This is a genomic window from Paenibacillus sp. ATY16, from assembly GCF_003399985.2.
Classification (GTDB): Bacteria; Bacillota; Bacilli; order Paenibacillales; family Paenibacillaceae; genus Pristimantibacillus; species Pristimantibacillus glycanilyticus.
In genome coordinates, this window is record NZ_NMOK02000026.1 from 55545 (window position 1) to 113215 (window position 57671).

At 51.1% G+C, this 57671-nt stretch carries 44 protein-coding genes and 1 pseudogene (1 of these 45 only partly in view); 26 read left to right on the forward strand and 19 right to left on the reverse strand.

Going from position 1 to position 57671, the window contains the following annotated elements:
• Positions 1-673, forward strand: partial view of a response regulator transcription factor gene (locus tag CFI03_RS17020; protein WP_248758138.1) — the end only. 959 nt of this gene lie to the left of the window's left edge; 673 of the gene's 1632 nt are visible here — the last part of the coding sequence; the start codon falls outside the window, past its left edge; it ends in the stop codon at positions 671-673.
• A 71-nt stretch (positions 674-744) separates the two neighbouring features.
• On the opposite strand, the gene CFI03_RS17025 is transcribed toward CFI03_RS17020, so the two are convergent.
• Positions 745-3477 (reverse strand): alpha-mannosidase, encoded by a 2733-nt coding sequence (locus CFI03_RS17025; protein WP_248758139.1) that lies wholly within the window; start codon positions 3475-3477, stop codon positions 745-747.
• A 116-nt stretch (positions 3478-3593) separates the two neighbouring features.
• On the opposite strand from CFI03_RS17025, the gene CFI03_RS17030 reads away from it, so the two are divergent.
• From CFI03_RS17030 to CFI03_RS17065, 8 genes are all read left to right on the forward strand, one after another.
• The gene (locus CFI03_RS17030) at positions 3594-5399 is read left to right on the forward strand and encodes a cache domain-containing sensor histidine kinase (RefSeq protein WP_248758140.1); all 1806 of its coding nucleotides are present in this window, start codon (positions 3594-3596) and stop codon (positions 5397-5399) included.
• A gap of 52 nt (positions 5400-5451) precedes the next feature.
• Positions 5452-6777 carry an ABC transporter substrate-binding protein gene (locus CFI03_RS17035; RefSeq protein ID WP_248758141.1) on the forward strand — a complete coding sequence of 442 codons (1326 nt, stop codon included), beginning with the start codon at positions 5452-5454 and terminating at the stop codon, positions 6775-6777.
• 190 nt (positions 6778-6967) lie between these two features.
• The gene (locus tag CFI03_RS17040) at positions 6968-8332 is read left to right on the forward strand and encodes an MATE family efflux transporter (protein WP_248758142.1); all 1365 of its coding nucleotides are present in this window, start codon (positions 6968-6970) and stop codon (positions 8330-8332) included.
• Between the two features lie 352 nt (positions 8333-8684).
• Positions 8685-9608 carry an ABC transporter permease gene (locus CFI03_RS17045; protein WP_248758143.1) on the forward strand — a complete coding sequence of 308 codons (924 nt, stop codon included), beginning with the start codon at positions 8685-8687 and terminating at the stop codon, positions 9606-9608.
• Between the two features lie 18 nt (positions 9609-9626).
• Positions 9627-10511 carry a carbohydrate ABC transporter permease gene (locus tag CFI03_RS17050; RefSeq protein ID WP_248758144.1) on the forward strand — a complete coding sequence of 295 codons (885 nt, stop codon included), beginning with the start codon at positions 9627-9629 and terminating at the stop codon, positions 10509-10511.
• 56 nt (positions 10512-10567) lie between these two features.
• The gene (locus tag CFI03_RS17055; protein WP_248758145.1) at positions 10568-12136 is read left to right on the forward strand and encodes an extracellular solute-binding protein; all 1569 of its coding nucleotides are present in this window, start codon (positions 10568-10570) and stop codon (positions 12134-12136) included.
• A gap of 139 nt (positions 12137-12275) precedes the next feature.
• Positions 12276-18215, forward strand: a complete 5940-nt coding sequence (locus CFI03_RS17060; RefSeq protein ID WP_248758146.1) for an S-layer homology domain-containing protein — start codon at positions 12276-12278, stop codon at positions 18213-18215.
• Between the two features lie 158 nt (positions 18216-18373).
• The gene (locus tag CFI03_RS17065; RefSeq protein ID WP_248758147.1) at positions 18374-19342 is read left to right on the forward strand and encodes a Gfo/Idh/MocA family protein; all 969 of its coding nucleotides are present in this window, start codon (positions 18374-18376) and stop codon (positions 19340-19342) included.
• Between the two features lie 144 nt (positions 19343-19486).
• Here the strand turns inward: CFI03_RS17065 and CFI03_RS17070 are convergent, their stop codons facing one another.
• A complete protein-coding gene (locus CFI03_RS17070; RefSeq protein WP_248758148.1) occupies positions 19487-22123 on the reverse strand; it encodes a glycoside hydrolase family 3 protein in 2637 nt (878 codons plus the stop codon).
• A gap of 182 nt (positions 22124-22305) precedes the next feature.
• On the opposite strand from CFI03_RS17070, the gene CFI03_RS17075 reads away from it, so the two are divergent.
• Entirely contained in the window at positions 22306-23529 is a 1224-nt protein-coding gene (locus CFI03_RS17075) for an enolase C-terminal domain-like protein (RefSeq protein WP_248758149.1), read from the forward strand.
• 28 nt (positions 23530-23557) lie between these two features.
• Entirely contained in the window at positions 23558-24403 is an 846-nt protein-coding gene (locus CFI03_RS17080) for an NAD-dependent epimerase/dehydratase family protein (protein WP_248758150.1), read from the forward strand.
• A 275-nt stretch (positions 24404-24678) separates the two neighbouring features.
• Here CFI03_RS17080 and CFI03_RS17085 read toward each other — a convergent pair whose 3' ends face one another.
• Positions 24679-25827, reverse strand: coding sequence for a family 8 glycosyl hydrolase (locus CFI03_RS17085; protein ID WP_248758151.1), 1149 nt, complete (start codon positions 25825-25827; stop codon positions 24679-24681).
• 234 nt (positions 25828-26061) lie between these two features.
• Between CFI03_RS17085 and CFI03_RS17090 the strand changes: the two are divergent.
• Positions 26062-26748 (forward strand): annotated as a pseudogene (locus tag CFI03_RS17090) (toxic anion resistance protein); the annotation flags it as partial.
• Positions 26749-26940: 192 nt separating this feature from the next.
• Here the strand turns inward: CFI03_RS17090 and CFI03_RS17095 are convergent.
• From CFI03_RS17095 to CFI03_RS17110, 4 genes are read right to left on the reverse strand one after another with little or no spacing between them, the layout of a single operon-like run.
• Positions 26941-27324 (reverse strand): hypothetical protein, encoded by a 384-nt coding sequence (locus CFI03_RS17095; RefSeq protein WP_248758152.1) that lies wholly within the window; start codon positions 27322-27324, stop codon positions 26941-26943.
• Positions 27325-27327: 3 nt separating this feature from the next.
• Entirely contained in the window at positions 27328-28749 is a 1422-nt protein-coding gene (locus CFI03_RS17100; protein ID WP_248758153.1) for a hypothetical protein, read from the reverse strand.
• A gap of 3 nt (positions 28750-28752) precedes the next feature.
• Positions 28753-29145: a hypothetical protein gene (locus CFI03_RS17105; RefSeq protein ID WP_248758154.1), complete on the reverse strand. Its 393-nt coding sequence runs from the start codon at positions 29143-29145 to the stop codon at positions 28753-28755.
• Between the two features lie 30 nt (positions 29146-29175).
• On the reverse strand, positions 29176-29739 hold the full coding sequence (locus tag CFI03_RS17110; RefSeq protein ID WP_248758155.1) for a hypothetical protein: 564 nt from the start codon (positions 29737-29739) through the stop codon (positions 29176-29178).
• Positions 29740-30124: 385 nt separating this feature from the next.
• On the opposite strand from CFI03_RS17110, the gene CFI03_RS17115 reads away from it, so the two are divergent.
• The 4 genes from CFI03_RS17115 (at position 30125) to CFI03_RS17130 (ending at position 36370) form a co-directional block, all read left to right on the forward strand.
• Entirely contained in the window at positions 30125-33142 is a 3018-nt protein-coding gene (locus CFI03_RS17115) for an S-layer homology domain-containing protein (RefSeq protein WP_248758156.1), read from the forward strand.
• Positions 33143-33362: 220 nt separating this feature from the next.
• Positions 33363-34514 carry a HupE/UreJ family protein gene (locus tag CFI03_RS17120; protein ID WP_248758157.1) on the forward strand — a complete coding sequence of 384 codons (1152 nt, stop codon included), beginning with the start codon at positions 33363-33365 and terminating at the stop codon, positions 34512-34514.
• Positions 34515-34535: 21 nt separating this feature from the next.
• Positions 34536-35825, forward strand: a complete 1290-nt coding sequence (locus tag CFI03_RS17125) for a tetratricopeptide repeat protein (RefSeq protein ID WP_248758158.1) — start codon at positions 34536-34538, stop codon at positions 35823-35825.
• A complete protein-coding gene (locus tag CFI03_RS17130; protein WP_248758159.1) occupies positions 35822-36370 on the forward strand; it encodes a HupE/UreJ family protein in 549 nt (182 codons plus the stop codon). Before CFI03_RS17125 ends, CFI03_RS17130 begins: the two co-directional genes overlap by 4 nt.
• Here CFI03_RS17130 and hxlB read toward each other — a convergent pair whose 3' ends face one another.
• The 3 genes from hxlB to CFI03_RS17145 form a co-directional block, all read right to left on the reverse strand.
• Positions 36371-36925 carry a 6-phospho-3-hexuloisomerase gene (gene hxlB, locus CFI03_RS17135; protein WP_248758160.1) on the reverse strand — a complete coding sequence of 185 codons (555 nt, stop codon included), beginning with the start codon at positions 36923-36925 and terminating at the stop codon, positions 36371-36373.
• Between the two features lie 6 nt (positions 36926-36931).
• Positions 36932-37561 (reverse strand): 3-hexulose-6-phosphate synthase, encoded by a 630-nt coding sequence (gene hxlA, locus CFI03_RS17140; protein ID WP_248758161.1) that lies wholly within the window; start codon positions 37559-37561, stop codon positions 36932-36934.
• Positions 37562-37737: 176 nt separating this feature from the next.
• Positions 37738-38133, reverse strand: a complete 396-nt coding sequence (locus CFI03_RS17145) for a winged helix-turn-helix transcriptional regulator (RefSeq protein ID WP_248758162.1) — start codon at positions 38131-38133, stop codon at positions 37738-37740.
• Between the two features lie 146 nt (positions 38134-38279).
• Here CFI03_RS17145 and CFI03_RS17150 point away from each other — a divergent pair, with 146 nt between their 5' ends.
• Positions 38280-39758: a methyl-accepting chemotaxis protein gene (locus CFI03_RS17150; protein WP_248758163.1), complete on the forward strand. Its 1479-nt coding sequence runs from the start codon at positions 38280-38282 to the stop codon at positions 39756-39758.
• Positions 39759-39810: 52 nt separating this feature from the next.
• Here the strand turns inward: CFI03_RS17150 and CFI03_RS17155 are convergent, their stop codons facing one another.
• From CFI03_RS17155 to CFI03_RS17170, 4 genes are read right to left on the reverse strand one after another with little or no spacing between them, the layout of a single operon-like run.
• Positions 39811-40032: a hypothetical protein gene (locus CFI03_RS17155; RefSeq protein ID WP_248758164.1), complete on the reverse strand. Its 222-nt coding sequence runs from the start codon at positions 40030-40032 to the stop codon at positions 39811-39813.
• 2 nt (positions 40033-40034) lie between these two features.
• Positions 40035-41207 (reverse strand): Ger(x)C family spore germination protein, encoded by a 1173-nt coding sequence (locus CFI03_RS17160; RefSeq protein WP_248758165.1) that lies wholly within the window; start codon positions 41205-41207, stop codon positions 40035-40037.
• Positions 41204-42295 carry a GerAB/ArcD/ProY family transporter gene (locus tag CFI03_RS17165; RefSeq protein ID WP_248758166.1) on the reverse strand — a complete coding sequence of 364 codons (1092 nt, stop codon included), beginning with the start codon at positions 42293-42295 and terminating at the stop codon, positions 41204-41206. Before CFI03_RS17165 ends, CFI03_RS17160 begins: the two co-directional genes overlap by 4 nt.
• 17 nt (positions 42296-42312) lie before the next feature.
• Positions 42313-43854, reverse strand: coding sequence for a spore germination protein (locus CFI03_RS17170; RefSeq protein WP_248758167.1), 1542 nt, complete (start codon positions 43852-43854; stop codon positions 42313-42315).
• A gap of 259 nt (positions 43855-44113) precedes the next feature.
• Between CFI03_RS17170 and CFI03_RS17175 the strand changes: the two genes are divergently transcribed.
• Genes CFI03_RS17175 through CFI03_RS17185 form a run of 3 tightly spaced genes read left to right on the forward strand, consistent with a single transcriptional unit; the run spans position 44114 to position 45703 of the window.
• Positions 44114-44329 (forward strand): DUF6199 family natural product biosynthesis protein, encoded by a 216-nt coding sequence (locus tag CFI03_RS17175; RefSeq protein ID WP_127490921.1) that lies wholly within the window; start codon positions 44114-44116, stop codon positions 44327-44329.
• 18 nt (positions 44330-44347) lie between these two features.
• On the forward strand, positions 44348-44950 hold the full coding sequence (locus tag CFI03_RS17180; protein WP_248758168.1) for a hypothetical protein: 603 nt from the start codon (positions 44348-44350) through the stop codon (positions 44948-44950).
• 45 nt (positions 44951-44995) lie between these two features.
• Positions 44996-45703, forward strand: a complete 708-nt coding sequence (locus tag CFI03_RS17185) for a hypothetical protein (protein WP_248758169.1) — start codon at positions 44996-44998, stop codon at positions 45701-45703.
• Positions 45704-45746: 43 nt separating this feature from the next.
• On the opposite strand, the gene CFI03_RS17190 is transcribed toward CFI03_RS17185, so the two are convergent.
• A complete protein-coding gene (locus CFI03_RS17190) occupies positions 45747-46628 on the reverse strand; it encodes an ROK family protein (protein WP_248758170.1) in 882 nt (293 codons plus the stop codon).
• 87 nt (positions 46629-46715) lie between these two features.
• Positions 46716-47663, reverse strand: a complete 948-nt coding sequence (manA, locus tag CFI03_RS17195; protein WP_248758171.1) for a mannose-6-phosphate isomerase, class I — start codon at positions 47661-47663, stop codon at positions 46716-46718.
• A gap of 102 nt (positions 47664-47765) precedes the next feature.
• On the opposite strand from manA, the gene CFI03_RS17200 reads away from it, so the two are divergent.
• Complete coding sequence (locus CFI03_RS17200; protein WP_248758172.1) at positions 47766-48803, forward strand: substrate-binding domain-containing protein; 1038 nt, start codon at positions 47766-47768, stop codon at positions 48801-48803.
• A 14-nt stretch (positions 48804-48817) separates the two neighbouring features.
• Here the strand turns inward: CFI03_RS17200 and CFI03_RS17205 are convergent, their stop codons facing one another.
• Entirely contained in the window at positions 48818-49213 is a 396-nt protein-coding gene (locus tag CFI03_RS17205; RefSeq protein WP_248758173.1) for a DUF2500 domain-containing protein, read from the reverse strand.
• A gap of 190 nt (positions 49214-49403) precedes the next feature.
• Here CFI03_RS17205 and CFI03_RS17210 point away from each other — a divergent pair, with 190 nt between their 5' ends.
• The 3 genes from CFI03_RS17210 to CFI03_RS17220 all read left to right on the forward strand — a co-directional run bounded on the left by CFI03_RS17210 (position 49404) and on the right by CFI03_RS17220 (position 54226).
• Complete coding sequence (locus CFI03_RS17210; RefSeq protein WP_127490908.1) at positions 49404-50000, forward strand: TetR/AcrR family transcriptional regulator; 597 nt, start codon at positions 49404-49406, stop codon at positions 49998-50000.
• 93 nt (positions 50001-50093) lie between these two features.
• Positions 50094-52196 carry a YhgE/Pip domain-containing protein gene (locus tag CFI03_RS17215; RefSeq protein ID WP_248758174.1) on the forward strand — a complete coding sequence of 701 codons (2103 nt, stop codon included), beginning with the start codon at positions 50094-50096 and terminating at the stop codon, positions 52194-52196.
• Positions 52197-52381: 185 nt separating this feature from the next.
• Positions 52382-54226, forward strand: a complete 1845-nt coding sequence (locus tag CFI03_RS17220) for an LTA synthase family protein (protein WP_248758250.1) — start codon at positions 52382-52384, stop codon at positions 54224-54226.
• Between the two features lie 219 nt (positions 54227-54445).
• On the opposite strand, the gene CFI03_RS17225 is transcribed toward CFI03_RS17220, so the two are convergent.
• Together CFI03_RS17225 and CFI03_RS17230 are read right to left on the reverse strand one after the other, a co-directional pair.
• Positions 54446-54649 carry a DUF6199 family natural product biosynthesis protein gene (locus tag CFI03_RS17225; RefSeq protein WP_248758175.1) on the reverse strand — a complete coding sequence of 68 codons (204 nt, stop codon included), beginning with the start codon at positions 54647-54649 and terminating at the stop codon, positions 54446-54448.
• Positions 54650-55138: 489 nt separating this feature from the next.
• A complete protein-coding gene (locus CFI03_RS17230) occupies positions 55139-55624 on the reverse strand; it encodes a hypothetical protein (RefSeq protein WP_248758176.1) in 486 nt (161 codons plus the stop codon).
• 201 nt (positions 55625-55825) lie between these two features.
• On the opposite strand from CFI03_RS17230, the gene CFI03_RS17235 reads away from it, so the two are divergent.
• Together CFI03_RS17235 and yunB are read left to right on the forward strand one after the other, a co-directional pair.
• Positions 55826-56305, forward strand: coding sequence for a nucleoside deaminase (locus CFI03_RS17235; RefSeq protein ID WP_201006131.1), 480 nt, complete (start codon positions 55826-55828; stop codon positions 56303-56305).
• A gap of 229 nt (positions 56306-56534) precedes the next feature.
• Positions 56535-57668, forward strand: coding sequence for a sporulation protein YunB (gene yunB, locus CFI03_RS17240; protein WP_248758177.1), 1134 nt, complete (start codon positions 56535-56537; stop codon positions 57666-57668).
• Positions 57669-57671: the final 3 nt, after the last annotated feature.

Consider the following 57671-nt stretch of genomic DNA (forward strand, 5'->3'; position numbering starts at 1 on the left):
CGAGCAGGCCGATCTCAAGCTGGCAGAGCCGGAAGAAGTACTGGATCTGGTCAAGTTCGGATCGGATGAGGATATAACGGCAGCAATGGAACGGTTCGAATTAATGGTACAGGCGTGGCAGCTAACGCAGCTGCGGGATATTCAGCAGAGCATTTTCGAATGGCTGTTCGAGATTTTCAGGAAAGCGGCCGCCGCCGGAATTCCGAATAAAAAATGGGGCAGCAATCCCATTGCGCTTTGGGAGCAGCTGGAGCAATACGATACGCTGCAGTCGCTCAAGGAGCAGGCCGAACGGTGCCTGAAGGAAATCGCGGCCGATTTCCGGAGTCTCTCCGCTACGCCAAGCCAGATTATATGCGAAGCGGAAAAAATATTGCAGCGGGATTACGCGGAAAGCTTAACGCTTCAAAGCGTGGCAAGCGCCGTACACGTTACTCCCGTATGGCTCAGCAAGCTGTTCAAGAAAGAGAAGCGGCAGACATTCCTTGAATATTTAACCGATATCCGGATCGAGAAGGCGAAGGAGATGCTTGGCGACATCCAGTACAAGGTGTACCAAATCTCTTACCAGGTCGGTTATAAAGACCCGGTTCATTTCTCGAAGCTGTTCAAAAAGCAGGTTGGCTGCACGCCCAAAGAATACCGCAGGCAGCGCGGCATTATTGACGAGTAACGCATAAAGGCAGTATCCAAGGTGAATAACGCTTTCCCTTTGGAACTGCCTTTTGCTGTATCCGAATGATCTTAAGACTTGATGCCAACGGTTACGATTTTATAGCCTTCCACCGGAATGCTGCCGCCCTCCGTCTTGCTCGAGGCATCTTCCATAATGTTGCTTAAGTAGGTTTCCGTTACCGAGTTCGGCAGGACGGCAAGCGTTGTTGACTCGCCCGATAGATTGTACCAGCGGGCCATAAGGTCGCCGCGCTCTTCGTTGATCTTCAGACTGGAGAAAGCAAGGCCGTCCCCGTTCCAAGCGAGGAATTGATCCGAGAGAGGAAGCTCTCCTTCCTGTAATCGTGCGCCTACCGTCGTTAGCGGTACCGGGAACCGGTAAGCTTCGCGGTAGGCGTCAAAACGCTCGTTCACGCCGCCGTAAGGGATGATCATCCATTCGGCGACATTGGCGCCAAGGCATTGCGCATCCGGCGTATGGAACACGCCCCAGTCGCCTAGTTCTCCGACGCAGCGGAGCAGCGTCAGCGCAATCGTATTCCGGCCATCCTGCAGGATTTCGTATTCGTTCAAGCCTTTGCCGGCAGCGGTCAGCCCTCTCTCTTTATCGTGAACGTCGATGAACGTCTGCAAATGCTGGCAGTTGCTCGGGTTCTCCCATACCGCGGACGGCACTGTCTGGCGCTCGGCAACTTCGAAGATCGAATCGGCAAAATGAGTAGAGCCTTCGGCATCGGAAGGCAAAAGTACCCGCAGCCGGTGATCCTTGGATCCGTTATTGATTGTTGCCTGGACGCGTACGCCCTTGCCGTGGCGGTCCAGACTAAGCTTGGTGACGATAACGAGCGGGGCCAGCTCGGCGGAGCGTCCGGCTTTCCGGTTGCGGAATTCAACCATCGTGCCGATCTCTTGGGCTAACCGTTCGTCAGCGCTTGCCGGGATGGCGAGCGAATGGATGATTTCGATCGACGCTCGGTACGGAGTGTCCTCCACGACGCGAATAGCGGCTTTGAGCCCTTTGGTTGTAATAGCTTTGTCGAGAGCAGGCTGTTTGAAAATATATTCGTTGCCGATATCGCCAACATTCTCGTAAACGCCTAGTCCGCTGAAGGTCTGGCCGCTGGTTTTGTGATAGACGGCATAGCTTCCGTCATCTTCTACGGTCAGCTTCAGGTGGCGGTTCTCGATAACGCGGCTGCCGCTGAGGAGAGTCTTCTCTTCAGCCGTACCCGCTTTGCCGGCAACGGCGTTGCCTTGGCTTGGAATCCAGGCGAACGTCTGATACCCGAGCTGAGGGAGATTCTCCGCTTCAAAGGTTAAACGAACGGCGCGAGCCATATAGGGCTGGCGGAATTTATCGCTTGGCAGCTCGTAGCCGAAGCGTACGCCCAGATCTTCCGCGGAATGCGAAATCGCTTGGCCTTTTGCGTTGATTAGATAACCTTCGCCCTGCGTACGCGCTTTTACCTCGGCGGCAATCGCTACCGGATCCTCGCTTTGATCGAAGAACCGGTGGGAGAACTCCAGCTCCAGCGTGACAACGGATGAGCCTTCGTAGCCGCTTGTGTTAAAGACGGCAAAAGGCACGGCTTCCGCGCTGTACGCTGCAAAGGAGGAGGTATCGATCCTGGAGCCGATGAACCGGACGCTTTCTTCCGTCAGCCGCTTGCCAACCTCCATGCTTTTGGCGAAGCGCGTCTTCATCTCGTCGTAGACCTCATCGACGCTGCAGCCGCAGATGCTGTCATGCGGATGGTTCTGCATCAAGGTTTTCCAAGCATACTGCATCAGGCCATGCGGGTAAGGTTTGCCAAGCTGATGCGCGGCTGCGGCAAGCGGTTCGGCTACTTTTTCGAGCAGCGTCTGATTTTGCTGATTCAGCTGTTTAATATATACGCGGGCGGAAGCGGTATTCACGAGGGAATACCAGCCGTCGGTCTGCTGGCCGCGAAGCTCGCCGCGCGTGACGCTAAGCGTGTCCGGCCGCTCATTCTCAACCGCCCGCACGTAATCGTCGAAGCTGGAATGAACAAATTCATAATCCGGGTATAGCTCCCTTGCCACGCGCAGAGCCTCGGACAGATTGGTCTGTACCGGCTGATGGTCGCAGCCGTTCATCAATAGCAAATGCCGGGTGGACGCGAACAACTCGGCGCGGGCCAGGCGATGTTCCCAATAAGGCTTGGCCTGATCCGGATTAACCGGAATTTCCATGCCGTTGTTATACCAGTTGGCAAACAGGATACCCAGCACGCTGGAACCGTCGGGCGACTGCCAGACAAGCTCGGAGAAAGGCGATTCCAGTCCCGAGTCATCCACCCGGTTATTAAATCCGGTCGCTTTGACGCCACGGCCAAAGACAGCCGTATCAATGCCTGCCTGATTCAGAAGCTGCGCCGCCTGACCCATATTGCCGAAGGAATCGGGGAAATAGCCAAGCTTCGAGATCGGCCCGAATTTTGCCGCGTCACGGTGACCGATCTGAAGATTGCGTACATTCGCTTCGCTGCTCGTCAGAAATTCGTCCTGCAGAATATACCAAGGGCCAAGGGAGAGCTTGCCCTCATCGCATAGCTTCTGGATTTGCTCCCGTTTCTCCGGGTACACCTGCAAATAATCGTCGAGAATAATCGTCTGCCCGTCGAGATAGAAGCTTCGGAATTCCGGATCTGATTCGAAGGTCCGGAGCAGCGTATCCATCGTCTCGATCAGCTTGACGTGATGGGCTTCGTACGGCATATACCATTCCCGGTCCCAGTGGGTATGAGAGATGACATGAACAATGCGTTTGGTAGACGGCATGATGGTTCCTCTTTTCTCTTTTTCGTAGAAGGTTAGTCATTACGCAACTAGTGTAAAGAATCGGGTATGCCCCTACAATGAGGGAAACGCAAACTTTAAGGGGGAATGTTATCGTTATGAGAAAAGTTTCGTTTCGGCTGGCGTCGTCCTTCCGCAATCGTATGATTTTTATCTTTTTGCTTATTATCATTGTCCCGTTCCTGCTCTTCGCCTACTATTCCCACATCAAGTCGATTGAGGGGATATCCGAGACGAATACAAAGATGACGATGAGCTATCTTCTTCAGGCGAAGAAGAACTTCGAAATCTATTTAAATAATTTGAATGAACAGGTCAACGAGGTTATCGGCAATAAAAGCATTCAGGATTTACTATACAAGGAGCCCGTTGACGAACAGGACGAGGAATCGTTTGCGGTCAATATGTTGACGGCTCTCTATCATGCCACGCCGGTTATCGATGCTTTCCGGGTGAAGGTATATCCGATTAATCCAACGAAGTACCCTTCCTATATGCGATCTATCGATGAGTCTGTGAGGATTGGCGACCAGTACTGGTTCCAACGTTCGAAAGCAACGGTAGAGCCGACCTGGTACCTGACCATGCCGAAGCAGGGGAAATACGCAAAGCCGCTGCTCACTTACGTGAAACGGTTTACCGGATTGTATGATTCCAAGCTGCGGGGGCTTATTGCAACGGATCTGTCGGACGATTTCCTGGAGCGGTATTTCTCCCCTTCGGATCAGCTCAAGGATCAAAAGCTGCTGCTCGTAAACGATAAAGGCATTGTGCATTACGATTCGGCCGTCAATGAATGGACCGGTCAGCCGTTCCCTTCGGAGTCTTTCGTGGGCTATATGAAAAAAAGCGACGCCGGTTCGCAGTCCATCGCTATCGGCGGACAAACCTACCTGGCGACCTACGTGACGATGGCCAATCATCCTTGGACGATCGTCAGCTTAACGCCGCTCAAAGAGCTGACCGGTGCCATGGACGAGATTAACCGTGTCCTTATTATTTTTCTGATCGTGTACTTGGTGTGCTGCTTCAGTGTCGTGATCTATCTGACCGTAACGTATACGCAGCCGATTGCCCATCTTGTCCGCCTGATGCGCAAGCTGGAATCGGATAATCTCCATTTTTTATCGCCATGGTCCTCCCGCAAGGATGAAGTAGGCTGGCTGTACCGGAGCGTTGGCAGCATGGTGCACCGGATAGACGGGCTTGTGAAGGATGCTGCGCGCTCGGAGCGCAACAAGAAGGCGCTGGAATTCCAGGTGCTCAGCCATCAGATTAATCCGCATTTCCTGTACAACACGCTGGAGTCGATCCGGTGGAAGGCCGAAAACCACGGCCGGAGCGATATTAGCGAGATGGTATCGGCGCTTGGCAATTTGCTTCGCTTGAGCCTCAACCAAGGGAAAGAGATCACCACGCTGAAGCGGGAATTCGATCAGGTGAAAGCTTATGTGGCGATTGAGCAGGCACGGATGGGCAAGACCGTCCGGATCCTGTACGCTTGCGATGAGGAAACGCTGGAGCTGCCGTTCCTCCGGCTGCTCTTGCAGCCCCTTGTGGAGAATGCGATCCAGCATAGCGTGAGGGATAACTTCGACAAAGGGAAAATCATGATTGCCGCAAGGCAAGAAGAGGATGATATTGTGATTGATATCGCCGATAATGGGAAAGGCATACCGCAGCATGTGCTCGACCAGCTTGAGCAGGCGGAGGAACCGTCAGGCGGCAAGTTCTCGCCATCGCGCAGAGGCGTGGGACTGCGCAACGTGAATGACCGGCTGCAGCTGTATTTTGGAGAGGCGTATAAGCTGAAGATTGTGACGGGATCGGACATCGGAACCAAAATTACGTTAAGGCATCCGGTGCTGAAGGAAGGCCAGGAGCTGGATTCGACCTTTGAGTGAAAAAAGGGGAGCACGGTTCCATGTCATGCTGCTATAAAAGGAGGAGTATCAATTGAATAACAGACGTTACGTTATTGGAAGCTTACTCCTGACGCTTATACTTGTTCTTGCCGCATGCTCCGGCTATTCGGCAGAGTCTCCCGCCAAGTCTCCGGAGCCCGCGCCGGTTACGCTCAGGCTGCTCACTTGGGCGGATGACCGTTACCTGCAGTTGTACGAGATGTTCCATAAGAAATATCCCTGGATTACGATTGAGCCGGTTAAGGTGGAAGCGAACGAGAAGGACATTATGGCGAAAATCAAAGAGCTGCAGAAGGCCGGAACACCTGCCGATCTGGCCTGGATTGACGGAGATCTGCTCGCCTATGAGGAAAAAGGGCTGTTGGAAAATTTGAAGCCTTATATGGACAAGGACTCCTCCTTCCAGGATAAAGTGCTCCCTGACGGTTACTTCGATACGATGAATTTCCGCGGGCGCAGACTAGCCGTGCCGTTTGTGGATGTACCGATGTGGATTGTCGTTAACAAGGATTTACTGGCCAAGCACGGGGTGGAAATGCCGCCAAACAGCTGGACGTTTGATGACTTCCGATCCATTGCGAAGCAGGTAACCGACCCCGCGCAGGGCGAATACGGACTTACGACAAGCAATGAATTCGTCATGCGCCTGCTCCCGCTTAAGGCGGCGGCTGACGGTCATGCGGCCAATCTTGCTTATTTGGACGAGAGCATGACCCAAAGCCTGCTTAACACGCCGGCCGTCCTGGATGATGTGCGCTGGCTGAGCGGCTTTGTGACGGAAGACGGCTCCATGCTCTCGTGGTCCAAGGCCAAGGAGCAGCATGATGTCGCGCGCAATTTCATGAATGGCAAGACGGCCTTCGAGGTCGGAGGCGACTGGCTTCTGCCGCGGTTGAAGAAGGATGCAAAGTTTAACTGGGACATCCTTCCTTTTCCACGCGGGAAGCTGAATCAATATTCTTTCCACATATACGGACCGCTGGCTCTGCTCAGCGGATCGGAGCATAAGGAGGAAGCTTACAAATGGATCAGCTTCCAGTTTGAGCTGGAAGCGCAAAAATGGAAGATCGACGAAGGCGCCAACGCTTCCGTTATTGATCCGGAGCTGACCGATTATATCGACGAAGCTCCGATCTGGCAGGGTCGCAATATCGAAGCGGTCAAGATGACCAAAGACAACGGCCTTGTCCTTCCGGGAGCAACGATCCCCGGTTTCTCCGAATACAACTGGGTCAACATGATCAACGAGATCGTGTTCAACGGTTACGATATCGAGCATTTGATCCCGGAGACGACAAGCTGGAATAAGAAAACGCTACAGCTTCGCGAGCAGTGGAAGCAGCAGACGGCTAAATAAAGTAATGAAGCCATCCATTTTAAATGGATGGCTTTTTGTTTGTTCTCCGCACAACTATACCCAAGGATAGTAACTGATCTTCATATCACTTCTTTTCAGCGGGAGGACTCCCTCCTATAATGAAAACAGGTTTTGCTTTGCCTATAGAAAAGACCGGGCAGAATCGAATTCCATATGAAGAGGTGCAGTCTTGCAGTTGGTCAAACGAATCCTAACATTAGCGATTCCGTCTATCGCCACATTTTCCTCCATGACTTTTACCGGATTGCTGGTGCTTATGATCGTCGGAAATCTGGGAGCGGCATCCATTGCGGTTGTCGGTATTACGAACATTATCATTTATAATTTATGGGCCTTATTCTCCGGCGTGCAAGGAGCGATTAACTTTCTCGTTGCCCAGAACTATGGCTCCGGCAATATCCGGCAGGGAAACCAACGGATGCAGATTGCGCTTTTAATTACGGCCGTGCAGGGAGTGACCCTGCTCATAGGCAGCTTCCTGCTTCCTTACGGTATTCTCTATCTTATGGGCTCGAATGAGACTATCCTTACCCTTGGCTCTCCTTATTTGCTGGTGAGAATGATTGCGCTGATCTTTACGATGTTTAATACCGTATTTTTTGCTTATATGAGGGCCGTCGGGGATACGCGTACGCCAATGACCCTATCGCTCATTAATAGCGCATTGGTCGTCACCTTAACTTATGTCCTTGCCTATGGAAAGTTCGGTTTTCCGGAGCTTGGGCTTCAAGGAGCGGCTTGGAGCATGGTGGCTGCCGAAGCGGCGACCTTCCTGCTTGGATTGTTGGTCTATTACGGTTTCATGAGCGGCATGTACGCAACGCGTAGCTGGGTACGCATCGAGATTCAACAGGTGCGCCTGTTGTTGTTCGAGAGCATTAAGCTGGGCATTACGGAACTGTCCAACAGCGTTGGAATGCTTGTGTTTACCGCATGTATTACAAGGCTTGGCACAACCGCTATTGCCGCCAATGAGATTGCGCTTAACATCTTGTCCTTCGGGTTTATGCCTTCGAATGGCTTCGGCGCTGCGGCTACGATCGGGATTGGCCAGGAAGTGGGGAAGGGCAATGGCGCTACTGCCCGAAGATTCGGGATTGTGACGGTTTATCTAGGCCTTATCTTTATGGCGTTGATCTCGGTCGTCTTCTTCCTGTTCGCCTTGCCGATCGCCAAGCTGTATACCTCGGAGAGGGAAGTGTACGAAACGGCGATTTCGCTTATCCATCTAACCGCTTGCGTCCAGCTGTTCACAGGGGCAAACATTATTTTCGGCGGCGGACTTCGAGGCATAGGGGACACCACGTTTTTGTCCCGGACGGCACTTATCTTGAACTGGCTGTTATTCATCCCGCTAACGATTCTGTTAACCAGAGTGCTAGATTGGGGGCAAACCGGCGCTTGGTCCGCGCTATGCCTGCTCATCGTGCTTTCGGCGGTTGCCAACGGATGGCGCTACTTGACGATCAACTGGTCGCAAGTGAAAGTGAAGACAGGCAAAGTACCGGTAACCTCAGCGGCTGGACATATGTAAAAAAGAACAAAAAAAGCCGTCCTTTCGGACGGCTTTTTTCTGTCTGAACGGGCTGTAATAAGCCAGATAAGGACGTAGGGTATGCCCCTGAGGAGCGTGAGCGTCCGCCTTTGTCTGCGGGGAATATCCGATATCAATCGGCTTAGTTCAAGATTTCCTGCAGACAACAGCGGCCGAAGGGGCGTACTCCTCTCCCCCGCATAAGGCGTATCTAATCTCTAATCAATTCTTTCAAAAACCGTCCCAAGTGACGTTTGTTTAATCCCAAACTAGAAAGGATAAGATCCACTCATGGTTTTCGATTTCCCTCAAATCTACAATAAAACTATCACAAGAGAGAAGGGAAAACGCTATGAAAAATGGAGTCATTCGGGAATTGTTTAAAAATCGCACCTTACTGCTTATGTTCCTCCCTGTAGCGGTACTCCTATTTTTGTTCAACTACCTGCCGCTGGCTGGACTTGTAATCGCCTTCAAGGATTTCGACTTTACCAAAGGCATCTTCGGCAGCGATTGGATGGATCCGCTATTCGATAACTTTGATTATCTGTTCTCCTCGGACACCGCGTTCCGGGCCGTGAGAAACACGATTCTGCTGAATGCTCTGTTTATCACCGTTGGCCTCATTTTCGAGGTTGGGTTCGCGCTACTGCTCAACGAGGTCAGGAACAAATATTTCAAACGGGTATCGCAGTCCCTGACGTTCCTGCCGTTCTTTATCTCCTGGATCGTCGTTGGCGTATTCGCCTACAACCTGCTCGACTTCGAGAGCGGTGCGATTAACCACTTCCTTACAACCATTGGCCTCCAGCCAATCGACTTCTACAGTGAAGCAGGCTTATGGCCGCTGATTCTAACCATTGCAATCAGGTGGAAAGCGACCGGATACGGAACAATCATTTATCTGGCGGCGCTGACCTCCGTCGATAACTCTTATTATGAAGCGGCTTCGATCGACGGAGCGACAAGATGGCAGCAAATCCGTTACATCAGCCTTCCGATGCTGCGTCCAACGATCATTATACTAACGCTGCTCGCCGTGGGAAGAATTATGAATGCGGACTTCGGGATGTTTTACGCGATGGTTGGCGATGCTTCCCTGCTGTTCCCGACAACAGACGTTATCGATACGTTCGTGTATCGCAGCTTGCGCAAATCCGGCGATATCGGCATGGCTTCCGCGGCAGGCTTCCTGCAGTCGATGATTGCCTTTGTCCTGGTTATCGCGAGCAACTACGCAGCACGCAAAATCGATAAAGATTCAGCTATCTTCTAGGAACGGAGGAAACTCGATATGCCCGCAAAAAGGTTTTCAATCTCGCAGACTCTCATTATTCTCGTCATTTCCCTATTCAGCTTGTCCTGCTTATTTCCGTTCATCATGGTTATTTCAGGCTCGCTAAGCACAGAGAAGGACATTATGGATTTCGGCTATACGGTGTGGCCGCATCACATTACGCTTGACTCTTACAAAATCTTGCTCCTCGGTTCCAACCGAATTATCGATGCTTACGGCATCAGCATTCTCGTAACCGTTGCCGGTACCATTCTATCGGTGTTCGTCACCAGTATGGGAGCCTATGTAATGGCGAGGCGGTCGTTCAAGTACCGGAATATTTTATCCGTCTACGTCATCATTACGATGCTGTTCAACGGCGGTCTGGTACCTTGGTATATCATCTGCGTTCATTATCTGAATTTGAAAGACACGCTATGGGCACTGATTCTACCGATGCTCGCCAACGCGTTTAATATGTTCCTGATCCGCAACTTCATGAATTCGATTCCGGAAGAGATTAACGAGTCGGCGAAAATGGACGGAGCGGGGGAATTCAAGATTTTCTACCGCCTGATCATGCCGCTTTCGCTGCCCGTACTCGCCACTGTAGGATTGTTCGTCGCCTTGAGCTACTGGAACGACTGGTTCCTCGGCCTCATGTTCGTCGACAAGCAGGAACTCCAGCCCCTGCAGCTGCTGCTAAGAACATTGGTATCCAACGTTGAGTTTCTTAAGAGCTCGAGCAACGCTTCGGCGATGCAGCGCATATCGGCGCAAATTCCGTCGGAATCGATCAAGATGGCGCTTACCGTTGTTACGATCGGCCCAATTGTTTTCCTGTATCCGTTCCTGCAGCGTTATTTCGTCAAAGGCCTCATGGTAGGCGCAGTAAAAGGATGACTATATCGGCTAACGCCGTGTAGTATATAAATCACAAGCATAAGGGAGAGGTCAGGATGAAGAAGAAGGTCCGCATTATGTCGTTAGCTCTCGCTACTACGATGTCGCTTAGCTTAATGCTGTCGGCATGCAGCAGCTCTAATAACGGCAACGGCAATACGCCTAGCAACAGCAGCGGCGGGAACACTCCTAAGGAAAGCACGGCAGCCGAAAGCACGGAGCCGGAAAAAGAAGTGACGCTGAAGTTCTACTTCGGCGGCGACAAAAAAGCGGCTACGGACGAAGTATGGTCCAAGGTCAGCGAATATGTGAAAGAAAAAGGCCTTAATGTTAAATTCGATATCAACTTTATTCCGTTTGGCGACTTTAAAGATAAAATGCTCGTGATGGCCGCTTCCGGCGATAAATGGGATATGAACTTTGACGGCGATTGGCTGTCCTACAAGCAAATGGCGGCAAAAGGCTCTTACATGACGCTGAACGATCTGCTGCCCGAGTATGCGCCTAACCTTTATAAGAAGTACCAGGAGCAAGGAACGCTTGGCGCCGCTACCGTTAACGGCAATATCGTAGGCCTGCCATGGACGATGAAGATGAATGAACGTAAGTTCATCGCCTGGCGTTCCGATTTGACTGAAAAAGCGGGAATCGATGTTCCGGAAGGTTCGATCAAGACGATTGAGGATCTTGACAAATTGCTTCGCCAGATGAAAGAAGCTTATCCGAACGAAAGGATTAACCGCACAACTCCGCTGTCCATGTATATGGTCCGTGATGAGTGGGTGGACCTGAACTTCCATGGCCTTGGTTTCTATTTGAACGATCCAGCCGTAAAGGTTCAGCCGGTCGAGCAACAGCCATTTTATATGGAAGCATCCAAGCTGGTCAAAACATGGTATGACGACAACCTGATTAACCGTGATGCCATGATCGACAAAACGGATGGAGCAGCCGAGTGGAGAAACGGTAAAATGCTCGTGACGCTTACCTCCCATGAATGGGTTAACGCGAACCCAGGCTTCTCCGATCCGACGTACAAACTGGCATCTTCCGTGCTTTATCCGGACAAAAAGTTCGTGAACCGAACAGCGCTCGCTAACGTTGTTGCCATTAACCGCAACTCCAAAAACGCGGATCGCGTGCTCCGCTTCCTGGACATGATGGAAACGGACAAAACGCTTTACGATCTTGTTCAATACGGTATCGAAGGCAAAACTTACGTTCTGAACGGCGATACGGCCGAATATCCGGAAGGCATGGATACAACAACAAGCAACTACATGGAGTGGGGCGGTCAATGGGCGTTCTGGAAGCCGCAATTCATGCGTCCAACCATGACTTACGGACCGGACTTCTGGGTGAACGAAGCGAAATTCGCAAGCGAGCCTAACAACGTTAACTCGCCAATCGACGGTCTGTTCCTCGCGGAAGACACGATGAAAAACGAGCTGGCGAAACGCGATGCGGCAAGCGACGAGCTGAGCAGACCAATCGAATTCGGCGTAGTAAAGGATGTTGACAAAGCAGTTAACGACTACATCGAAGCGCAAAAGAAAAACGGTCTGGATACCATCATCGCTGAGACCCAAAAACAGATTGACGCATTTCTTGCGAACAAGAAGTAATAACACGAAAGCAAGCTAACCTATCGCACAGACAAACAAGAGAAGCCGGCCTGATGACACCTATGGGGGGCTTCTCTTTTTCTCGGTCATGTAAGCGGATACAACACTCAAATAACATCTGCAAACTGGAGGTTTGATTGTGATTACGAACCGAAATTGGACAAAAGCATGTGCCGGAATGGCGAAAATGCTTGTCATGCTGATGATTTTTTCTTCCGTTGGTTTTATGGGACTGCCGAGTGCTTATGCCGCGGACGATGCTTCCGATACAGCGTCGGTTACGCTAGGGGAAACCCCGGTGGAAAGCGGGATCTCCGGCAGGGCCGGCGATAACGGCGACGGACTTCTAACGGGAACGGAAGCAGATACCCCTTACTGGCAGACGAATAAAGCAGAAGGCACCACTTATCTGTACATGAACGTAAGTGACGATTACCTGTTCGACAGCGCGGATTACGATGTGGACGTAACCCTCCGCTACTTCGATGAAGGAAACGGAAGCTTCCTGCTGCAATACGATGCGCAGTCGGCTGCGTTCAAGGACAGCGCGAAGTTTACGTACGCGGATACAAAGACATGGAAGGACTACACCTTTAATTTAAGCGATGCCAAATTCGCCAACCGCACGAACGGCTCCGACTTCCGGATCGCCATTGAAGGCGGCGGGATTAACGGCGAGCAGAATCCTGACTTGAAGCTGGCAAGCGTAACGGTCAAGAAGACGCTTAAGGAAACGGCTGCTCCGGAAGCCAGCATTACGCTTGGCGCAACACCGGTATCGCATGGCATTACAGCCCATCCTGGCGACGGCGCTGCGGAGAACCTTTTGACAGGCGAGATTGGCGGCAAGACGTACTGGAAGACGAACCAGACAATCAGCCCAACGGACCATGGCGCCAATATTCTATATTTCTACTTTGACGTTTCGGACAGCTTTTTGTTCGATAACGCAGACCAGGATGTTTTCGTAACGGTCGAGTATTACGACAGCGGCAGCGGCAGCATGAAGCTTCAATACGACGCGCAGTCGGCAGCCTTTAAGGATGCGCCTGAATTTACTTATACGAACACGAATACGTGGAAAAAACATACGTTTAAGCTTGGCGATGCCAAGTTCGCAAACGGTACGAACGGCGGCGATTTCCGCCTTCACGTATCCGGGCCGGGGGCGATTGGCGCCAATCCCGATCTGTATATCGCTTCGGTCTCGGTAAAAACCCAGCCGCAGCAAAACGTCTCGACGGAGACGAAAGTCTACGACACGGTTTATCCGACGGATGACGTAGTCATCGCCGATATGAGCGTGAAGGACTTTGGAGCTGCCGGCGACGGTGTGAAGGATGACACCAAAGCGTTCCAGGACGCGCTTGCCGCGGCAGGCAACCGCGGGGGCGGCGTTGTTTTTGCGCCAGCGGGCACGTATAAGCTGACTAGTCATCTGATCGTTCCGACAGGAGTAACGCTGCGAGGCGATTGGATTAGTCCCGATTCAGCCGGCGGCGAAGTAAAAGGAACGATCCTGGCTGTCTATGCCGATAAAGGCATCGAGAACGGTCCAAGCTTCCTGCAGCTGGCGCCGGTGAGCGGCGTGACGAACTTGTCCGTCTGGTATCCGGAGCAGTCGCTGAATGCCCCGGTTGCTTATCCTTGGACGTTCGAGCAGTTGTCGGGCGACAGCATGACGGTCAAGAATGTGACGCTTGTCAATTCTTATAACGGCATCAAGATTGGTCCTAGCTGGAACGAACTGCATTACGTACGGAATTTGTACGGTACAGTGCTGAAAACGGGCATTTTCCTCGACTTCACGACCGATATCGGAAGACTGGAGCATATCCGTCTGGCATCCTCCTATTGGGCGGGCTCCGGCTTGGCAGGCTCGCCGCAGCAGGTGGAGCTGAAAGCCTATACGACCGGTAACACCGAAGGGATTGTCATGGGCCGCTCGGACTGGGAGTATATGTCCGATATTGATCTGGCCGATTTCAAGAACGGCATGCGGATTACGACAAGAACGGGCAGTCTGGAGACGGCTAACGCCCAGCTCTACAAAATCAATGTTCATGACAGCAACGTGGCGCTGAAGGTTGAAGGCGTGAACGATTTTGGACTTTTAATCTCGGACAGCAGCTTTAAAGCCGACGTAGGCGTTGACCCGAAAGCGGTCTATGCAACCGAAGGCTTCCACTCCATCGTTCAGTTCAACCAAGTAACGTTTGGCGGTACGCCGCATCATGCGGTTGTGAATGAAGGCAGCGGCGTATTGTCGTTCGAGAACAGCACGTTCGAGAACTGGGATGATCAGAACGGCGGTTACGCGATTGCCGCGAAGGGCGGCTCGCTTATTTTAGGTCAATCCGCTTTCGCTAAAGCTGCCAAGCATATACTCTTGGAAGGCAGCGTGGCAACGGTTAATTCGGTCAACTCCGGACATAACGGCAGTCTGGCGGTAACCGATAACAGCGATGCGGCAGAGGTTAACGTTCATCAGGATGCGAAATATGTGCTGGAGCAGCAGCCAACCGTTGCGGCGCTTGATCTGGCGAACCGTCCGAAACCGGCCAACAACAGCTTGTTTGATATTACGGCCGCCCCTTACGAGGCGGACAGCACCGGCGAGACGGATGTATCCGCGAAAATCCAACAGGCGCTAGACGATGCCGATGCGGCAGGCGGCGGTACGGTTTATTTGCCGGCGGGTATTTACCGCGTCAATAATCCGCTTACCGTGCCTAGCGGCGTAGAGCTGCGCGGTTCATGGGATGTTCCGCATCATACGATTGGCGGCGGTACGGTGATTTTCACCAATTACGGGGAAAACAACGCGGACGGCGCTGCGTTTATCTCGCTTGAACAGGATGCGGGCCTCAGAGGTTTAGCCGTTTATTACGACCAGCAGAGCTGGACGAACGTGAAGCCTTACGCTTGGACCGTTCAAGGCAAAGGCAGCGGCGTTTACCTGATTGATACAACCCTTATCAACCCTTACAAGGGAGTCGATTTTGGCACTTACGATACGAGCGGTCATTACATTGATTACGTTGCCGGCTCTCCTCTGATGGAAGGCATTTTCCTCGGCGGCGGCGCTGACGGCGGTTTGATGCGCAACGTTCAGTTTAACCCGCATTATTACGGGCGCAACAATTTCCCTAACCATCCTTCCACGGATCAGGACTTTGATGCGGTATGGAGCTACCAGAAGGAAAATCTGGATGCGTTCCGGATTGGCGACGTGACGAACGAGACGATCTTTAATACGTTCGTATACGGTTCGAAATACGGGATTCATTTTGAAGAGCAGGACGGGGTTGGACCTGAAGCGGTTGTCATCGGCCACGGTACGGACGGCAGCAAGAAGGGCGCCGTGCTTGATGCGGCGGGAGAAGCGGGTCTGAAGCTGATTAATACCGAGCTGGTGTCGATGAGCTCCTCGGACAAAGTATACGTGGTTGTTGGCGAGGGTTTTGATTCCAAGGCCGTATTCTTCAACTCTTCAATGTGGGGAGATACGACGCGTTCCTTTGATATTTTCGGAGGAGATGTCCGCATTCAGCAAAGCAACTTTACGAGAGTCGGACAGCGCGGCATTAACGCGCTTGGCGGCGACATTACGCTTTACGATTCCTACTTCCAGCAGCCAAACACGAATCATGTATATGCCGGTCCTGACATCGAGAAGCTGATTATCGCAAACAACCTGTTTAAAGGCGGTTTGCAGCTGATTAATGAAGCGGGAACAAAGGTGACGGGTTCGAACCTGGTTCCGGTTGCGCTTGATCTAGTGAAGGGAGAGTTCGACGAGAGCAACCCGGCTAACGCGAATTTTGCCCTAAAGCTGACCAATATGACCGAATCCGATCCGCTTGCCGGCAAAATTGAAGTTATTGCGCCGGATAGCTACAAGGACAAATTTGTGCCTGTTCGTTTTAACGGTATCGCGCTTGGAGAGAGCGTACTCGTTAAGCTTCCTTATTTGCCCGCGGACACGCTGAAGTACAAAGTAACGCTGGATAACGGCTATTCCTATGTGACGCAGGTGAAGACCGCTCAGTCGTTTGCGACGCGCAAGGACGACAACAGCCAGGTTCAGCCTACTATCGATATTTCAAGCTCCACCAATTACTCAAGTCTAGGCGGCATTTGGGGCGGCAAGGACGACCTGAGCGCGCAGGCGAATGTACATTGGGATAACGATAATCTCTATGTGACGGTCCGCGCAACGGACAATACGCATTACCAGACCTGGACGAACGGCGATATTTGGCAGGGCGACAGCTTGCAGCTTGGCATAGATTTATCGAGAAAAGACGGCTCTGCCAGCCAAAACGTAAACGAGCTTGGTTTTGCCCTTACGAACAGCGGCACGGTCTCCAAGTGGAGATGGCGTGCGCCGGCAGGTGTAGCTGGCGGAGCATTTAACGATGCGGATGCGGTTATTACGCGGGACGAGGCGACTCATCAGACGGTCTATGACATTACCATTCCGCTCTCCGCCTTGCATGGTGCAGGTTATACGTTCTCGCAGGAGGATCCGCTTGGTCTGACGATTTTGCTCAATGAACATGACGGCGCCGGCCGTTCGGGCTTTATCGAATATAACCAGGGGATTGGAACAAGCAAGGACGCTACGCAGTTTGGCGATCTGTACTTGCTCAGCTCGGATTATGAAAGTCTGCTCGAGCAATCGGCGGAAGCAGCGGTAGCAGCGGCTGAGCAGCATAAGGATGTAACAAGCATTGATGCGGCAACCAACTTTGTCAGCCTGCTTCCGCAAGGAACGGTAAAATCCGGATTGTCGGCAAGATTGTCGGCGCTTGGCGGAACAACAAATCCGGGTAACGGGCCGGGTTCCGGCTCGGGATCCGGTGCCGGGCAGACAGATCAGCCGAAGGTGACGGTTGGCGCGAATGGCGCGGTTCAGGTGGAAGGCAAGGGAACGCTTGATGCCGGTTCGAAACATGCAAAACTTTCGCTGACCGCTGCGTTGCTGGATCAAGCGTTCTCGAAAGCAACGGCTGGCCAGGACGGCAAGAAGAAGGTTACCGTGGTGCTTCCTAGCGCAGCTGGAGCTAATGGCTACTCCTTGGAGCTTCCTTCAAGCTTCGTGAACCAGCAATCGCCGGATAAGCAAATCGAACTGGTAACCCCGACAGGGACTATACTGCTCTCGAGCGATATGCTGAAGCCGGATGCGGGTAAGCTTGGTCAGACGGTAACCATCAGCATTGGCAACGCGAATACCAGCGGTTGGAGCGAAGCGCTGAAGAAGAAGCTTGGCGACCGTCCGGTTGTGGATTTGTCGATCCAGTCTGCCGGTCAAACGGTTGACTGGCATAACAGCCAGTCGCCGGTGACGGTATCCCTTCCGTATACCCCTTCGGCTGCCGAGAAAGCGGATGCCAAAAAGCTGACCGTCTGGTACATCGACGGAAGCGGCAAGCCGTTCCCGGTACCTAGCGGACAGTATAAGGAAGCGGCCGGAAGCATCGTATTTACGACGAAGCATTTCAGCCAGTATGCGGTTGCTTTCGTGCAAAAATCGTTCAGCGATCTGAACGGCTACGCATGGGCGAAAGAAGCGATCGAGGTGCTTGCGGCGAAGGGAATCATTAACGGCGTATCCGATACGTCTTACGCTCCTGGCGCATCGATTAAGCGGGCCGATTTCGTGAAGCTTCTCGTCGATACGTTTGGTTTTACGACGGACACTCCGGGCGGCTTTGCCGACGTGAGCTCGAACCGTTATTATGCCAATGCGGTAGGCACGGCCAAGGCTCTTGGCATTACGAACGGTGCCGGCGGCAACCGGTTTAATCCGGAAGCTCCGATTACGAGAGAAGAAGCGGCAACGTTTATCGAGCGTGCTCTTACTGTTGCGAAAGCCGGTCTTCCAGCCGGCTCCGAGGATGTGCTTGCAGGGTTTGCGGATGCCGGTGATATTTCGGCTTACGCGAAGAACAGCATAAGCGCGCTTGTAAAGGCGGGACTCTTGCAGGGTCATGACGGACTGCTGGAGCCAAAAGGCCAGTTGACGCGGGCGGAAGCAGCCGTATTGTTCTACCGGATTTACAATAAATAATTTAGGATGAGGGGAGCCGGATTCCGAGCAGGAATCCGGCTCCTTTTTGGCGTATTATTAGCGTACTAAACATGCCTTTGCACCAATAAGCTAGACAAGTAATGCCTTATCGAAATGCAGATACTGGAATGGCTATTCATGTTGGGAGGCTAGATGGAATGAGCAACATTCGGATCGGGTTTATTGGAACGGGAGGTATTGCCGGCTGGCATGCCAAGCAGTTGCTGGAGCTCCCGGAGATTCAGATTACCGCGCTATCGGATACAAGCGAAGGCAATCGCATTGCTTTTGCTGAAAAATTTGGTTTACAGGATGCCCGGCAGTTTTCCGCTTATGAGGATATGCTTGAGCAGGGGGAGCTGGATGCGGTTGTGATTTGCTCGCCGCATACGCTTCATTTCAGACAAGCCTACGATGCGCTGGACAGAGGGCTGCATGTGCTTATCGAGAAGCCGATGACTTGCTCGTCGAAGGAAGCGAAGCAGCTTATTCAGAAGGCGGAAGAGTCGGGGAAAGTGATGCAGGTGTCGTACCAGCGGCATTTTCAGCCGGAATTTCTGTACATTCGGGATGCCATTGCAAGCGGTGAGATCGGGAGGTTGACTTCTGTAACCGCTTCACTTAGCCAAGAGTGGTATCAGCTTACGGAAGGCACGTGGAGGCAGGTTCCTTCGCTCTCCGGCGGCGGATTCCTGATGGACTCCGGCAGCCATATTATCGACGTGCTGCTCTGGACGACCGGAATGACTCCGGTTGAAGTAAAATCCCAGCTTCAGAACCATGGAGCGCCGGTTGAGATCGACAGCTTCACTTCCATCCGCTTTGCGGAAGGGGCTCTTGCGGGCCTCAACTTCGCCGGTTATGCGCCAGGCTGGAACGAGACGTTTGCGTTCTGCGGGGACAATGGCGGCATTTACTACGACAACGGGAAAATTACGCTTCGCCGTTTGAACGAGGAGCCATTCGTACCGGAGCTTCCGGAGCAAACCACCAACCAGGACAAAAGCTTCATCGATGCCATCCTTGGCCGCCACGAAGTACTTGTTCCGGGCGAGTTCGCCCTCAAGGTCGTATCCTTAAGCGAAATGATCTATCAGGCAGCGGGTTACGATCCCCTGAAGAGATAACAAGAAAGGGTTGCCCGGGGGCAACCCTTTTGTTTTTGTGTTTTAAAGGACTGCCAATCTCCTTTACCAACGCCCGCCAACCGGTGCACTTGAGCTAACTTGCCTATTGTAACGTGCAAAAGAGGCTTACAGCAAGCGAATGGCTTAGTTCACCTCAAACTCGCCCACCAGGGCGATGTTACTGGAGCTTGGGCCGATTAAGGCGCGGAAGGTGCCGGGCTCGACGGTCCACTGCAGGTCTCGGCCGAGGACGCGGAGGTCGCGCGGGGTCAGCGTGAACGTGACGGTTGCGGTTTCTCCCGCTTGTAGGCGGATCCGCTTGAAATGCCGCAGCTCTTTCTCCGGACGCGCGACGGAGCTGAACACGTCGCTCACATAGAGCTGAACGACCTCGTCGCCGGCACGGTCTCCTGTATTGGTCACGTTGAACGTTACGGCCATACTATCCTCTACACCAATCTTCTCCGACTCCAAGCGGAGATTATCATAGCGGAAGGTGGTGTAGCTCAGGCCGTGGCCAAAAGTATAAAGCGGCTCGTTATTGCCGCCGACATAATGCTTTTGCCCGCCGCGGCGCCGGTTATAATAGACCGGAATTTGGCCGATTGTCCGCGGGAAGGAGATTGGCAGACGGCCAGCCGGGTTGTAATCGCCAAACAGCACTTCAGCAATGGCGTTGCCGCCTTGCTCGCCCGGATACCAGGCTTCGATAATAGCCGGAATATGCTCCGATTCCCATTCCAATGTCAGTGGACGTCCATTCTGGAGAACCAGAATAACGGGAGTGCCCGTCTCATATACGGCCTTCAAAAGCTTAAGCTGGTCGCCCGGCAGCTCCAGGCTGTTCCGGTCAATGCCTTCCCCGCAGGTGCGCTCGGAATCGCCAAGCGCGATAACCGCAACATCGGCTTGAGCTGCGACAGCTACCGCATCTTGAATCCCAATCGTGTTGTGATTCCACCCGAGCACGATTTCGACGCCGTTGGTATCCTTGCAATATTCTACGCGAATATCGTATTCGTGACCGGCTTCCAGCTCGATCGCCACGCTGCGTTTGGCGCTCTTGTCCTTGCCCCAGCCGTCTGCAACAAGCTCGCCGTCCAGCCAGAAGCGCATGCTGTCCTGACTGATCGTGCCGATATAACCGCTGAAGCTATGCTTCGGAACAAGCTTGCCTGTCCACCGGACGGAAAAGCCCATCGTGTTAATGCTTTGATCCGGCTTCGTAATCACCCAGTTGAAGTTGATGTTCCGATCCAGCTTGCTCAGCACAGGTTCGCCTTCCAGCTCCGGATTGTTGAAGTATTCGCCAACGAGTCCAGGATTGCCGCTGCCGTCATGGAGGCAGTCCGCCGGAATGGCTTCCAGCTCATCGGCCAGAATACCCGTACCCTTGGCGTACAGCACTTTCGTCCCGGAAGAAACGGCTCGTTTAATGCCCTCGAGCAGAGTAACCGGTTCAAAGCCTTCGATATAAGGCGTGTAGTCGCCAAGCCGGACTTCAGCCGCGCTAGGTCCGATAATCGCAATGCTGCTCAAAGTTTTGCTGAGCGGAAGAGCTTCAGCCTCATTTTTCAGCAATACAATGCCTTCCCGCGCAGTCTGAAGCGCCGTCCGTCCATGCTCGGAACGGCGGATTACCCGCTTGGAAAGCTCCGGATCGGCATAAGGGTTCTCGAACAAGCCAAGCATAAATTTTACCTTGAGCACGCGGGAGACGGCTTGATCCACAACTGCCGAATCCAGCTCTCCGCGCTCTACCATTTCCATTATAGACTGCTGGTAAAGCTCATGCGGATAGTCATAATATTGCATATCCGTACCGGCAACAAGCGCCTGGCGGATCGCTTCCTTCTCGGAATCAGCCGTGAAATGGGCATGCTGCAGGCGGGCGATAGCTCCAAGGTCGGAACGGACAAAACCAGGCATATTCCACTGTCCTCGAAGCACTTCCGTCAGCAGGCTGTAGTCCGCGGAGCAAGGAACGCCGTCGATCGAATTATAAGAGCACATCGCATTAACCGCGCCAGCCTCCACAAAAGCCGCTTCAAAGACAGGAAGGTGGTAGGCATGCATATCGTTAAGGCCGATTGAGGCGGGAGAATGGTTCAGTCCGGATTCCGGAATACCGTGTACGGCAAAATGCTTCGGCTCCGCAATGATGCTGGTATTCGCAGACAGGTCATCGCCTTGAAGCCCTTTGATCATCGCAACCGCCATGCGGCTCGCCAGATGGGTATCCTCGCCAAACGTTTCTTCCACGCGTCCCCAGCGCGGCTCGCGGGCCAGATCCAGCACCGGTCCAAACGTCTCGTGAATGCCGACGCTGCGAGATTCGGCAGCGATCTGCCGGCCAATCTCTTTTATAATCTCCGGGTTCCAGGTGGAAGCCATAGTGATCGCGTGCGGATATACCGTAAAGCCCGGCCGCAGCAGGCCGTGAAGCGCTTCTTCGCTGAACAGGATCGGAATGCCAAGCCGTGTTTCTTCCACCGCATAACGCTGCAGCTGATTATTCGCCTCGGCCGTGCCGTATAAGTCATGCAGACAGCCAATGCCGTCCTTGCCAACCACTTGTTTTACTTTGTCCCAGTTCACGACCGCATCGTCGGCCATAACGGTAATCATATGCGGATGAGTAGCGCTCATAAACGAAGCGCCAAAATATTGATCCAGCTGTCGGACCTTCTCTTTCAACGTCATCCTCCCCAATAAATCCTCCACGCGCTGCTCAATAGGAGCATCCGCCCTTTTGTACAAAGCCGCATTGGCGTTAACCATTTTCCATTCCTCCTGTGACTTCATCTAGCATGGCTATATCTAATCTAGCGCAAGAACCGGCGCCTAGACATAGCTCAAGCGAAAGAGGCTAAGAATGCGACAGAAAGTTTAAAGATGTCTCATTTAGAGCACGCCCAAAGCGGACTAGAATGGGGGAAGCACGACAAGAGGAGGGTAATCGAATGGCAAAAATAACGGGAATCAAATGTATTCGCACCCGCAAAAACGGGACCTGGACCATCGTCAAAGTAATGACCGACCAGGATGGGCTGTACGGGCTTGGCTCCGCATCCGATGTCTATAATCCGGAAGCGGTCGTGCAAATTATCGAGCAATTGCTTGCCCCTCTATTAATCGGCAAGGATGCCGCGAATATAGAAGATTTGTGGCAGACGATGTATATGAGCGGGTATTGGAGAAACGGCGCATTGCTGCATACCGCAATCGGCGGCATCGACATGGCGCTGTGGGATATAAAAGGCAAGGAAGCGGGGCTTCCCGTCTACCAGCTGCTTGGCGGTGCTTGCCGCGCAGCGGTTCCCTGTTACGGTCATGCCGGCGGCAAGGATATCGCCGAGCTGAAAGAGGATGTGCACCGGTTTATGGAAGAAGGCTACTCCGTCATCCGCGTACAGATGGGCGGTTATGGAGGAGGCGGCTTTATTGACCGGGATAAGGCCAATATCCCACAGCAGTCATGGGGCAGCGGCCCGGTGTTTGACGAGCAGTCATACTTAAATGCGATCCCGCATATGTTCGAACAGCTGCGGAATGAATTCGGCATGGGCGTTCAGTTCACCCATGACGTGCATGAGCATCTGACGCCGGTGAATGCGATTCAGCTTGCGAAGCGGGTTGAGCCTTACAGCCTATTCTTCCTCGAGGATGCCATCGCGCCGGAGCAGATCGGCTGGTATCGTCACTTGCGTCAGCAATCCGCTACTCCTCAGGCGGTTGGCGAGCTGTTCGTGAATCCGCAGGAGTGGACGCAGCTGATCAAGGAGCAGCTGATCGACTTTATCCGCGTACGCGTATCCAAGGCGGGAGGCATAAGCGCCTGCCGCAAAATCGCCGCTTTAGCCGAAGCGTTTGGAATACGTACGGCTTGGCAGGAGGGCGGGGAAAACGATCCCGTCAATCAGGCGGCAGCCGTTCACCTCGATATGGCGATATGGAATTTCGGCATTCAGGAAGTGAACCATTTCAAGCCGGAAGAGAAGGATGCTTTCGAGGGGCATATCAAGCGGAAAGGCGGCTATCTGTATCCGTCGCAAAAGCCGGGTCTCGGCATTGAGCTGGATGAGCTGAAGGCGCAGCAGTTGCTCGGAGAAGGCTGGAATAAATCGGTGTATTTCAATCCTTATCAGCTGGACCGCAAGGCGGACGGCACGCTGGTACGCCCATAATTTCTTCATTAATAGGAGTGTTATCCGTATGAAAACAATTGCAGTAACAGGCGGCAGCGGCAAGCTCGGTTCGGCTCTGATCAAGGAGCTTCAGCAGGAGGGTTATAGCGTGGTTTCCTTGGATACGCAGCGTTCCAACGAGCTGAGGTGCCGGCAAATTAAAGTAGATTTGAATGATTTCGGACAAGTCGTCTCCGCGCTCCATGGGGCCGATGCGGTTATTCATCTGGCTGCCATTCCGGCTCCGCTTGGTTACCCGTATCCGCATATTTTTTCTAATAACGTGGTATCCGGCTACAATATTCTCGAGGCGGCTTCATTGCTTAATATCCGTAAGGTTGTTGTTGGATCCAGCGAGTCCTCTTACGGATTTGCATGGGCGCCCACCCCGTTCTCGCCGGATTATCTTCCGGTGGACGAAGAGCATCCGCAGCAGCCGCAGGAATGCTATGGCTTATCGAAGATCGTAAACGAGCTGACGGCCGCGATGTTCGACCGTCGCAGCGGCATGCAGGTGATCTCGCTCCGCTTCTCCATGATTACGAAGCCGGAGGATTACAAGCATCTTGCGATAAGCAAGCCGGAGGCATTCAAAAATATTTTCTGGAGCTACATCGACATTCGGGATGCCGTCAGCGCCTGCATCGCTTCGCTGAAAGTCGAAGACAGAGGGGCAATCTGCCTCAACATTACAAGCTGCGATACGCTGAGCGACCGGCCTACCGCGGAGTTAATCGAGCGGTTTTATCCCGATGTAAAGGATCTGCGCGATCCGTTCCCGGAGCGGACGGCAATCGTCAGCAATAAGGAAGCCGAGAGAGTGCTCGGCTGGAAGCCGCGGCATTCCTGGGCGGATGAAGGTGCTGACGGATAAATGAGCATTTCATGAACGGGTCAAGGATAGGCAGACGGAGCATTTTATTTGTGAAGGGATTCCAGCCTTACCTTGTTGATTCAAGGAATCCCTGAACAATGGCGGTCGGAAGAGCATTTAAATGCGTAGTTTGCTGTTTAGCCCAGATAAAAAGGGGTATCCCACTGTCATTTTCATGACTTATGGGGTACCCCTTTCGCGCTAAAAATATGCTGTTAGAGAACAGAAGGGCGTAACGGCGAGCGAATCTCGTTGCAGCCGGGTGCCCCTTATTTTTATTTATAAATCCGGTAATTGCCGCTAAGCGCCAGCAAGCTGAAGAAATAAAGGCAGTTATCGTAATAACGGCGCACGCCGGTGCGAAGCGGGGTGTTCCAGAACTGCTCAACAAAATGCGCGGCATCCGGGCCATCCGCCGCCAGTGAAGCCATGGAATTGGTCGCAAGCAATCCGATAGGATGAAGCGCCGGTTCATCGAAAGGTTGTCCGTCAATGGTATAACGTCTGTAATCGGCAACCTCGATTGGACGGAAAAACGCCTGTATCCGGTTCGACTGCTCTACCTGCCAAGGATCCTGCCGGAACCATGCCCAATCGAGTCCGATATTGGCTGCTACGCGGTAAGCATCGCTGTAGAAATGACGGAAGTCTCCATGACGCTGTACCTCGGCCGGCGTCCCGTCATAGTTCGCGTATTCGGGCGACAAACCCGTTTCGGGATGACAGGCCGTATGCAGGTAAGTCCGGCTTGCGGCCGCGGCTTCTCTCCAAAAGGGTCTGTCCTCTTCATCGGCCCATAAGGCGAACAATTCGTAGAAATGAGGGAGATGGTAGGAAGGATCACTAAACGGCGACTCCGGCACAAACTTGATCAGCTTGTTTGAAGGCTCCCACATCGGACTGCCGCCATTGCCGTCTTCACCCTGATGGACGCAAGCCCGCAAAATCCGTTTAGCCTGCTCCGAGTAATTGTAAGGCTCCGGTCCATCACCCCAGCGGTTGGCGGCAAAGAACAGCGCCAAGGCAAAAAACTCCTCGCCGTCGGGGGCAGGCCCTTGCGACAATCGTGTCCCGTCCGTTTTGCAGTGCCAGGCGAAATAGTCTTTGTAGCGCCCCTCTGTATGCTGCATATAAGTGACCGAGAAGTTCCAAAGCCGGTCGAACGTTTCCTTATCATTCATTTGGACGGCCATCATCATGCCGTAGGACATGCCCTCGGAACGGGCATCCTCATTGCCGGTATCGAGAAAATAGCCCTTGTCTTCCCCCATCGGATAATAGATTCGGACATCGGGGTCTCCGTTTAGCAGATCCGACCACGCGGTTTCCAGCTTCTCTTGTATAGCTGCCTCGGTATATCCCAGTTCTTTGAACACATTCCGGTATTCCCCGTTATAATAAGCTCCTTTTTCCAAAGCCGTCATTGTAGCAAAACCTCCGTTTCGTGGTGTATAAACCCATCTTAGCACAGCTGGAACTATACAAATTAAAGCGTTTTCAATAAAAAATATAGATTACTGCTGATGGGAGAAGAAAAATTTCTGTAAGCATATGGATGGACGTCTGTTGAGTTGCGTGAAACGAGGGTGCAGCTTGCTTAGGTCTAACGATGGTGAAACAAGGTTTTATTAAACCGGTTTAATGATGCTTTCTTCCTCACGACGCTGGAGCTCGAACAGCATGAAATCCGAAAGCTAACCAAAACGCTCAAAAAGGAAATTCAGCTTGGGATGCTTATGGACGAATCCATCGAAGCCCAAATCGAAGCAGCCAAAAGCCGCGGCGAAGACTCGGAGAGGATTCGGTTCATAACGGAGGAAATCCTGTTCCCGATGCGCCAGCGCGTCATGGATTTGCAGCAAATGCTGGTCGTTAACCAGCAGGGAATCTTGGCGTACGAGGTCGTCATCCGCAATAACAAGGAGCTCATTCGCGGCGTAGACCGGGCGAAGACGGTCACGATCTCTGCCTTGAAATTAGCCGTTACGGTGGCGAGCGCCTTGTATAATCAAGGCATCGTTCTCAAGAAAATCGAGCTGTTGAATCAAACCACGACGAACCTTATCGCCGGCACTTCCCGGATGCTTAAGGACCAAGGAGTCGCCATTCAACAGCAAGCCATTGAAGCCACGGTCTCGGTCGATACGTTGAAGCAAGCGTTTGCGGACGTGCTGTCCGCGTTTGATTCGATCAGCTCGTACAAACAGCAGGCGCTTCCGAAAATGAGGGAAACCATCAACCAGTTCAGGGCATTGGCCGACGATGGCGAGAAGCATATTTTGCGGCTTGAGAAGGGGAATGCATTGGGGCTGTATGCAAAAGAATTGGATTTCATGAAAAAGTGAAAGGAGCGGCTAAAAATCCGTAAAGAGGATACACCCGATTACGGTCTCCTGGCCAGCCTTCTGGAACAAGCCTCCAGAACATTGTAGCCCAATTTCAGATTTTACGTGAGGGTTGAACGAAAATAAAAGCTGTTGAGGGTTCTCAACAGCTTTTTTGCGCTATTCCATTATTAGGTTGCAATTTTTCCGAATTTACCAACTAAGATGCCTTTTAGCGCCTAACGTGTCGGTCACATCAATCGTCAGATTGCGGATGCTCCACCGTCCACGCTTGTAACTATGACCCTGATCGTCAAGAAAGTTTGCTAGCGGGACGCTTGATTTGCCGGCAGTCATCATCGGCGCGACATAAGTGAATTTGTGATCAATCGTTATTTTTGCATTAAACCATACGAATCCGGTTTCGTTTTGCACAATCAGATGGTTGTTCGTAAAGGTAATGTCGGCAATCGGAATCGAGCTTTTTGGAGCTTGGACACATCCTGTCAGCATCAAGACAAGTAAAACGATTACCATGCATGACGTAATGCCGCTCCTTGCTCGTTTTCTAATGCTGGTCTGCAGGTTTGTCCGCATGATCTAACGTTCCTCCCCCTTGGTTTCGACAGACAGGTCGAGGTCAAACAACAAATTGGGCGCTCCGGGATGGCCGCGGTGTACCTCTACGGCAATGACATTAGTCCCCTTTACAAGCTTGTTCAAATGGGCTTTTAGATCAATTCTGCGATAGAAAGTAAATTCATTCGCAATTGCGAGAGAGGAATTGGTTAGAACCCCGGTCAGAATGGCGTCCCGAGAGACTTCCTGGCCGTTGAGATAAACAACGTATCCGTCCTCATAGGCGATATGCAAAAATAACCCCGACAATGTCTTCGGATCATTATTCAAATCAAACGACTTGCGGAAATAATAGGTCGGAGTCAAGCCGGCCACCAGACCGGTTTGAATATAAGACTGCCGCTCTTTGTTATTCGTGTAGCCCAAAGGAGCCCTGCCGGTCTTCCATCCGGAATCGTCGTATTCCGGACTGCGCCAATCGTATGCCGGCAAGGGAACCGGGTCCGTGTGGGAGGTCTCAATAATAGGACCTTCTCCCACCAAGTCCACCCCTTCCGGTAAAGCGGATTTGATTGAATCGTCACCCGCATGATAGTGCCACAAGGATTGAATGCCTACGAGGGAGATGTCCTGTTTCTCCTGTAAGGTCGAAAGATCCCACGAAGCCAGATTGTCGGCATTCAATTCAAGCTGATCCAGGACCTGTCCCTGTTCTTTCTCCGCTTTCACGGTCAGCGCGTTACCGTGCGCCTCCAGAACGGTAACGACAGGCGTATCCTTCAGCTTGGTCAAGTCCCATACTTTCCAGTTCTCATATTCGGAAGATTGATATTGGGAAGGCGCTTGAGTGACGGCTAAATCAAGCACGTAGACGGAATTGCGGATGAATACCGCGCTTATTCCTGCTTCCCTGAACGTTTTCCAGACCTCGGGAAGCTTCGGATCTTCGCTCAGCCAGGCAAAAGCGAACGTTTGCTTGTTGCCATTGATCGTCTTGCGGATCCATTCCAATTGTCCGTCTCCCGCATCTTGTAAACGATCGGCATTGAGGAAGAAGAGTCTTGCGGTTCCTTGCGTAATCGAGTAGACCGATTTCCCATAACCCGAGAGCGTCTCTTTAGGCACATGCGGATAAGCCTGGCTAAAGCTCTGTTCCGTTGCGGAACCGTCATAGATCGGGTAAAGCTGAAACGACTGTGCTTCCGGATGCTTCTGCAGCAATTGATTCGACGCGGCAAAAAACGTAATGTCCCGGAATTGCTTGATCCACTCCCCGAAATCCCCTTCCTGCTGGCTGAAATACCCAAACCGGAACGAGGTTGGGGAAGCTGCGTTTGACTTGAAACCTTCCATTGGCACTTTTGTCCAAGAGAATGAGCCAAACAGAATACCAATCAGCACAAGCAGCGATAATGACAGCTTAAATTTGTATAAGAAAGCCATAGTTTAACCCTCTCCCCCCGGCAATGTATTCGGCAGGGTGGGCCACCACAGGATCGTATGGTAAACGGTTGGCCAGAGAATAATCAGATTGGCAATAAAAGCAATCAGAAATCCGATTGTCCAAGGCTTTAGATTGACCTCTTTCCGTCCGAGCGTCCAATGCAGTATTGTCCATGTGCAGAGCCAGACGACGAGTCCCGCCGTTTCCTTGCCGGTGTAAGGGCCAATGGCCCACCAAGAAGGGATCCAGGAACCCAACTTGAGCAAAATGGGATTAGCCTGCAGCGGATTGTAATAGCTCCATAAGTGGCTGAGAGTTGTCGCTGCGATGCCAAGCCATACCGAAAGCAGAATGGCGGCGACCTCGCCCGTTTTTCGATGTTTTGATTCTTTCACTTTTTCTCTCTCCTATCGACTGCGTTGAAATCACACCATTTTCAGTTTCGTCATGCCGATTCCGCACGCAAATCCGATTAATAAACAAATCCAGAATAAAGTGACCAGTAAAGCGATGATTCCGCTAAGCGCCGAGCCCGCCGTGAGCGTATGCCGGAACCGGCGCAGTAAAAAGGCAGCCGCGATTCCTAAAGGGAGCGGGTATAGCGAGACGAATTCTTTATATTCCATCACGATTAGATGTACCTCGGGGCTATGGTACATTAACCACTGCTGGGGACCGTCCGGTCCCCGGTAAGGAATGTAGAGCCAGTTGCCTAGCGCGATTGTTACCAGAACCAATAGGCTCGTGAGCCAAAGCACCCATTCCAGATTGACCGCGGCTCCCTTCTTGCCCCGCAGCATGGGGTAGGTCAGGTGAAGGGCTTGACAGCTCATGATCACGGTGATGGTCGCTCCTAATCCGTGCAGGACGGCCTCCAGCTTATGGTTGCTGAGTCCGATGATATTAAACAAAGGTATCGATAAAAAAAGCAGTGCGGCTACGCTTGCTTGCGTAACCGCCAAATCTTTTGCGCTGAACATGGATTTCATCGTCCGTTCATCTCTTTCATATTAGGGATGTCGATAATTGTAGAAAAGTAGTGTCAGAGGAATGTTATTGCTAGTTTACGAAATTGTAAATGCGTGTGATTGAGCGGAAAATTCGATGGTTAAAAATGGTTTACTTTAAAATTAATATTATCTTAAATTTTATATCAATACTTTACTAGTATAATAATTTTGGCAGTTGGCTAACGGGAATATCTGTGATTTCCGCAATCCTTTTCGTGGTACGCAGGGAACGTCAGCATAATAGCAGTGGTGTGTCCGATATCAGCAAGGTAAGGAGGAAGATGATAGGTTTTGACTGGAATATGGAAAAGACCGAACAGGATTCTATCGTTCCGGCTGCTAATGACAAAAAGGGGATGACAAAGTGAAGGTGAAGTTAAAGGCCAAGTGGAAAGGTTTGACCTTGGCTCTATTTGTATGTACGGTTCTGTTTACGATCGGTGCTTACAACGTTTCGGCTGACAGCACGATTATCAAGGGGCCTTATTTGTTGTTCGAGGGACAAAACAGCTCGATGAGCGTTATGTGGCAGACGAGCGATAACCAGCCGAATACGATCAAGTGGGGGACGGATACCTCTTATTCATTAGGAGAACAGTCCGTGGAAACGTACGGTAACGACAACCAGCACAAGTTCACGATCACCGGGCTGCAGCCTGGTACGAAGTATTACTATGAGGTAGATGGTCAAGCAGGTTCTTTCGTGGCCGCTCCCGCGGCTGACGCTACTTCCGTGAAGTTTCTCTCTTACGGCGACAGCCGCACTCAACCCGCTTTTCAGGATCAGGTAGCCGACCTGGCTCGGAAGGCGTATGCCGAAGATCCAGCCTATCAATCGATTCTCTTGAATAGCGGGGATATTGCTTCAAGCGACTCCGAGAGCAACTGGACCGCTCAATATTTCGTGCCGGAATCAACCTATCCACAGATGCATGCTCTCCAAACCGAAGTGCCAATGATGGGGGCAAGGGGCAACCATGAGGGTGTTGGCTCCGTTTATGAAAAGTATTACCCGTATCCGTATGTGAATGACTTCTACTGGTCCTTCGATTATGGTCCGGTCCATGTTTCGGTAATCGACGAATATGCGGACTTTAAGGAAGGCTCGGCGCAGTATAACTGGCTGGAACACGATCTTGCCTCTACGGACAAGCCGTGGAAAATCGTAATGGGCCATCAGCCGGCATGGGGTGCCGGTACTCACGAGAACAATACCGATGTCCAAAAATACATCCACCCACTCCTGATAAAATTCGGGGTGCCATTGTATCTGAACGGTCACAATCATAACTATGCCCGCGCTGAGGTTGACGGGATCGAATACCTAACTTCCGGCGGCGGCGGCGCTCCATCGTACGATGTAGACCCAAGCTGGCCGAATATCGTCAAGGCCGATAAGTCGTACTTCTTGACCTTGTTCGATGTAGAAGGCGATACGATGAAAGTCACTTCCAAACGGATTGACGGCACGGAAATCGAAACCATCACGGTTCACAACACCCCGCAGGAAGCTCTGGATATTGCCAAGGCAACTCTTACTGCGGATAAAGATACGCTGCAAACGGACGTTTCGGACAGCAGCGTTAAGCTTGGTCTGACGGCTGTTGACAGCCATGATGCCAATGTGGATCTGTCGAATGCCAATCTGAGCTACAAAACGGATAAACCGGATTTGGTTTCCATTACTTCGGACGGAACAGTGACCGTTAAGAAGAAACCCGTGTTTAACGAAGCGGTTCAGGTTTGGGCTGAGATCTATAACGCAGGCGAGATTGTGAAATCCAATACGGTAACGATCAATGTCAAAAATCCGGACGGGCTGGCAGAAGTAACGCTAGCATCGGATCATGATACGTTGACCGGCGATGCGAGCTCTTCCGCTAAGCTGAGCTTAACGGCGAAGGACAATTTGGGAGCGGCCATGGATCTTTCTTCGGCCGAGGTCAAATACACTTCCAGCGCCGATGATATCGTAGCGATCTCTGCTGACGGCGTCGTTACAGTGAAAAATAAACCGCTTCGCGCTACGTCCGTATCGATTGAGGCGGAAGTGACTTTTGACGGAAAAACGGTTAAGAGTAACAAAGTATCCATTATGATTGGCGCATTGCCAAGTGGAAATGCCCACCTGCTCATCTCGCCAATCAAGACGCCATATGACGATATGGAAGAACGTGCAGACGGTTCGCTTGATATGGATAGCTCCGACCTGGAAATTGTACAGGAAGATAGCGTGCAGCAGATCGGACTTCGGTTTGCCGGCCTGAATCTTCCTAAAGGGGCTAAGATTGTTGACGCCTATGTTCAGTTCTCCGTTGATGAGACGACGCCGGAGAAAAACAAAGATCCGTTTGACGTGAGCATTTATGTGGAGGACGTTGCCAATTCGCGTCAGGATCAACCGGGCAATATTTCGTTACGTGAGAAGTCGGAAAACTTTGTAAGCTGGAAGGATATTCCACAGTGGACAGTAGAGCATGAATCCGGTCCGGATCAGCAAACGCCTAACCTGTCGTCCTTGGTTCAGCAAATCGTAAATAAGGACGACTGGAAGGAAGGGAACGCTCTTACATTCCTTCTCACCGGTAAAGGTACAAGAACGGCTGAGTCCTTTGAAGGCGCAGGAAGCAATGAAGATCAAGTTGCTCATCTCTATGTTGTTTATACAACAGATGATACGACAAATCCAGGCGGCGGCACACCAGGCGGCGGTACACCAGGCGGTGGTACACCAGGCGGCGGTACACCAGGCGGCGGTACACCAGGCGGCGGTACACCAGGTGGTGGTACACCAAGCAATGGCGGCGGAACTCCGGTTATTCCGGCTAATCCGTTCAAAGACGTAGACTCGCATTATGAGTGGGCAAAAGACGCAATTGCCGTGCTTGCCGATAAAGGCATTATTAACGGCACGTCATCCACAACCTTCGAACCAGGCAAGCAAATTACGCGTGCCGATTTCATGGTAATGCTCGTTCGCATGCTGGACCTGAAGGCTGACGTAACGTCCAACTTCAGCGACGTGAAATCGAGCGACTATTATTATAATGCTCTTGGTGTCGTTAAGGCGCTTGGCATTGCCAACGGAATGGGCGACAACGAGTTCAATCCGCGCGCGTTCATAACGCGTCAGGACATGATGGTTCTGATGAGCCGTGCGATGGAAGTGACCGGCAAGCTTGCCTTGAGCGGCGATCCGGCAGAGCTGAATAGCTTTAAGGATAAATCGAAGATTTCGTCTTACGCGGTTGATGCGGCTGCCGACATGGTTAAAGCAGGCATCGTGCAAGGCAGCGCTTCGGCGCTGAATCCAACCGGTCAAGCTACACGTGCGGAAACGGCACAAATGATCTATCGTCTCTATCTGCTGCTGCAGCAGTAAGGCAGCCTCTAATCCGGATGTATAAAGTTATACCAGCAACATAAGTATTGAAATGGCGGCGTCAGGGTTCCTATCCTTTCGCCGCCATTGCCTATTAGGAATTCGTTATCTCTTTTACAAGACTTTAATATGAAATTAACGTTCGGTACACATCTATATCATAGGATTAATAGGTACAAGTGGACGTACCCTAACATAAAGAAGAAATGAGTGCATCGTGATGTTTACAAAAGGATTCAGAAAACTAGCGGCAATGATCCTCGGAATCGCCTTATTGCTTGCCGGAGTTACACCCGTTTTTGCACACGATATGTACCTCGGAGCATCGAAATGGGCTTTTGGCAAGGATCGAATATTGTCCACGATAGAGCTCGACCCCGCAGTTTTCCAACAATTGAAGGGGATTAAGGAGCTTGGATATGACCTTGAGAATCTGAACGATGACCAGCTTCGCGTTATAACAAACGACATTATTCAACCGTATATCGACGAGAAGCTAGCTGTTTCCATCAATGACCGGGAATATCCGATAAAGGTAGACCATTTAAAGAGAGAAGGGACATTCTGGGTCATTTGGCTGAGAATCAATGACGTTGATTTTGATTGGACAGAAAACAAAGTAAAAATTAACTATCATCTATTAAATGAAGAGACTAAAGGCCAGCACGTGAATATCGGCTATATCTATTTTACCGATGCGGATGACGATTCGGTTCAAGGAGTCTTCGATAAGACTCAGCCGGACTTGCAGTATATATTCGATTCCAACCATACCACATGGGAATTTTCCGACAAATCCGCCGCCTTTTTATCTGAAATCTCTACCTATTTCGTACTTGGAATCAAGCATATTTTAACCGGGTATGATCATATCGCCTTCTTGCTGGCTCTTATTGTGATTGGTCTAACGGCTAAAGAGGCTCTGAAAATTATTACGGCGTTTACGGTGGCGCACAGTATTACGTTGCTGCTGGCGGCCTTAGATATTATCAATCTCAACTCCAGGTTTGTCGAAAGTGTTATTGCCTTATCCATCTGTTATATCGCGATGGAAAACCTGTTCATCAAGCAGATCAATTATCGGTGGCTGGTTACCTTTATGTTCGGGCTGGTGCACGGCTTTGGCTTTGCCAGCGTTCTTCAGGAATATGTCGCGGACAAATCGAATCTTGTTCAATCCGTCGTTTCGTTTAACGTCGGCGTAGAGTTTGGACAGCTGATGATTCTGCTAATTACGCTTCCTCTTCTCTATGTGTTAAAGAAAAAGTTCTCTCTTCGAACCATTACCGTTGCAGCTTCCTCCGTCATTTTTATTGTTGGATTCCTTTGGTTCGTCGATCGGATATTCAACTTGCAACTTGTACCATTCTAAGAATAGGAAGAAGAGAACCTCATGAAGAAGCTACTTGCATCACTTCTGATGATTATTATGGCCTTCGTTACATTTTCCGGTGTCGGTATGGCTCAAGGCAGCTCCGAAGATGTCGTACGGGACTACAGTAATAAATCGAACCAATATTTTGCGGCGAAGGATTATTTGCAGGCGGCCATAAAGCTGGAAGAGCTGCTGGCAAAGGAACCTGACCTCAACAATGAAATGGTGTACAAGCAGTTAACTCATATTTACGACGATTACTTGTTTGATTTTGAGAAGGCGCTGCATGTTTACGAGCAGTATCTGAGCCACTTCCCGAGCGGGATTTTCTCTAGTGAATTTCAGGACAGAATAACGTATCTCAAGGAAAGACGATCCGAATGGCCGATCATGCAGCGCTTTAGAAGCATTCAGTTGGAAGACGATCATCGGTCTACGCAGGATAAATTGGAGGAAGTGGAGGCGATTCTATCGCAGCATGAGGATGCGGAGCTTGCACCCGACATGCATATCTTCCTCGCGAACAAGTATTTCGAAGCCGCCAACTACCAGGAAGCAAGAGAGCATGTGGAACAATACATGGACTACTTCGGCAAGGCCAGCTCCAGCCTATCAAGTGAGGATCAGGCTTCAGCCCTGCAGTTGTATGCCGACATTCTCGTAAAGCAGCATCGTTACAGCAAGGCGATCTGGGCGGTTGATCAGGCAATTACGCTTAATGACTCAGGTGAAGATTTTAATTATACGTTGAAAAAAAGCGGCATTATTAAACAGCGGAACATGCTGTATGCGTTTGTGGCTGCTCTTCTGTATGCTTTCGTTGTAGTAATATCGTTAATTTCGCTTCGATTTTGGCGGCATGTTCATTTTCACAGCCATGCAAGGCAGCTAGTCAGGCCGCTGCAGCTGCTTGCCGTCGTTACGCTTGGTCCTATGTTCACCTTGATTATTAAGCGGGAACCGCAAACGAACATTCAGTTTTTCTGCTGGCTGTTCGGCTTATCTGTTGTTTTCCTGATCGTAACAAAGCTGTTTGCCCCATACTTCGTAAAATCAGGCCGAGTAGCTTATATTGCCATGAGTGGGTTAAATTTGGCGGCCGCGTCGTTTATGGCTTATTATTTCACGATTTACAGTGGAAGGCGGACCCGTATTAACGCGTTAATCGAAGTATATGCAGATCCGCTGACAAGGCTGTTCCTATGGTTGATGTGGGGCTCGGTTATTGCGGTTCTAATCATTAATGCCAGCTCTAGTTATGTTTTCTCCAAAAAAACTAATGGCTCATCAGGAGGGTCCATCAGATGATTTCGGCGTTCTTTTCGTTTTTGAGACTAGGCATGGAGCATATATTGACCGGCTATGATCATTTGTTATTTATCTTTTCGTTGTTAATTGCAAGGCAAACGATTAAACAATATGCGGCGGTTATTACGGCGTTTACCGTCGCACACTGCTTAACCTTGACTTTAACGGTGCTTGACATCATTAACGTACCGGCCATGATTGTCGAACCGGCGATTGCCCTTAGTATTTGCTATGTCGCGATTGAGAATATTTTCAAAAAGAATGTGAGAAATCGCTGGATGATTACTTTTGTTTTCGGGTTAATTCACGGAATGGGGTTTGCCGATTTATTAAAAGGGATGCATCTGGCGAAAAATGATTTAGCTTTTAATATATTTAGTTTCAATTTAGGAATAGAAATCGCTCAGCTGGGAATTCTGGCAGTCTTGTTGCCGCTTCTCCTCTTGATTCAGAAATGGAAATATTCTGTGGGAGTAGTCCATTTTTGTTCAGCGGTAGCTTTTTTATTAGGCGGCTTGTGGTTAACCGAAAGAATACTTTTCTAATTATTCCAGATTCGCGTGATTGCCGTACATGGCTGCGCCCTGCAGCTCCTGCAGCTCCATCAGGTTCAGCACGATGGTATCGAGCAGAAGCAACAGGCTTTGCTCGAACAGGGTTCCCATCGGCTGGCTGGAGCCTTCTCCCGCCGTGCTGTCTTTTGTTACCGCGGGGATTATGGCCTTGGTTGTGGCCAAGCTGCCTAAGGTTGATTCCGGAACAATGGTGACCACGCCTACGGCCGCGCCAATGCTTAGGGCTTTGGCGGCCATGGTTGCCAGCGTTTTGGTCTCGCCGGAGCCCGAGCCGATGAGCAGCAGATCCCCTTCCGCAATGCCCGGCGTAACGGTCTCGCCTACGACGAAAACGCGAAATCCCATATGCATCAAGCGCATGGCAAATGCCCGCATCATCAGCCCGGAGCGTCCGGCTCCGGCTACAAATATGTTATTCGCTTCCGTTATCCGCTTCGTTAACGCCTCGATCTCGCTTGGCTTAACGGCCTCAAGCGTACGCTCCAGCTCTTGAAGAATGGAGAATGCTGCACTTAGCGTACTCATCGGCCATTATCCCTTGATCAGCTGCTGCATTTGAGCGGCAACGGCTTGCTTGTCTTCTGCGCCGGTAATACCGCCGCCAACGATAACCAGATCCGGCTGGGCGCTGATGACTGCAGGCAGGGTTTGAAGCTTGATCCCGCCCGCGATCGCGGTTTTAGCCTGCTTCACGACGCGTTTAATCGTAGCCAGATCCTCGAACGAATTTTTTCCGTCTGCCTGATGGTCGTAACCGGAATGAACGCAAATATAATCCACGCCAAGGTTATCGATTTCCGCTGCGCGCGCGGCAATGTCTTTTACGTTGATCATGTCGACCATGATCTTTTTGTTCTGCTTCCGAGCTTCGTCAACCGCGCCTTTTATCGTGGAATCGTCGGATACGCCAAGTACGGTGATAATGTCGGCGCCTGCTTCGGAAGCCTTCATGACTTCGTAACCGCCGGCATCCATAATTTTCAGATCGGCCAGTACTTTAAGCGAAGGGAATTCGTCTTTGATTTCTTTGACGGCGCGAAGGCCTTCGTTAATGACAACGGGGGTGCCAATCTCAACGATATCGATATAAGGGGCAACCTCTTTTACGACTTCCTTTGCCTCCGGGATGTTAACCAGGTCAAGTGCCAATTGCAATTCCATAGGTTGAATCTCTCCTTTAAGTTGGGTGTTGAAAGCGATGAGTTCATATTAGGGGGATACCGAATGTAATGGAAGTACGCACTTTCAAGTAAGTCCGTATCCTGCAGGAAACTATGAAGCGCAAAAAAGCAGACTCCGTGCGGAGTCTGCCGATTTTTAATGGGGGAATATGCGGTTTAAATTTCTGCTGCTTGCAGGGAGATCGGCTCAGAGTCCGGTGTTCTGCCCAGTACCTCTTCGCCATAATGCTTGCCCCAGTTGTACATCAGCTTCAGGATCGGCACCAGGCTTTCTCCATGCGGAGTCAGCTTGTATTCGACCTTCGGCGGAACAACCGGATAGACGGTCCGTTGGACGAGCTGGTCCTCCTCCAGCTCGCGCAGCTGGTTCGTCAGAATCTTTTGCGTAATATGGGGAATGAGCTTTTGCAGCTCGCTAAACCGTTTTGTGCCGTCAATGCCCAGATGCCAGAGGATGATAAGCTTCCATTTGCCTCCGATTAACGCAAGGGTGAGTTCTTTTTCACAGTTGATTTGGTCAATCTCAATTCGGGAACGAATATCTTTCGCCAACGTTAAGCACCTCCACATAGCTAACCGTATCACAATAGATTACAAGATTATCGGGTTCATGTCTATTAAAGATGATGTCGAAAAATATCGGTTTATGGTATGATCGGAATTATTGCCTATATTATGGTAAAAAAGGTGGAGAACAAATGGATTATATGGAGACCCTGCACCGGAGAAACAAGCTGCTTGTGAATATCATATGGGTCATGCTGCTACTCGGCATAGCCGTTGATTTTCTGACCGGAGCCGGGATGGATTCGATTGTCGTCCTTGCTATCGTAGGTACGCTTACCTGCGGCGCTACAACGATTCTGGTCTATAAACGCTGGTTAACGAACTATATTATGTATTTCATTTCAACGATTGTTACCGTGCTAACCTTGCTGTTATTGTTAACCGGACCGATTATTACGACTTATTTTCTTGTCTACGTCAATCTTGCGATCATGACGCTTTACGGCAATTCCAGAGCAATCGGCTACTCCGGGTTAATGGGCATCCTGCTGACGGTTTATTGTTACGTTAGTCCCGACAAAACCGAGATTTTCGGCGATAACGCTCCTACCACGATGTTTATGTATTTCTTTATGGTGGCGCTTCCGCTCTATGTGTCGACTAAATTCAGCGAGCGGCTGCAGCGCAATATTATCGAGCAAGGCGAGCAGGCGATGTTGGAAAATAAACGGTCGCTCGAGCTTGTCGGACAAGTCTCTTCCTCGGCGGGACAGCTGAATTCGTTCAGCACGAACCTGAAAGCCAATATGACGACGGCCGGTTCGATTTCCAAGGAAGTAACCTCGGCCTTCTCGGAAATTACGTCGAGCATGGAAGCTCAAACGTCCAGCATGAATGATATCAGCGAAGCGATCCGCCATATCGAAGCTTCCGTGACCTCGCTTGCGGATCGTTCTACGGAGATGAAGGGGCTGTCGGCAAGCTCCGCTCTCTTGACCAAGGCCGGAAGCGAAGGAACCTCCGATCTTGAGCACGAGATGAAGCGGGTGAACGAGGCGATCGATTCCTCCGTGCAGCTTATGAATGAGCTTGGCGAACAGAATACGAGCATAAGCGAGATTGTGGCTACTATTAAGCATATTTCCACGCAGACGAACCTGCTTGCTTTGAATGCGGCAATTGAAGCCGCGCGCGCAGGCGAGCATGGCAAAGGCTTTGCCGTTGTCTCCCATGAAATCCGCAAGCTTGCGGAGACATCGCAGCAATCAACGGAGCAGATCGAGCAGATTTTGGAGAGCATCCGTACGAAGACGATTCTGGCGGCAGAGCAGGTGCTCGAAGGACAGCAGTCCGTTGCAGGAAGTACGGCGGCAGCCCGCAAGGTAGCCGATGTGATGCGGGCTTTGGCGTCAGACGCCAATAAACTCGAGAGCCATTCGGGCGAGGTCGACTATTCGGCGGAGCAGCTTCAGGAGCAATACGCGAGAATTACCGGCCAGATCGTATCGATTGCCGGCTCCACGGAGCAGAATATGGCAGCGATCCAGGAAATGTCAGCCAGCATGACGACGCAGGACAGCCGGATTGTTGAAATTGTCGAGAGTTTCCTGCAGTTGGACAAGTTAACCTCCGATCTGAACGAGATGACCGAGCGCAGATCAGAGAAATAGAAATGAAAGGCCAATGAAGCCTACTTTCATTGGCCTTTTTGCATGGCGCGCCTTACGGCTGAACAAACCTCTTGAGCGGTTTGAATAGAAATTCGTCCAGTGTAGGAGTACCCGGCGTATCGGGAACATCGACAAACATAAAGATGCAGATAACCGCCAGGAGGGAGAAGAACACGGCTTTTTCCTTGACGCCCCATTTTTTTAACTTCGGCCATTCCAGCCATAGGATCAGGGAAATGCTCAAGGTGATAAATACAATAAACTGCAGCCTCATTCTTATTGCACCTCTTCGTATGGCATTCCGCCGGGCGCATTAATTAATCCCGGTTTCTTAATATCGGTTTTTACCTCGATTGTCACCTTTATTTTAGCGAACTGCTCATCCCACTGCTCCTTTACCCGCTCCCACTCTTTCGGATATTTCTTGTGGTAAACCGTGGCGAAGTGGATGGTATCCGCTTTTAGTTGCTGCAGATAATCGACGACAGCCTCGATCCGACGATGGATATCGTTACGGAACGCCAGATTCATCTCCTTCAAATCTTCCGGCTTCATGGGATCCATCCTTGAATTGTTCTGAACAATGCTTCCTTCTGATTGAACTTTAATGGTCATCGACCAGTTATTCCCTTCGATATGAGGAGCCAATCGTACCTTCGTTTTTACAGGATGCAGGGAAACCTGTTTCCCTCCGACATTAAACGTAATGCTGTAATCCGCGGCAACGTTATTAATCAGAAGAGCCCCCCGCAGAAGTTTTTCTGTAAGCTCGCCCGACAGCTTGCCCTTCTTGAGAACGGCCGCGCCCTTCATATAAGGGATGGTCTGAACGGGTTTGTCGGCGAGCTTGGATGGAGGCAGTATATAGACCATCGGAAGGGCATTGGTCTCGGAATCCCCTTTTAGATCCTTGCTCATTTGCTCCATCGTAACAAGCAGGCCGGTGTGCAAATTGGAGATTTCCCTCAATGCCTCTGACGAGGTGCGTTCAATCGGCGGAATGAGGTTGAGAGCTTCACTTGCCTTCCCTTTGCTGACCATCAAATAAGCCCGTTCCCGGGGCTGAGGATGACGGACGAGATAATCAAATTCCTCGCGGATACCGATTCTTGCGATTTCCTCGCCGAATATAAATATTTTGCATTGTCCCCAGAACAGCCTTCTTGGCATTTTGCGTTGAAGCTTTGACAAGGCGTCCTCTATATTGATTCCTTCAGCGGAACGTGTAATAGCCCGGGGGCCGCCACCGCCGATTGCAGCTGCTTGCTGGCCGCTCCCCTGGTTCTGAGGAATAATGACCTGAACGGTAGCCAATATTTTATTATTATTTCCTTTGTCAAAGGCGGTTGCCGAGATCAGCGCAAGATCGTTCAGCTCGGTTCGGTCCCAACATCCGGTAAGCGATAGCACGGAAGCGCTGAACATCATAAAGAGCAGTAACCTTCTCATGAGACAAGCTTGCTCCATTGTTTTCTGCACAATGCAATAATAAACAGCAGGAAAGGGACCGCAAGCATAAAGGTGGACAAGTGAAACGAGCCTACCGTGGCGAGAAATCCGGCCATTTTGAAGTAGCTTGGGATATCCCAGAAGCAGTGAATAACAATCAGAATGCCGATTGGGAATACAAAGGGCTTATAATCCTTCAGGTTAAAGCAGGAGGTGAAGGACAAGACGGCAGCGTAATACACAGCCGCGATTTTTATGAAATTCCCAACCACCCACATGGCTAGAAGCAAAGCCTCCAGATTCTCGAAAAAATCAGCGCGGGAAATATAACGGAAAGCCGTTAATACCGGATATACCTTATTGGCTGTATCGGGACCAAGCACGAACAACGCTACAAGGCAAACATACGTTAAACTGGCGGTGACAGCCAAGAGTGAAAGAAAGCTGTATTTAACCGTTTTGTCCTGATCGATAACGCTGGGCAAGAAGTAAGCGATAATCAAAAATTCGGAATACCACGAAACCGGGGCTAGCGAGCCTTTAATCACCGGAATAAATCCATGGCTCATAAACGGCAGAATATTGCTGACCTCGAAATCCGGCAGTAGCAGCAGCAAGAAAAATAACGGCAATATAAAAAGCGGAGTTAACAATAACGTGCTTCTGACGATTAGTTCAACTCCGCCTCGTACGGCAAACGCAGCAAGCAGAACCATTAAGATCACCAGGCAGATCATAGGCGTTTTGAATAAGAAATTGCCTGTAACAAATTCGGCATATTCCCTGGAGACAATGCCGCAGGTAAATACGAAAAATTGGAAATAGATAATCCCCAGAACTTTTCCGGGCACTTTGCCAATAATGCGCTCACTGTATTGAATCAGATTTTTATTCGGGTACAGTTGATGCAATTTGATCGAGATGGCAAGCACGCTTCCGCCTGCTAATATGGCAAGGACAGGTGCAAGCCAGAAGTCGTTCATGGCGTAATGGGCAGAAATAGCGGGGATGGTTATAAAACCCGTTGCCAATATAACCGAGTACATTAGAAGAGAGACTTGAAAAGAAGTGATTTTTCCGTTATCCATTTCGAATCCCATTCCCTTCATTCGTCATTTGAGCCCTGTGAGGGCTTCGGCATTTGGCCCTGCGCTTGCCGGTATTTATTCGTCTCAGTGACCAGATCTGGCCTTGCGTCCATCATCCAAATTGGCGAACGGATGAGAATATCCTTCAGATCGCTCTTCACCACGGAGGATAAATAAGGAACGTGAAATGATTTCAGACTGCATAAATGCAAGACAAGCGCGATAAGACCCGACATGATGCCGAGAAGGCCCAGCGAGCCCGCTAACAGAATAAAAGGAAACCGCAGCAGCCGTATGGGCAGTCCGGTGATGTAACGCGGAATCATAAAGGATGAAATGCCCGTAATCGCAACAATGATAACCATTGGCGCAGATACGAGACCGGCTTGAACGGCCGCCTGCCCGATAACAAGCGCCCCGACGATACTGACAGCCGCACCTATTTGCTTAGGCAATCTTACCCCGGCTTCGCGTAATGCTTCGAACGTGATCTCCATCAGCAACGCTTCAACGAGCGCGGGAAAGGGCACGGCTTCGCGCGAGGTTGCCATACTGATTAACAACGAACCAGGCACCATTTCCTGATGGAAAGTAAGCAGGGCGACGTAAAAAGAAGGCAGCAGCAGGGAGATCGCAGCGAAAAAATAACGCAGCCACCTGATGGCCGTGCTGAACAGAAACCGCTGGTAATAATCCTCGGCGGACTGCATGAGCGAAAAGAAAGTGATCGGCACGATTAAGGCGAAAGGCGTTCCTTCCGTCAGTATCGCAACCCGGCCTTCAAGCAGGTTGGCGCTGACAACGTCCGGTCTCTCTGTGCTTAAGATTTGGGGGAATGGCGAGAGCGGGCTGTCTTCAATTAATTCTTCGATATAACCGCTTTCGAGAATCCCGTCGATCCGTATGCGTCCGAGGCGCTCCTTGACTTCGCTTATCAGCTCGGCTGCTGCCAAACCTTCAATGTAGGCAACGATAATGTTGGTTTGCGTATATTCGCCGATGCAAAGGGAGTCCATTTTGAGCAAGGGACTTTTGATGATCCGGCGAATAAGGGATGTATTGACGCGTAATGTCTCCGTAAAGCCTTCCCGGGGTCCTCTTATGACGGATTCCGCTGTGGGCTCTTCAATGGACCGGGTTTGCCAGTTGCTGAGTCCAAAGGTAATAGCTTGAGCTTCATCATTGAGCAGCATCAGAGGCTCCCCGATGGACAAATGTTTTATAGCCTCATCGAAAGTAACGACAAGCTTGGATGAAGCGGAGGTGATCAGATGCTGAGCCAAGTAGCCGATTGAAATCGTCTCTCCGTTAAATCCCATAAGCGGCTCAACGATCGTCTGCTCGATTCGGGAGGCATTGGCCAATCCGTCGATGTAATAAATAACAACCTGGTTGCTGTCCCCGACCGGGAAGGATCGAATAATGAAATCGGAGCACTTCGAATAAACCTCTTCAAGCTGTTGTTTGTTCTGCTCCAAGCTTGAGAAGAGCGGATGTTGAGGCGCCTCCTCCCGCTGATTGCTATTCTTATTGGTTGGTGCTGGTTTTGAATGAATCATTCGTAAAAGTCTAGATTTTCTCATAAATTTACTTTTTACAGAATGAGTATGTCCTATTCGCTACATTTCGGCATTCCGCGTCTCGGAACTTTATCGTCTATTGGAAAATGCTTAAAATATTAATATAAATAATAAAAATAGGGTATTTTAAATTTGCGTATAGTCGTCTATATTGAGAATAATTCAGGCCTTCCCCGTCATGTCAACGATCGGAGAAGGTCTTATTGCGCTCGGCAAATGGACAAATGGAGATGATAACGTGGTAGTTTTCATTTCGCTTATTTTCATTATTGCAGGAGTTATGGGATGGCTGTTCCCTTCTTTGAGTTGGCATATGAAGCATGGCTGGGCCGTGGACGGCAATTCGGGTCCAAGCGATAACTATATCTTTTTCAGCAGGTTCGGAGCCGTAATCGTACTAGGCTGGGGAATTTATATGCTTATTACCGGAGATTTGGGCAAGCTCAGTTCATAGAAGAGGCGAGGGATTAAGATGAGAAGAATACCGATGGAACGGCCGACGGACCACTACGATGCCCGTTTATTCAAGATTGACGAACAACTCTGCGCTTTGCTGGAAGAACGAAGAGAGATTTCGAATCACAATCCGGGGTTTCCGCCCTTCAAGAGCATTGAGTGCTGGGCTGACCGGTATCGCCTGTACCCGGATTTGTTAAAGTCCTTATTCAGCATGTTATTGAATGAAGAAGTTTATCTGCCGCTGGTTGAGCCAGCGGGCTTCCGCAAGCATCTGCACGTTCTCCGGTGCGTAGAGAGCGAAGGCAAAGTCTATACCTTGTCCGGTATAAGACAATATGAGAACGCAAGCGTCGTAAACTTGAGCATACATGGAGACTACAGAGAACGCGAAACGGAGTCAGCGCGCACGCATACTTATATCGAGCTGGAGCTGGGCGAGGGTTATCATTGTTATATAGATCAGGGGACAAGCTCCGGGGGTAACTCCGCCTACGGCTTTGTTGTTTCTCCGGCGCTGCCGGACGATCTTGCCGGCATCACCTTTGCTTTCCGTGAATACGAAAGGCCTTTAAAAAGGAAGCCGACGGGCGTAGAGATTGTTTTTCGGATGGAATAATAGACAACAGCCTTACTGGGGAAGTTAACCAGGGAGGCTAGGAATATGAAATGGATAATGTCCTTCATTGTGGCTATGCTGCTCCTTTTTCCTGGGAATGGGGCGGATGCTAGGCCGAAGCAAGAAGCCGTTCTTCAGATGATGAATGCGCTATTGAGACATAAGTACGATCTGGCACAAAGCTATCTTGCCACAGGCGTGAAAATACCGGAAATTAGAGAAGATAGTCCGGTCATTCAGGTGGAAGGACTTCCTTCGACGAAAAAGGACCATCGTATTCTTATCGGTTATTTCTGGGACGAGGCGTTTAGGAGCAAACGCATTGCATTTATTTGGGAGCTAACGATAAAACAGGATCGAATTATCCGGCTTGATGCCCTATACGATGGAGCCAATCCGCTTGTTAATGAAAACAGAGCCGTAAGGGAATACAGGAATCAGTTCGACAGTCATGTCATGGTTCCTGGGCAGTTTCCTTTCGAGGTACATAAGGTGCAGGGAGAGATCATAGGCCGGAGGATTGCATTGCAATACGAAGATGATGCGAATGATCGGTTTCTTCTTATTCAGGCGGAACCGGTTCGGCCAGGAATGCCAATCCTGGACTGGCCTAAGCCAATGAAAGCGAAGGGAAGTTATGAATCTCGGTTTCAAAAAGACGGAATGCAGTACATGGTGACTCTTGGGCACAGGAGATGGCTGAGTCATGTTAAACCAGAGGACTTAGGCGATGTTATATCGTCCATGAAATGAAGAAAAGGCCTTACCGGTCTAAATCCGGCAAGGCCTTCTTCCATTATTGCTGGCGCTCGAGCGCGTCGATTCCAAGCGCGATCGATCCGCATAGACCGGCGTTGTCGCCAAGTCCAGGCGGCACGATATACGAATCAATGCCTTCACGCAGCGCTTCGTGCGAAGCGTAGCCGTTCAGGTTCTTCTGTACTTCCGCGCGGATCAGGGGGAACAGCTGCTCCTGATGCATAACGCCGCCGCCAAGAATAACCTTCTTCGGAGACAGCAGCAGAATCGCGCTGGAGATGGCTTGGCCGAGATAGAAAGCTTCCATCTGCCATGCCGGATGGTCCTTCGTCAGCTCGTCAGCCTTCACGCCCCAGCGTTGTCCGATAGCGGGACCTGCCGCCATGCCCTCCAGGCAGTCGCCATGGTAAGGGCAGAAGCCGGCGAACGTATCCTCCGGGTGTCTGCGGGTAAGCACATGACCGCCTTCCGGATGCAGCAGCCCATGTACAAGCTTGCCTTCCGTATAGACGCCAACGCCAATACCGGTACCTACCGTGTAATAAAGCGCGCTGTTAAGCCCTTTTGCCGCGCCCCATTTGGCTTCGCCAAATGCCGCCGCGTTTACGTCCGTGTCCCAGCCGTAAGGAACGGAAAGCTCGCGCTTCATCGTGCCAAGGAAATCATAGCCGGACCAGCCTGGTTTAGGGGTTGTCGTAACAAACCCATAGGTAGGGCTGGCAGGATCAATATCGATCGGTCCAAAAGTGCCGATACCGATAGCTTCAACCTGCTTGTCGCGGAAGTAGTTCAGGACCTCGCGCAGCGTGGAATCCGGATGCTCGGTCGGCAAGCTGATCCGTTCTTCGATTTCACCGTGTTCGTTGCCAATCCCGCATACAAACTTTGTTCCGCCTGCTTCAATTGCTCCAATACGCAAGTTCGTTGCCTCCTTAAAAGAATTGCCACACGAACGGCCCCGTTTTTGGCCGTACGTGGTAAATCTTGCTTCGCAAGCTGCACTCTGTTATTCGTGCGAAATAATAAGCTCGAGCTGGCCGCGAAGCGTAAAGCTTCCGAAACCAAGCGGAATAATGAAATGATCGCCTTTTTTCAGCGGGTAGCTGCCTGTGTAATTCTCCAGCTCGCCAGTTCCGTCGAGGACGCTGCAGATCGTAAATTTAGCCGGCTCCGGGAATGCCGTTTCGCCGCTCACGTTCCATTTTTGAACCGTAAAGAAGCTGTTGGATACAAAGGTAGTTACCTCGGTACCGCCAACGGTTTCCGTGGAGAAGGATGTCTCCGCATCCACATGAGGCACGGTAGTGACTTCAATGCCTTTGTCCAGATGAAGCTCGCGTGTCGCGCCTTTATCGTCTTTCCGGTCATAATCGTAGATCCGGTAAGTAGTGTCCGAGCTTTGCTGCGTTTCCAGTACTTGAATGCCTTTGCCAAGCGCGTGGAGAGTGCCGCTAGGAACATAGAAGAAATCGCCCGGCTTCACGGTTACCTTCGTCAGAAGCTGATTCCACTCGCCTGCGTCAACCATTTGCCTGAATTGCTCTTTGGTAGCCGCGGAATGGCCGTAAATAATTTCAGCCCCGGGCTCGCAGCCCAGAATGTACCAGCACTCGGTCTTGCCAAGCTCGCCGTTCTCGTTCACCTGCGCATAGGCATCATCCGGATGCACCTGTACGGACAGGTCATCCGATGCATCGAGGATTTTGGTCAGCAGCGGGAATTTAGCCGCCTTGGAGCCGAACAGCTGCGGCTCTTGCTCCCACAGCTCGCCAAGCTTAAGCCCTTTGTAAGGACCGTTATGAACAACGCTTTGACCGTTAGGGTGAGCGGAGACCGCCCAGCATTCCCCGGTACGGTCAGACGGAATATCGTAATGGAATTGCTCTCTTAATTGCTTGCCACCCCAAATTCGTTCTTGAAATACAGGTTCCAGGAAAATCGGTTGATTCGCCAATCTTGATCCCTCCAAGTCATCGATTACAACTTTACTAAACTTGACAATATAAACATCTGTAAAGTAAATTGATTATAACATAGGAACAGAGGAAGTTGAAGAATGCCGCGACCAAAAAAAATATCCATGCAAACGATCGCCGATAAGCTGGGCATATCCCGCAATGCGGTTTCCTTGGCGCTATCTAATAAGAAGGGAATCGGGGAAGAGCTGAGGCGTCAAATTATCCAGACCGCGCAAGAGGTTGGTTATCCGCTGAACGACGGCCAATCCTCCGTTAGCGCTCCCGTTCTCGTGCTTGTACCGGAGAGGATTTTGAGCCATGAGGATAACGAGCATTTTTTGTTTTATCACGATTTGATCTGGGGACTGGACAGCCGGCTGCAGGAGGAAGGCTATAGCGCGGTAATTGTGCGAATCAGCATTGCCCAGGAAGAGGAGCGTATCCTCCCCGAGCTGGTTCAGCATATCGACTATCAGGGGATTATCGCTTTTGGCATATTGGAGAAGGATTATATCTTGAAAGTGCAGCAGACCCTTATAAAGCCGATGCTGCTGTTTGATTCCTATTACCGGGATATCGATGCGTCCGCCGTGACTTCGGCAAATATCGAAGGGGCAAGCTTCGCGGTTAACACTTTAATTGATGCGGGTCACAAGCGGATTGGCTGCATTGCGCCGGTTAACTTGACGACCAGTCATGAGGAGCGTTGGTTTGGATATACGAAGGCCATGCTGGAAAATAACCTGCAGCCCGACTTCTCCGTATGCCTGTTGGAGTCGGAAGGCTTTAGCCGAACGCAGGAGGAACTGTCGGCTTATTGCGACCGGTTCGGGGAGGGAGAATACCCGACGGCTGTGTTCTGCGGGAATGACCGGATTGCTCTATTGCTCATGAAGGAGCTGGACAAACGGGGCGTCCACGTACCCGGCCGTGTGTCGGTCATCGGTTTCGACGGGCTTGCCATGTCCGCGGAAACGAATCCTCCGTTAACGACGATGGCGGTCAATAAAAAAGCGCTATGCGACGCAGCGGTCGAGGTGCTTGGCCAAATGCTCCGGCAGCCAGACAATCCCGTTGTGCGCTGCAGTGCCGCGCCTGTTCTTCGTGTGGGGGGCTCTGTCAGAAGTCTGGCATGAGCCTTTTTTTATGTTTACAAGCTTGGTCCGCTATTGCGCTCGAAAGCGACAATCCACTCGCCTTGCGTGGCGGCATAACCGGTATCGCCTTCTACAACAAGGCCGTACAGGTTTTTTACATCGAGGAACTCCTGGCGCTCGCCGTTAACAAATTCTAAAGTAATGTAATAATAAGTATGGGACGAATGGCTGACGTGGCCGTCATGGTTATGGGAGCTCTGCCTCACGTCCATTCGTTTGGATACGACTTTAGCGAAAGTCGACTCTTTGGGAGAGGTCGCATTTTGCACATACTTGGCGCCGCGGTAAATGACGGTACCGATGACGATAACGAATCCGATGACGATAATGATGGGAATAATAGTGATCATTAGATCAAATCCCATGGGTGGTCCAAAGCCGTTGTTCATTCCTTGCTCCTCCGATGCTTCCACGATATGGATAATAAGTATCGTTGATTGTACGCAAGGAAGAGAAGAAAAGTTGCACTTGATCTTGCAACACCGAATATGTTATAAATGAAATATGACTGATTGACCGGAATTGAATTTTGGTCATTTTACGAAGATTCATGTTCGGAGAAGGAGAGGAGATTGGCTCATGTCCATTGACCGCAAGGCGTTAATATTGAAGGCAGCGACGCAGTCGTTTGCGCAATTTGGCTATAAAGCGACCACAATGGATCTGGTGTCCAAGATCGCAAGCGTAGGCAAAGGCACGATCTATACTTTTTTCAAGACGAAGGAGGAGCTTTTCGAAGCGATTCTGAACAAGGCCGAGATCGAATTGAAGGAAGCGATGAACTGCGGTTTCGATATGGAAGGCCGTGATCGTTCATTTATTCATAGTGTGTTCAGCCTGCTTGATTCTATCCTCGAATTCCGTTCGGATCATGAGCTGTTCGTGAAGCTGGCTCAGGAGGTTAGGGACATCGGCACTGTCCAGGCGCTGGAGGGGATCCGGCGAATGGAGCTATTTGGGCTTGAGTTTCTGAAGCAGAAGCTGGACCTTGCGATTGAGAAAGGCGAAGTCAGGGAATGCGATACGACAATCACGTCCTATATGATCTTCCGCTTGTATCTGGGTCTTGCAACGGAATGGAACAAGTCGCATAGCGAGCCGCTTACCAAAGAGCAGATTAAGGAGAACATCGCAATGCTTATTACCAAAGGCATTATGAAGGAATCCCGATCTTAGAAAATTCCAGCCTGTAAAGGGCTGTTTTTTTGGTCCAAAATGACCGAAATACGAATTTAGTCAGTTATTCAACCGAAAGAAGGATGTGTGAACATGAGGCCGATTCAAGTTTTTCTCAAGGACATGAAGACTTTGGCGACCAAAAGAATGCTGCTGCTTTCTTTTATTGGCGTCGCCTTGCTTCCGATGCTGTACAGCAGCATACTGATTGACGGCTCGATGGACCCTTACGGCCAGACGAGCAAGCTTCCCGTAGCCGTTGTGAACCTCGATAAAGGGGCGACTTATGAAGGGAAGACGATGAATGTCGGGAAAGACTTCGTTGAGGAATTGAAGAAAAGCGATAATTTCAAATGGGATTTCGTAAATGAAGAGCAGGCGAAGGATGGCATGGAGCATAACGATTATTACATGACCATCACCGTGCCTGGCAATTTCTCGGACAATGCGGCAACCTTAACGCAGGAAAATCCGGTTCAGGCGGAGCTGATTTTCGAGCCGAACAGCCAATATAACTTCGTGGCCGGTCAGATCGGCAACAGCGCCATGAAGGAATTGCGATCGAAGCTTAACACGCAAATTACCGAAGCGTATACCCGCAGCATGTTCGAACAGGTGGGTACCATCTCCGACGGTCTGGGCAAAGCGGGAGAAGGCGCAACCGAATTGAAGGACGGAGCGGGCAAGCTGGAGGACGGCATAACTACGCTGAAGGAAAATCTCAATAAGCTGGCCAGCGGCACTTCCGAGCTGAGCGGCGGCGTATCCAAGCTGTACGATGGCGCAACAAGCTTAAGTCAAGGTACCAGCCAACTGTCGTCCGGCGCATCGGGCTTAGCCGGCGGTCTGGGGCAATTGTCCGCGGCCGAGCAGCAGCTCGAAGACGGAGCTTCGCAGTCCAAAGCTGGCGCAGCCCAGCTGGCGGAAGGATTAAAGGCTTCGAAAGACGGCGCGGCTGCGCTGAAGCAGGGATTAACCGCTTCTTTCGCGGCCAGCGGTCAGGTAGCTGACGGTGCGGACCAGGTTGCAAAAGGACTCGAGCAGCTTATGGCTGGATCGCCGGAGCTGCAGGATAACGAGGCGCTAAAGCAGCTGCTAGCTGCAAGCAAGCAGGTCGCAGCAGGCAGCGCGCAGCTGAAGGAAGGGCAAGAACAGCTCCTGGCTGGCAGCAGCAAGCTGACGCAAGGCCAAGAGCAATTATATGCAGGCGCCAATTCGCTTAGCAAAGGCCAGGAAAAACTGGCTTCCGGCCTTGAGACCTTTGGCGGGAAGCTGAAGGAAGCGGGAACCGGTGCAGAACAGCTTGCTGCGGGCGCAAAAGCCGCAAACAGCGGCGCCGCCCAGCTGAAGGATGGACTTGGCAAGCTGTCCGGCGGCGTAGAAGGCATTGCCGACGGCTCGAAGCAGCTGGACCAAGGCGCAGGACAGCTGAAGGACGGCTCGGCGCAGCTCGTGAACGGCTCGGGCGAGCTGGCTGCGAAGCTGAATGATGCCGCTGCCGAGACCGGCAGCATCAAAGATGGCGACAATATCGTAAACATGTTTGCGGAGCCGGTTGTCGTAAAAGAAAACACGGACCATAAGCTTGACCGTTATGGACTTGGTATTGCTCCTTACTTCTTGTCGCTGGCGTTGTTTATGGGCGCGCTTGTTTATACGACGGTATTCTCGGTGCGCGATTCGTACACCTTGGGTGCATCGCCGATGGGCCGTTTCATGAGCCGCACCTTGACGTATGTAAGCATAAGCCTTTTGCAATCTTTGATTGCCGATGCCGTACTCCTGTACGGATTGAAGATTGACGTAACAAGCGTACCGCTCTTTGTATTCTTTACCATTCTTACAAGCCTGGCGTATACGTTTATTATTCAAGCGCTTGTTACTTGGCTGGATAATCCGGGACGCTTCCTGGTCGTTCTGCTGATGATCTTCCAGCTGACCTCAAGCGCGGGCACCTTCCCGCTTGAGCTGCTGCCGGATTGGATGCAGAAGCTGAACCCTTGGCTGCCGATGACTCATGCGATTACCGGCTTCAAGACGATTATCGCAAGCGGCGATTATGCCCTGATGCGCGAGCAGATGCTTGTCCTTGGCGCATTTGCCGTCGTATTCCTGGGCCTTACCTTCCTGTACTTCAAACGTCAGTCGAAGAGCCGAGAATATCACGACAACTGTGTAAGGATAGAGACTGGATAGCGATCTAGTAATTGACATGGAACATGCAACCACGTGCCCTTTTCTCTTACTAGTAAATCGGTTACTATAAATAGAATAAGTAGATAAACGAAGCGGCCGTCATTTGACGGCTTCTTTTCTTTTTTTCGCATGGGAGAGTGAGTACATTGATATCGTTCTACAAAGATGATTACCGGCGGTCGCCGATGATCGGAATTTGGCTTCTGCTGCTTGTGAAAACTGTCCTGTTCCGGATGTTCCTATTCGGAGAACTGCAGTGGAACGGCCTTCTGGCGGATGCGGCGGCCTGGCTGGGGCTGCTCCTTATCGTGGAGCTTGTTACAGCCGCAAGATGGAGGGGGATCGCTTATTGGGCGGTGAATTTGATTGTGTCCGTCCTGCTCTTTGCGTCAACCGTCTACTTCAGTTATTACGGCTCCGTGCCGACGTATACCGCCCTCAAGGCGCTTGATCAAGTCAATCAAATTCAAGATAGTGTAGAATCGCTAATTAAGAGTATCTATTATATTTATTTTCTGGACCTTGCGATTCTAGCAATCTTGTATATCGTTCGTTTAATCAGAGGAACCCGGGTTTCGGGGAGAAAAAGAATCGGCCAGCTCCGTCTCGTCATGGGGGGGCTTCTGGTATGTATCGTTGTATTCGTGAGCTTGGTACGTGCCGGAAACGATATTCCGAATGAACTGGAGCAAGCCGAAGGGCTGGGCTTTATCGGGTATCAGGCGGCTGCAGCCTGGAATTACCAGAGCGAGAAGGCGATGGCGAGCAGCGGCGACATCGAACAGACCAAAGCGGATATTAACGAACTGATGTCTTCCTATTCTTATCAGGATCAACCGGGCCAGCCGGCTATTCAATTCGGAACCGCGCAGGGGAAAAATGTGATCGTCGTCCAGATGGAGGCTTTTCAGAACTTTCCGCTTCATCTGTCCGTTGGCGGAACGGAGCTGACGCCCGTGCTGAACAAGCTGGCCGACGAGAGCTATTATTTCCCTCATATTTATCAGCAAATCGGCCAGGGCAATACCTCGGATGCGGAGTTTATGTCGAATACCTCGATTTATCCGACGGGCGAGATTGCTATGTCCACGGGATACGGCAACCGCGAGCTGCCGAGTATGCCGCGCATGCTGGAGGGCAAAGGGTATGAATCCAACACGTTTCACGTAAACGATGTGACGTTCTGGGACCGGAATAAGCTGTATCCTGCGCTAGGCTTCAACCATTACTATGATAAGCCGTTTTATACGGACGATCATTTTAATGCATTTGGCGCATCGGATGAGGAGCTGTTCCGGGTTGCGGTAGACAAGCTGCAGGCGCTGCATGAGCAGAAAAAGCCGTTTTACGCGCAGATGGTGACCGTCTCCAGTCACTTCCCGTTCGAGGTGCCGAAGGACCGGACGGATTTGACCCTGCCGGCTTCCATGGAGGGAATGCAGCTTGGCAATTATTTGCAGGCCGTTCATTACACGGACTATGCGCTTGGGACGCTGATTGACCGCCTGAAGGCGAACGGCATGTGGGACGATACCGTGCTTGTTGCGTATGGCGACCACTTTGGCCTGCAGCCGGAGAAAGCCAGCGCGGCGGAGATCAGCCAGCAGCTGGGCATTCATTACGATGACCGGCTCAGCCGGTTCAACATCCCTTTGATCATCCATGTTCCGGGTCAGAGCAGCGGCCATGTCGTGGAGCAGCCGGGCGGGCAGCTTGATATTATGCCAACGCTCGCGAATCTGCTGGGCGTGAAGCCGGCGGACGAAGGGGTTGTTCCATTCGGCCATGACCTGTTGAACATCAACCATAACGTATTTGGAATGCGGTATTATCTGCCGACTGGATCGTTCTTCAACAACGATATCCTGTTCGTTCCGGGCAAAGGCTTTGACGATGGCACAGCCTATTCGCTGAAAACGATGGAGCCGGTTCAGGACTTCTCGAAGTACAAGAGCGACTACGACTACATCATGAAGCTGATGAGTCTCTCGGACCAGTATGTCCGGCAGTTGCCTAAGAGAGCTCCGTAAATTGCAGGGAGAGTTGTTGTAGCTCCGTCATGACGCAAATGGATCTCCTTACGGCCGCTGTTGCTTTCACTTTGCTTTGAACTATGTTCTAGATGATGCAAAGTGAAAGCAAAGGCGAACGTTTCACTCCTCCAGGAGATCCATTTGCTCTATTCCGTCCTGCAATTTTATTTTTAAAGAAACCGCGAAGGGCAGCCATTCATCTGGCTGCCCTTTGGTTTAGAGAAAAGGGGAAAATCCGGAGGATAGAAAGATGCCAATCGCGATACCAATGATGCCCGAGATTCTACCCATCACGAGCGCGGCATCGCTTGGCTCGGCATTCTTGAACCGCCAGCCGTATTGCATGTACCAACCCGCCCTCGGATACAACAGATTGAGAATCCCCAAAACAATAAAGATCACGCCAACAAGCTGGAACATAGAAGCTCCTCCATTTCATAATGGAACGGTGACCATCCAGTAATTGATCTAATCATAATCCAGTAAAGAAGTAATTGGAATATATAACCAAAACCATTTCTTTAGCCACCTTATGAATCCGGACGGCGGTCTGTAATACGGAAAAACCGTTTTATTTACCCTATTAGCCTACTGGAGGTGGATAATGGGCTTTTCTCTTAGAACTAAAACAAGGCAGCCCAGATCATTGGGCTGTCTTGTTTCTGCTTACCCCCACCGTCGGAGTAGGAGGAGTGAAGGAAATGTATCTCCTGGAAGAAGCGTATGCTTTCGAAGCAGCTTTCTTTCAGAAAGCTTTTAAACGCTCGCCTTTGAAATCGTGGGAAAACCATTAAGATTAAATTCCAATCTCACGATTTCAACAGCGACTGGAAGGAGATACATTTCCGGAATGACGGGCCCTCACAGCACAAGCACCATGTAATCCGGCACCATTCCGCCATCCTTCAATTAATTCTGCTCCCGACGGAACCCTTCTTCTTTCATGTATTCCTCTACTTCGCCATACGCTTCAAACGCCATCTCCAGATTAAGACCGGAGTAGACGTACCACATATCGTCTTCCCATTTTACGGTCAAGCTTTGATTGTCCTCGTTGGTCCATAGCTGGTCTTTCTTCTTGCGGTTGCGCGACGGCTTGGGAGCGGGCTCTTCCTCGCGTACGGAAAGCGAATCAATCGATTGGCGGAGCAGCGTGCGAAGCTGCGGCTCGTTGTAGTCGCGGATATTGATCATGCCCTTTTCGTCCTGGCTGAAATTGCGCAGCAGCCCGGCATACACGAAGCCGTTACCGTTCGGGTGCAGGTGGTACACGACATTTTTCCGGTCATATAAGCTGTTCTCGAATTGGAAGTTCACGCGCCCCAAAGATACGTCACTGCGCGTTAGCTCCGGGAACGATTCAATAATAGCCAGCTTTTCGTCAAAAGTTAACATAACATCCTCCATCATCTATCCAAAATGTGCTTCGGCTATTATAGCACAAGCGTCTGCCGCATACGAAGCGGCTATCCCGACTGTGCGCGGCAACTAAAGAGGCATGCCCCGGATTAGTCACCGCCACAAAGTTACCCCCTGCTCGTTTACTCCTCGCGCAGCTCTGACCTAAGATAGGGGAAACGAAGGGAGCGAGAGAGCATGAAGCAGGATCATACGTATTATTTGAAATATTGCATAGAGGTGTCCCGCAGGTCGAGAGAGAACGGCAATACGCCGTTTGGCGCGATCCTTGTGAACGAGCGGGGCGAGATTGTGCTGGAGCAGGAGAACGTCGAGCTTACGGAAAGACGGTGCACCGGCCATGCCGAAACCGCGCTGATGGAGAAAGCCTCCCATCAATACGAGCATCATGACCTGTGGAACTACACCCTCTACACCACCTTTGAGCCATGCGCGATGTGCTCGGGTGCTATCTATTGGGGCAATGTCGGAAAAGTGGTCTACGCCGCGACGGAGGAAGCGCTGCTGAAGCTGACGGGCGATCACGAGCAGAATCCGACGTTTAATCTGCCTTGCCGGGATATTTTCGCCAAAGGCCAGAAGCCGATTGAAGTGATTGGGCCCTTCCCCGAGCTTGAGGAAGAGGTTGTGGCCGTACACAAAGGGTACTGGGACTAAAATCTAACAGAAGCTGCCGGACGGCCGCCCTAACGGGAGGTCGTCTTTTTTGTCCTTGCCCCGCATAAGCATGTAAAGGTACGGGCTTACGAAACAAGAATTACCACAACTGGCCTAAACATGGCCAATTGTGTGGCAATTCTTTGGTCTATGCTTACGAAGCAAGAATTACCACAACTGGCCTAAAAACGGCCAATTGTGTGGCAATTCTTTTTAGGAGGCGATGGAAGTGACGAAATGGGGACGAAGGGGTTGGATGCTTCGGTCACTTGGCCTGAGCCGGCAGCAGCTATGGTCTAACCGCCCTTTTGCGAAGGTGAAGCGGGTCAGCTGGGGCAGCAAAATTTCCTCTTCGGGCAGCGCGCCAAAGCCATGGGGATCAAGCAAATGGAAGTCACCGCGAAAGCCAAAGCCAGCGGGTAACTGGGGCGGAATGTGGCAGCCGCGCAAACGGCCGGTAAAACCGCCCGGAAAAGGCATCAAAACAATGAGCATCAGCTCGCTAGGAAGCGGAGGCGGAGGAACGAGGCTGAAATCCGGCAAACGGCGCACCAAGCTATGGATTATCGTCACTGTGCTTATCCTTCTTATTGGAACCCTTCAATCCCTTGTTTATATCGAAAAGCATCTGCGTCCGCCTCTTATGAAGGTTGCCCAGCTGCGGATCAAGCAGGTTGCTACGCAGGCGATTAATAAGGCCACGACGGATGAGGTTGTCAGCAATGCAGATTTCGAGAAGCTTATCGATTGGAAAATGAACAGCGACGGAAAAGTATCCGGCTTTATGCTGAACTATGCCGAGCATACGAAGATCCGGTCGGAGACGATCAAGACGGTACAGGCAACGCTTGACGAGCTGAAGGAGATTCCCGAGCATATCCCGGTCGGCAACGCGCTTGGCAGTGCGCTGATCTCGACGTACGGTCCAAGAATTCCGGTCAAGTTCGAGCCGGTGGGAGCCGTGAAGGTGGACCTGAACACGCGCCAGACGAATGCCGGCATCAATATGATTCTGATCGAGGTGTACATTCATATCGTATCCGAGGTTGCCATTATCGTGCCGTTCGAGACGGATCCGCAAATCGTGGAGACGGAAATTCCGATCTCGTATCTGCTCGTTGTTGGCGACGTGCCCATGTATTATTACGATAATGAAGGCAAGGCGGTTGGCGAATCCGCGCCAAATGCTCCGAATATCTCGCTGCCCATGTCGAAGGGCCAAGGAGTTACCCAGCAGTCGGACGGAAGCATGCTGAAGGAGCAGCTGGATTCGGGCGAATCTCCGCTGCCTACAAGCAGCGGCAACAATTCGGCTAATAACGCAGGCAACGCGAATGCAGCCAATGCGGGAGGCGGCGGATAAAAG

Bases quoted from the DNA above. Each gene is read 5' to 3' on its own strand.
- CFI03_RS17230 (WP_248758176.1), bottom strand. From the start codon at position 55,624: ATGTTAACTTTTGACGAAAAGCTGGCTATTATTGAATCGTTCCCGGAG.
- CFI03_RS17160 (WP_248758165.1), bottom strand. From the start codon at position 41,207: ATGAGAAGGTTACTGCTCTTTATGATGTTCAGCGCTTCCGTGCTATCG.
- CFI03_RS17170 (WP_248758167.1), bottom strand. From the start codon at position 43,854: ATGATTCATTCAAAACCAGCACCAACCAATAAGAATAGCAATCAGCGG.
- CFI03_RS17185 (WP_248758169.1), top strand. From the start codon at position 44,996: ATGAAATGGATAATGTCCTTCATTGTGGCTATGCTGCTCCTTTTTCCT.
- CFI03_RS17120 (WP_248758157.1), top strand. From the start codon at position 33,363: ATGTTTACAAAAGGATTCAGAAAACTAGCGGCAATGATCCTCGGAATC.
- CFI03_RS17080 (WP_248758150.1), top strand. From the start codon at position 23,558: ATGAAAACAATTGCAGTAACAGGCGGCAGCGGCAAGCTCGGTTCGGCT.
- CFI03_RS17055 (WP_248758145.1), top strand. From the start codon at position 10,568: ATGAAGAAGAAGGTCCGCATTATGTCGTTAGCTCTCGCTACTACGATG.
- CFI03_RS17045 (WP_248758143.1), top strand. From the start codon at position 8,685: ATGAAAAATGGAGTCATTCGGGAATTGTTTAAAAATCGCACCTTACTG.
- CFI03_RS17070 (WP_248758148.1), bottom strand. From the start codon at position 22,123: ATGGTTAACGCCAATGCGGCTTTGTACAAAAGGGCGGATGCTCCTATT.
- CFI03_RS17235 (WP_201006131.1), top strand. From the start codon at position 55,826: ATGAAGCAGGATCATACGTATTATTTGAAATATTGCATAGAGGTGTCC.
- CFI03_RS17180 (WP_248758168.1), top strand. From the start codon at position 44,348: ATGAGAAGAATACCGATGGAACGGCCGACGGACCACTACGATGCCCGT.
- CFI03_RS17110 (WP_248758155.1), bottom strand. From the start codon at position 29,739: ATGAAATCCATGTTCAGCGCAAAAGATTTGGCGGTTACGCAAGCAAGC.
- hxlB (WP_248758160.1), bottom strand. From the start codon at position 36,925: ATGAGTACGCTAAGTGCAGCATTCTCCATTCTTCAAGAGCTGGAGCGT.
- CFI03_RS17220 (WP_248758250.1), top strand. From the start codon at position 52,382: ATGATCGGAATTTGGCTTCTGCTGCTTGTGAAAACTGTCCTGTTCCGG.
- CFI03_RS17200 (WP_248758172.1), top strand. From the start codon at position 47,766: ATGCCGCGACCAAAAAAAATATCCATGCAAACGATCGCCGATAAGCTG.
- CFI03_RS17030 (WP_248758140.1), top strand. From the start codon at position 3,594: ATGAGAAAAGTTTCGTTTCGGCTGGCGTCGTCCTTCCGCAATCGTATG.
- CFI03_RS17210 (WP_127490908.1), top strand. From the start codon at position 49,404: ATGTCCATTGACCGCAAGGCGTTAATATTGAAGGCAGCGACGCAGTCG.
- CFI03_RS17225 (WP_248758175.1), bottom strand. From the start codon at position 54,649: ATGTTCCAGCTTGTTGGCGTGATCTTTATTGTTTTGGGGATTCTCAAT.
- CFI03_RS17155 (WP_248758164.1), bottom strand. From the start codon at position 40,032: ATGAGGCTGCAGTTTATTGTATTTATCACCTTGAGCATTTCCCTGATC.
- CFI03_RS17130 (WP_248758159.1), top strand. From the start codon at position 35,822: ATGATTTCGGCGTTCTTTTCGTTTTTGAGACTAGGCATGGAGCATATA.
- CFI03_RS17075 (WP_248758149.1), top strand. From the start codon at position 22,306: ATGGCAAAAATAACGGGAATCAAATGTATTCGCACCCGCAAAAACGGG.
- CFI03_RS17215 (WP_248758174.1), top strand. From the start codon at position 50,094: ATGAGGCCGATTCAAGTTTTTCTCAAGGACATGAAGACTTTGGCGACC.
- CFI03_RS17085 (WP_248758151.1), bottom strand. From the start codon at position 25,827: ATGACGGCTTTGGAAAAAGGAGCTTATTATAACGGGGAATACCGGAAT.
- CFI03_RS17150 (WP_248758163.1), top strand. From the start codon at position 38,280: ATGGATTATATGGAGACCCTGCACCGGAGAAACAAGCTGCTTGTGAAT.
- CFI03_RS17095 (WP_248758152.1), bottom strand. From the start codon at position 27,324: ATGCGGACAAACCTGCAGACCAGCATTAGAAAACGAGCAAGGAGCGGC.
- CFI03_RS17025 (WP_248758139.1), bottom strand. From the start codon at position 3,477: ATGCCGTCTACCAAACGCATTGTTCATGTCATCTCTCATACCCACTGG.
- CFI03_RS17165 (WP_248758166.1), bottom strand. From the start codon at position 42,295: ATGGATAACGGAAAAATCACTTCTTTTCAAGTCTCTCTTCTAATGTAC.
- CFI03_RS17100 (WP_248758153.1), bottom strand. From the start codon at position 28,749: ATGGCTTTCTTATACAAATTTAAGCTGTCATTATCGCTGCTTGTGCTG.
- CFI03_RS17065 (WP_248758147.1), top strand. From the start codon at position 18,374: ATGAGCAACATTCGGATCGGGTTTATTGGAACGGGAGGTATTGCCGGC.
- CFI03_RS17125 (WP_248758158.1), top strand. From the start codon at position 34,536: ATGAAGAAGCTACTTGCATCACTTCTGATGATTATTATGGCCTTCGTT.
- hxlA (WP_248758161.1), bottom strand. From the start codon at position 37,561: ATGGAATTGCAATTGGCACTTGACCTGGTTAACATCCCGGAGGCAAAG.
- CFI03_RS17050 (WP_248758144.1), top strand. From the start codon at position 9,627: ATGCCCGCAAAAAGGTTTTCAATCTCGCAGACTCTCATTATTCTCGTC.
- CFI03_RS17205 (WP_248758173.1), bottom strand. From the start codon at position 49,213: ATGAACAACGGCTTTGGACCACCCATGGGATTTGATCTAATGATCACT.